This is a genomic window from Vibrio sp. 10N.261.45.E2 (genome assembly GCF_002875705.1).
Taxonomy (GTDB): Bacteria; Pseudomonadota; Gammaproteobacteria; order Enterobacterales; family Vibrionaceae; genus Vibrio.
This window is the reverse complement of record NZ_MCZZ01000133.1, coordinates 1-56,792: the sequence shown is the minus strand read 5'-3', so window position 1 is coordinate 56,792 and position 56,792 is coordinate 1. Positions and strand designations below refer to the sequence as shown.

Sequence of the window (56,792 nt, the reverse complement as noted above, 5' to 3'; positions counted from 1 at the left end):
CGTGGCGCTCTCTCTGCTCTTGAATTTTAGCCTTGTAGAAGGTTTCACTAGGCCAAAATGAATCCGAATGAATCTTCAGCTTCAGTTCTTGAAAGGTGTCTTCACTACCACACAGTAATCGAGACTCTTGCAGGTTGGTCGCAACGGTCAAATCATCAATACCGATCTCAAGACATTCGGCAATGGTACGCACCGCGTGGCCGACTTCTAATCTTAGATCCCAGAGTAGGGTGATGAATTGGCTTACTTTCTCCCCCAAGGCTGGTGGCAATGTTTTTTGCGAGACGATAAGGATATCAATGTCAGACAAAGGATGAAGTTCACCACGGCCATAGCCGCCCACTGCGACAAGGGCAATATGAGGCAGTTTGTTGAATCCGAAATGCTCCCACAAACGATTGAGAAGTAAATCCATATATTCGGAGCGCAGTAAAACCAAATCGGTGACTGGATGGTGATTCAGAAATTCATTTTTTTGATACTGCGTGAAGATCTCGAGTTGATTTTTTAATTCGCAGATTTCAATTTGTTCGTCATTGAACGTAAGAGGGCATTGATAAGGCATATGGTCTGCTATCCGTGCAAGCAAATGAGAATAGTAAACAATTTAACAGAAGCTGATGGAAAATCGAAATTGAGCGGATAAAAAATATCCTCGACAATGCGAGGATACTTTTAAAAGGCTGATGTGTTCAGTTCGGTGAACTAAGCGTTCTTCATGATACGTGGGATCGTATCATCGCTGCGTAGTGTGAGTACTTCACAACCCGTATCTGTTACAACTAGAGTGTGCTCCCACTGAGCTGAGTTCTTACTATCTGCTGTATATACAGTCCAGCTATCTTGGTCATCAAGACGACAGCCAAACTTACCTGCGTTGATCATTGGCTCGATAGTGAAACACATACCCGCTTTAAGCACTGTACGGTCGTTGTTTTTGTAGTGAACCACTTGTGGGTCTTCGTGGAACTCAGAACCAATGCCGTGACCACAGTAATCTTTTACAATAGAGAACTTAGCGCGTGGGTTGTTCTTGTTGTTGGTCTTGATGTACTTCTCGATAGCAGTACCGATTTGACCAAGTTGAACACCTGGCTTAACTTGGCGCATGCCTTCGTAAAGCGCTTCTTGAGCAACCATGCATAGACGCTTGTTTGCTGGTGAAACTTCACCCACAAGGAACATCTTAGATGTGTCACCGTGGTAACCTTGTGGACGAGTGCTTAGATCTGCGTTTTCGTCATCAGGGATGATTACCGTTATATCAACGTTCAGGATGTCGCCATCTTTTAGCACTGCAGGCTTGAATTGACCTGTGCTGCCAGTTTCATCTTGTAATGCTGGAATACCGTGACAAACAATGTGGTTGATAGACGTACAGATTGACTTAGGAAAACCGTGGTAATCAAGTGGTGCTGAGTATGCGCCTCTTTCTAAAGCGTACTCGTGGCAGATTTGGTTTAGCTCTTCTGTCGTTGTACCCACTTGAATATGAGGTTCGATCATCTCTAGAATTTCAGAAGCTAGCTTGCCAGCGACGCGCATTTTCTCGATTTCTTCAGCAGTTTTAATTTTTACAGCCATTGCATATCTCTTAATTTGGTAGCACCTAAGTGTGCATATTGGGGCTATTCTATCAGTACAGCATTTTAGCGCAACATTCCCATGTCCATACAAAGCTGGTGGATACTGATCAACCCGAGTCAATTGTGTCCGATTTATTGACGCAGAAGTGAATGAATAGCGACACTATTTATAGGTAAAATTCGCCGTTAAGGATCAGTATAGCAGTCGCCATGTTTAGAATTTTTTCTAGCCATAGATAGACAAAATATGGTATAAAGCGCGCCGGACATCAGGACTGTTTTCTCCAATAGGCGAAACAAGCTTTGTGTCCACTAACTTATTTCTTTAAATCACACACATTCCGACACATGTTCCGGGGTGCCTCAACAACACAGATAACGGCTGAAAAGTGGTTAGTTGTTAGGGGTCGGATTCATGGGGGATGTGGAGGCCTAACCCCATAGAGGATTTTAAAATGGCAACTGTATCAATGCGCGATATGCTTAAAGCTGGTGTTCACTTCGGTCACCAAACTCGTTACTGGAACCCAAAAATGAAGCCATTCATCTTTGGTGCTCGTAACAAAGTACATATCATCAACCTAGAAAAAACTGTACCAATGTTCAACGAAGCTCTAGCTGAAATCGCTAAAGTTGGCGAGAAGAAAGGTAAAGTTCTTTTTGTTGGTACTAAGCGCGCTGCATCTGAAGCTGTTAAAGAAGCTGCTATCAACAGCAACCAGTTCTACGTTAACAACCGCTGGTTAGGCGGTATGCTAACGAACTACAAAACTGTTCGTCAGTCTATCAAGCGTCTGAAAGAACTTGAAGCGCAAGCTCAAGACGGTACTTTCGACAAGCTTACTAAGAAAGAAGCTCTAATGCGTACTCGTGAAATGGAGAAGCTAGAGAAATCTCTTGGTGGTATCAAGAACATGGGCGGCCTTCCAGACGCTCTATTCGTAATCGATGCTGATCACGAACACATCGCAGTTAAAGAAGCAAACAACCTAGGTATCCCAGTTTACGCTGTAGTTGATACTAACTCTAACCCAGACGGTGTTGACTTCGTTATCCCAGGTAACGACGATGCAATCCGTGCAGTACAGCTTTACCTAAATGCTGCTGCAGACGCGGTTAAAGAAGGTCGCAACAAAGATGTTGCTGCTGTAGCTGCTGAAAAAGACGGTTTTGTAGAAGCTGAATAATAGCGGCTCTGAGCCATATTTAGTTCATATTAAGCGGTCATAATCGGTGGCTTAACGGACTGAATACAGTCAATATCAGGGGCCAATTAATTAGGCCCCTGTTTTTTATCTTTTTTAGAATTTACTGAGGAATAGAGAATGGCAACTGTAACTGCAGCTCTAGTTAAAGAACTTCGCGAGCGCACTGGCGCTGGCATGATGGAATGTAAGAAAGCGCTTGTAGAAGCAAACGCTGACATCGAACTAGCAATTGAAAACATGCGTAAGTCTGGCGCAGCGAAAGCAGCTAAGAAAGCTGGTAACGTTGCTGCTGAAGGCGCAATCATCATCAAAGAAGAGAACGGCGTAGCTGCTCTTCTTGAAGTTAACTGCCAAACTGACTTCGTAGCAAAAGATGCTAACTTCACTGCATTCGCAGAAGAAGTTGCAGCTGCTGCAGTAGCTTCTCAAGCTACTGTTGAAGAGCTACAAGCACAGTTCGAAGAGACTCGTGTTGCTCTAGTTGCAAAAATCGGCGAAAACATCAACATCCGTCGCGTACAATACGTTTCTGGTGTTGCACTAGCTTCTTACCGTCACGGTGAGAAAATCGGTGTTGTTGTTGCTGGTGAAGGCGAAGCTGAAACTCTTAAGCACGTTGCAATGCACGTTGCTGCATCACGTCCTGAGTTCCTAAACCCAGAAGACGTACCTGCAGACGTAGTTGCTAAAGAGAAAGCAGTTCAAGTTGAAATCGCTATGAACGAAGGCAAACCAGCTGAAATCGCAGAGAAAATGGTTGTTGGCCGTATGAAGAAATTCACGGGCGAAATCTCTCTAACTGGTCAAGCTTTCATCATGGAGCCTAAGCAAACTGTTGGTGCTATCCTTAAAGAGAAAGGCGCTTCAGTATCTAACTTCGTACGTCTAGAAGTTGGTGAAGGCATCGAGAAAGCAGCTGAAATGAGCTTTGCTGACGAAGTTGCAGCGGTACAAAAAGGTTAATCCTTAGCGTATTGTTTGAAAAGAGACCGTGGCAAATGCTGCGGTCTTTTTATGAATAGTGAATTATTTTTGCTTGCAACGTTAGCTGTTATGAATGCGAACTGACATGTTCAGTTTTTATCCATGACTGTTAATCATCAACTCTTTGGAAGGTAAACTCCATGACTACGAACCCTAAACCAGCGTATCAACGTATTCTGTTAAAACTTAGCGGTGAAGCACTACAAGGCGAAGAAGGTTTTGGTATTGACCCGACGATCCTTGATCGTATGGCTCAAGAAGTAAAAGAATTGGTTGAACTAGGTGTTCAAGTGGGCGTTGTTATCGGTGGCGGTAACCTGTTCCGTGGTGCAGGCCTTGCAGAAGCAGGTATGAACCGCGTTGTTGGTGACCACATGGGTATGCTTGCAACGGTAATGAACGGCCTTGCAATGCGTGATGCTCTACACCGTGCTTACGTAAACGCACGTGTAATGTCAGCAATCCCTCTTAAAGGTGTGTGTGACGACTACAACTGGGCAGATGCAATCAGCCAACTACGTCAAGGTCGTGTTGTGATCTTCTCTGCTGGTACTGGTAACCCATTCTTCACTACGGATTCTGCTGCATGTCTACGTGGTATCGAAATCGAAGCTGACGTAGTTCTAAAAGCGACAAAAGTAGATGGTGTATTTACTTCTGACCCTGTAGCAAACCCAGACGCAGAGCTGTATGATACGTTGTCTTACAACACAGTTCTTGATAAAGAACTGAAAGTAATGGACTTGGCTGCATTTACGCTAGCACGTGATCACAAAATGCCAATCCGTGTATTTAACATGAATAAACCAGGCGCACTACGTCGCGTGGTTATGGGTGAAACTGAAGGTACATTAATCAGCGACGCTGACTAATTTTTCGGGCTTACTGAGGTGTTATACTTTGGTAAGCTTATCCTTATCACTCCAAATAAAAAGCTTTCTTGAAGAAAGAACATAATCAAGGTGAAATTGTGATTAACGAAATTAAAAAAGACGCTCAAGAGCGCATGGTAAAAAGTGTTGATGCACTAAAAAACAGCCTGCAAAAGATTCGTACAGGTCGTGCGCACCCGAGCCTACTTTCTGGTCTTACTGTTGAGTACTACGGTGCTCCAACACCTTTGACTCAAGTAGCGAACGTTATCGCTGAAGATGCGCGTACACTAGCTATCACAGTGTTTGATAAAACACTGACTCCTCTAGTTGAAAAAGCAATCCTAACATCTGACCTAGGTCTAAACCCTATGTCTGCGGGGACGGTTATCCGTGTTCCACTTCCACCGCTAACGGAAGAGCGTCGTAAAGACCTAGTTAAAATCGTTCGTGGCGAAGCTGAAGGTGGCCGTGTTGCTATCCGTAACATCCGTCGTGACGCGAATGGCGATCTAAAAGCGCTTCTTAAAGATAAAGAAATCTCTGAAGACGAAGATCGTAAAGCACAAGACGAAATTCAAAAGCTAACTGACGCTGCGGTTAAGAACGTAGATGAAGTTCTAGCAACTAAAGAAAAAGAGTTGATGGAAGTTTAATTTTCCATATTCTTTTCTTTCCGGAAAAACGCTGTACTCACGGTGCAGCGTTTTTTTATGCTACTCTGTTCGACTATTAGAATTTGATTCACTCTTTTATGCATAATTCTCAAGCGTTCACAGACTCTCTTCCTAAACACATTGCTATCATTATGGATGGTAATGGTCGCTGGGCAAAAGCTCAGGGCAAACCTCGCGTCTTTGGTCATAAAAACGGTGTTCAAGCCGTTCGAAAAACCATCTCTTCTGCAGCCAGACTTGGCATTAAAGCCGTTACTCTTTTTGCGTTTAGTAGCGAGAACTGGCGTCGTCCTGAAGAAGAAGTCGGTATCTTGATGGAACTGTTTATTTCAGTGCTATCGAGTGAAGTAAAAAAGCTTCATAAAAATAATCTGCAACTTCGTGTTATTGGTGATAAAAGTCGTTTCAATGCTCGACTACAAAAGAAGATAGAAGAAGCGGAAGCTTTGACTAGCACCAATACCGGTATGGTTATTAATATTGCAGCAAATTACGGCGGTAAGTGGGATATCCAGCAAGCAATGACCTCGATTGCTCAACAGGTAAAGTCTGGCGATATTAATGTAGAAGACATTGATGAAGCTATGATTACACAGCACCTGACTATGGCAGATATTCCTGAAGTTGATCTGCTTATCCGCACCAGTGGTGAATGCCGCATTAGTAATTTTATGCTTTGGCAGTTGGCTTACGCCGAAATGTATTTCACTGAACAATTCTGGCCAGACTTTAATGAAGACAGCTTAGTAGAAGCTGTGACTTGGTTTGTTAACCGTGAGCGTCGTTTTGGATGCACCGGTGAACAAATTAAAGCTCTGATGGACAGTTAATAAGGATTTTTTGGTTTGAAACAACGAATTATTACGGCGTTGATTTTGGCTCCCCTAGTTATTCTAGGAATTTTCGAGTTATCACTTCCCACGTTTATTCTTTCATTGGCGGTTATTTCGCTATTGGGGTACTGGGAGTGGACTCAATTTGTTGAAAGCAAATCGCGTTATTTAGCGTTGATTCCTACGGTTGTGGTCAGTGCTGCAAGTTTTGCTTTTATCCCTTTTGATGCATTCAGCCTTAATAACTTGTCTACTGCTCACTATGCCATTCTAACGATTGGCTCTATTTGGTGGGTAATCGCGAGTGGCATGGCCGTGACTTATCCTAAGTCTATGCCTGCATGGAAAGACTCTTCCCTTCTTCGCCACGCCTTCGGTGTGCTGACTCTACTTCCATTCTTCTGGAGTGTGGTTATCCTGCGTGCTAACGGTATTGATATTGATCCTTACCACGGTGCTAAATTGGTGATGTTCGTTTGCTTGCTCGTTTGGGCGGCGGACAGCGGTGCTTATTTTTCAGGAAAGAGTTTTGGTAAGCGTAAAATGGCGCCAGCGGTAAGCCCTAACAAGACGATTGAAGGTCTTATTGGTGGCATCATTACAGCAGTGATCGTGGCTTGGATTTTTGCTGACTTGTTTGATATCCAATTTACAAGTCCTCTTCACATGATTGTTATTACTCTTGTGACCGTCGTTATCTCTGTGCTTGGTGACCTTGTTGAAAGCATGTTTAAACGTGTTTCTGGGGTGAAAGACAGCAGTAATCTGATTCCCGGTCATGGTGGTATACTAGATAGAATAGATAGCTTAACGGCTGCATTCCCTGTCTTTGCTCTGCTTTATTTAGCATTCTAATAAAAGAGGGCAGTGTTTCTGCCCTTTATTACATTTCTACGGTCATATGTGATGCGAAATCTAACTATTCTTGGCGCTACAGGCTCAATTGGTGCAAGTACACTAAAAGTCGTTGAGCAAAACCCAGACCTCTATTCAGTCGTGGCACTGGCTGCCGGCTCGAATGTTGAAAAGATGCTGGCGTTAGTTGAAAAGTGGCAACCTAGCTATGTTGCTATGGCTTGCCCAGATGCTGCGTCTCTGCTGACTGAAGTATTGTCCGCTAATTACCCTAATGTAATAGTACTTTCAGGTACTGAAGGCATGTGTCAGGTCGCTTCTCTAGATGAAGTGGACACAGTAATGGCCGCAATTGTGGGTGCCGCAGGTTTGCTTCCTACGATGTCTGCGGTTAAGGCTGGTAAGCGTATCTTGCTTGCTAACAAAGAAGCTTTGGTAATGTCAGGGCAACTGTTTATCGATGCCGTGGAAAAGTACGGTGCTGAGCTCCTTCCTGTTGATAGTGAGCACAATGCGATCTTTCAGTGCTTGCCTCAAAACGTACAAACCAATTTGGGTCGTTGTGATTTAGAAGCGAACGGTATTAACCATATTCTATTAACAGGTTCTGGTGGTCCTTTCCGCTATACCAATGTAGCTGAACTCGAATCAGTGACCCCTGAACGCGCGATTGCGCACCCTAACTGGTCTATGGGGCCTAAGATCTCGGTCGACTCTGCGACTATGATGAATAAAGGTCTTGAGTACATTGAAGCGAAATGGTTGTTTAATGCTTCTCAAGAGCAGTTGAAAGTGATTATTCATCCTCAGTCTGTGATTCATTCTATGGTCCAATATAAGGATGGATCTGTGCTTGCTCAAATGGGCGAACCTGATATGGCGACGCCCATCGCTTTGACGATGTCTTACCCTGAGCGCACTGAAGCGGGTGTTAAGCCTCTGGATTTCACCAAAGTGGGTGAGCTTACTTTCCTAGAACCAGACTTGAGCCGTTACCCATGTTTAAGGCTGGCGATTGAAGCGTGTTACTTAGGTCAGCACGCTACAACCGCAATTAACGCGGCAAACGAAATTGCAGTCGATGCTTTCTTGAACAATAGAGTGAAGTTTACCGATATTGCTGTTATTAACGAACATGTTATGAGCAAAGTATGTGAACAACATAACTCTGAGGGCTTAGATAGCTTGGAAAGCCTTCTCGAGCTAGATAATATGTCTCGTCAAATAGCCAATCAATTTATTAAAGAGCAGCTAGCATGAGTGGAATTCTGTGGAACTTCGCATCCTTTATTGTAGCGCTTGGCATTCTGGTCGCTGTTCATGAGTTTGGACACTTCTGGGTTGCTCGTCGCTGTGGTGTAAAAGTTGAGAAATTCTCGATTGGTTTTGGTAAATCAATCTGGAGCAAAGTTGGCCGTGATGGTACGGAATACAGCTTGTCAGTCATTCCATTGGGCGGCTACGTTAAGATGCTTGATGGTCGAGTTGATGACCTTTCTGAAGACGAACAACAATACGCTTTTGATAAGAAGCCATTATGGAAAAGAACGGCGATAGTTGGTGCAGGCCCTGCGTTTAACTTTATCTTTGCTGTTTTTGCGTATTGGCTGGTGTTTTTGATTGGTGTGCCAGCGGTTAAGCCTGTCATTGGTGAAGTCACTCCACAATCTATTGCTGCACAAGCCGGAATTGAAACTGGAATGGAACTTAAATCTATTTCAGGAATCAAAACCGCAGATTGGGAATCAGTCAATATGGGTTTGATATCACATATTGGCGACCAATCGATGACTGTGACGGTTGCTTCTCAAGACGATATCGGCTTTGAGCAACAGATGACATTGGATATTTCAGACTGGTCATTCAACCCAGAAACTGAATCTGCAATGACAACGCTGGGCTTTAGACCGTATTCTCCAGAGATATCGACCGTATTGGCTCAAATCATTGATGATGGCGCTGCATATGACGCAGGTCTTGAAGCTGGCGATAAAATTGTTGAGATTAACGGGCAACCTATTGAACAGTGGCAGTCGGTTGTTGATTTAATCCGATCAAATCCGATGACATCCTTGGATCTTGTCGTATTGCGAAATGGTGCTGAACAGTCATTGGTTATGACGCCGAAAAGCCGCGAACTTTCTGATGGTTCAACAATCGGTTATGCGGGTATTGCTCCAGAAGTCGCAGAATGGCCAGAAGATTATCGCTTTGAGTTACAATTTGGTGTAATTGAGTCTGTAGGAAAAGCATTTGATAAAACAGGTCAAATCATTGGTCTGACACTCACTATGCTGAAGAAGCTCATCGTTGGTGATGTAGGCTTAAACAACTTAAGCGGCCCGATTTCAATTGCTAAAGGCGCAGGTACAACCGCCGATTACGGTTTGGTTTACTTCTTAGGCTTTTTAGCTCTGATTAGTGTTAACTTAGGTATTATTAATTTGGTTCCGCTGCCTATGCTTGATGGCGGACATTTGCTCTTTTTCGCTATTGAGGCCGTTACTCGTAAACCAGTCCCTGAGAAAGTTCAGGAGATGGGATACAGGGTGGGAGGTGCAATCCTCTTCTCTTTGATGGCTCTGGCAATATTTAATGATTTTACTCGTCTGTGAATGGTTTCTCACAGGCATTGGTAGTAGCAAGGAATAATTAGAATAAGTATGGCGATTAAGCAAATTCTGTTCGCAAGTCTACTAGCCACTAGTGTGGCAGCGAACGGAGCACAAAACTTTGTAGTTCAAGATATCAAGATTGAAGGTTTACAGCGTGTTGCACTTGGTGCAGCTCTACTGAAAATGCCAGTGCGTATTGGCGATGAAGTGGATGAGAGCGATGTATCTGAGATCATTCGTGCATTGTATGCTTCGGGTAACTTTGAAGACGTAAAAGTCCTTCGCGATGAAGGTGTTTTAGTTGTTCAAGTGAAAGAACGACCGACCATCGCAAGCATCTCATTCTCAGGCAACAAAGCGATCAAAGAAGAGCAGCTTCAGCAGAACCTAGATGCGTCTGGTGTTCGTGAAGGTGAAGCTCTTGACCGTACAACGCTGAGTAACATTGAGAAAGGTCTTGAAGATTTTTATTACAGTGTTGGTAAATACAATGCGACAGTAAAAGCGGTTGTGACGCCTTTGCCACGTAACCGTTCTGACCTTAAGTTTGTCTTTACTGAGGGCGTTTCCGCTAAGATCCAGCAAATTAACTTTATCGGAAACGAAGTCTTCACTGATGCAGAACTGCTTAGCCGTTTCAATCTCAATGTAGATGTTGCTTGGTGGAACTTCCTAGCTGATGAGAAATATCAGAAGCAAGTACTGGCTGGTGATATTGAAGCGCTGAAATCGTACTACCTTGACCGCGGTTACCTAAAATTTAAGGTTGACTCAACACAAGTAGCGATCTCTCCAGATAAGAAAGGCGTTTACATCACGCTTGGTCTTGATGAAGGCGAAGCTTACACAGTTAAAGATGTATCGTTCCGCGGTGAGCTTATTGGCCGCGAGGCTGATTTTGATGCTCTAGTCCCATTTGAAGATGGAGATACGTACAACGGATCTTCTGTGACCTCTCTTGAAGAGGGCGTAAAACGCATCCTTGGTGAGTCAGGCTACGCTTACCCGCAAGTTCGCACGATTCCAGAATTCAATGACGAGACCAAAGAAGTATCACTTGTTATCAATGTAGAAGCGGGTAGCCGTATCTACGTTCGTGACATTCGATTCACGGGTAACAACTCAACGAAAGATGAAGTGTTGCGTCGTGAAATGCGTCAGATGGAAGGTAGCTGGCTTAACTCTAAGTCAATTGATACTGGTAAGAGCCGTCTAAACCGTTTAGGTTTCTTCGAAACAGTTGATGTACAAACAGTTCGAGTTCCAGGCAGCGAAGACCAAGTCGATTTGGTTTACAATGTTAAAGAGGCAAACTCAGGCAGCATCAACTTTGGTGTTGGCTACGGTACTGAGTCTGGTGTCAGCTTCCAAGTTGGTCTTCAACAAGATAACTTTGCGGGCTCTGGTAATCGTGTTGGCGTAAGTGCCATGATGAACGATTACCAAAAGAACGTGAGCTTAGACTACCGTGACCCATACTGGAACCTAGATGGTGTGAGCTTGGGTGGTAAGATATTCTACAACGAGTTTGAAGCATCTGAAGCGGGTATCGTCGACTATACCAACCAAAGTTATGGTACTAGCCTAACATGGGGTTTCCCTATGGATGAGCTCAACCGTATTGAGTTTGGTGTTGGTTATACGCACAACAAGATCGGTAACGTACCGACGTATATCCAAGTTGAACAGTTTGCGAGAAGTATCGACCAATATGGTGACGAGCACATCTTGACCGATGACTTCGATATCAATATTTCTTGGACACGTAACAACCTGAACCGTGGTTTCTTCCCAACCGAGGGTAACCACCAACGTGCTTTCGCTAAAATGACAGTTCCGGGCTCTGATGCTCAGTACTTCAAGATGCAGTACGATGTAAAACATTACATCCCGCTGACCAAAAAGCATGAGTTCACACTATTGATGCGTGGCCGATTAGGCTATGGTAATGGCTATGGTCAAACGGATGGTAACGATAACTTGTTCCCATTCTATGAAAACTACTACGCGGGTGGTTTTACAACCCTACGTGGTTTTGGCTCTAACTCGGCTGGTCCGAAAGCGGTTTACGGAAGCAGCACGGGTAACAACCCAACCTACGATACCGCTACCGATGATTCTGTAGGTGGTAACGCGGTTGCTTTGGCAAGTTTAGAGTTAATCGTACCGACTCCGTTTGCTTCTGATGAAGCGCGTAGTCAGATCCGAACCAGTGTCTTCTTTGACATGGCTAGTGTATGGGATACAGAATTCGTAGACCGTGGCGCACCTAACAGTGGCGGCCAGTACTACTACGATTATTCTGATCCAACAAATTACCGTTCATCTTATGGTGCAGCCCTTCAATGGATGTCACCGATGGGCCCACTGGTTTTCTCTCTAGCGAAACCAATTAAAATTTACGAAGGTGATGATGAGGAATTCTTCACATTCACCATTGGTAGAACTTTCTAATATTTAAAGGACAATATTTTGAAAAATATGATTAAAGCAGCAGGTTTAGGCCTTGTAGTTCTTAGCTCTTCTTTCTTTGCAACAGCTGCAGAAGCTGCGCAAAAAGTGGGTTATGTAAATACTGCACAAGTATTCCAGGCTCTACCTCAGCGTGAAGTTGTTCTTCAAAAAATGCAGGAAGAGTTCAAAGACAAAGCAGCTGAGCTACAAAGCATTCAAGCTGAAGCAAAAACGAAGATTGAAAAGCTTAAGCGTGATGGCGAGCTACTAGGTCCTGACGAAGTTGAGAAGCTACGTATCGAAGTAGGCCAACTAGACAGCAAGTACAAAATCAAAGCTCAAGCACTAGAAAAAGCAAGCCAACGTCGTGAAGCACAAGAGAAGCAGAAGCTATTCAAAGTGATTCAAGATGCTGTAACGAAAGTTGCAGAGAAAGAAGGCTACGACATGATCGTTGATATTCAAGCCCTGCAATACGGCAAGCCAGAATACAACATCTCTGAGAAAGTAATTAAAGCACTGAAATAAGTTTTATGAAGAATCTGACTTTAGCCGAATTGGCAACGATTACCGGGGGAGAGCTACACGGAGATGGTACTATTACCGTTTCAGCAGTCGCTCCTATGGATAAAGCGCAAGAAGGTAACATTACGTTCCTTTCTAACGTGAAGTACAGCAAGCACCTAGGTGACTGTAAAGCATCCGCTATTATGGTTAAAGAGAGTGAGCGTGAACTGTGTAAGACTAACGTTATTGTGGTTAATGACCCTTACGTTGCTTTTGCGAAAGTTGCTCAAGCGCTTGATACTACTCCTGCACCCGCTGCGGCTATTGCTGATTCAGCTTCGATTGCAAGCGATGCGACAATTGGGCAAAACGTGTCTATTGGTGCAAACGCTGTGATTGAGTCTGGTGTTGTTCTTGGTGACGATGTGATCATCGGCGCGGGCTGCTTCATTGGCAAAAATGCAAAAATTGGCACGGGCACTAAGCTTTGGGCTAATGTCAGCATTTACCATGAAGTTGTGATTGGCGAAGCATGTTTGATTCAATCAAGCACGGTTATCGGCTCTGATGGCTTTGGTTATGCGAACGAAAAAGGCGAGTGGGTTAAGATCCCGCAAGTCGGTTCTGTTTGCATTGGTAACCGCGTAGAAATCGGCGCGTGTACTACTATCGACCGCGGTGCATTAGATGACACAATCATTGAAGATAACGTTATCTTAGATAACCAACTTCAAATTGCTCACAATGTTCACATCGGATATGGTTCAGCTCTTGCGGGTGGTACTATCATTGCAGGCAGCACGACGATAGGTAAGTACTGTATTATCGGTGGCGGCAGTGTGATTAATGGTCACATTGAAATCGTTGACGGCGTTACAATCACCGGTATGGGGATGGTAATGCGCAGCATCACTGAGAAAGGCATGTACTCTTCGGGTATTCCTTTACAGCCAAACAAAGAATGGCGTAAAACAGCAACGCGTGTTCATCGTATTGATGAAATGAACAAGCGTTTGAAAACCGTTGAAAAACTTATTGAGAAGAGCGCGGAATCATAATTCCAGCATTTCTAATAAAAGGCTCGCGTACAGCGAGTCTTTTTCGTTTATAATCCTTCTAATTAAATAAAGAATATACATAGGAATACGACTTTGACTACTGAACAGACAACGATGAACATTACTGAAATTCAGGAACTATTACCTCATCGCTACCCATTCTTAATGGTTGATCGTGTGACTAGCTTTGAAAAAGAAAAAACACTGACTGCGATTAAGAATGTCTCTGTTAACGAACCTCAGTTCACAGGCCACTTCCCACAACTTCCTGTATTCCCAGGCGTGTTGATCTTAGAAGCAATGGCACAAGCAACAGGCCTTCTAGCATTTAAATCTTTTGGTGCGCCTTCTGGCAACGAACTGTACTACTTTGCTAGCGTAGATAAAGCTAAATTCCGTAAGCCAGTAGTGCCTGGTGATCAACTGGTTATCGAAGTTGAATTCTTAAAAGAGCGACGTGGTATTGCATCTTTCAACGGTGTAGCGAAAGTTGACGGCGACGTTGTATGTTCAGCTGAACTTAAATGTGCTCGTAGAGAGTTTTAATATGATTCATGAAACAGCGAAAATTCACCCGGCAGCAGTAATCGAAGGTGATGTAACTATCGGTGCTAACGTGACGGTTGGGCCTTTCACTTACATTGCTGGTAACGTGACAATTGGTGACGACACTGAAGTGATGTCGCATGTTGTGATCAAAGGTCACACAACCATTGGCAAAGAAAACCGTATCTTCCCACACGCTGTTATTGGTGAAGAAAACCAAGACAAGAAATACGGTGGCGAAGAGACGACGGTTGTGATCGGTGATCGCAACGTGATTCGTGAAGCGGTTCAAATCCACCGTGGTACGGTTCAAGATAAAGCAACCACTGTAATTGGTGATGACAACCTACTTTGTGTTAATGCTCACGTAGCGCACGATGTTATTGTTGGTAACAACACTCACATTGGCAACAACGCTATTCTTGGCGGACACGTTACGGTTGGCGACTACGCTGGTGTAATGGCACTTTCTGCGATTCACCCATTCTGCTCGATTGGTGCTTACGCTTACATTGGTGGCTGTTCTGCCGTTGTTCAAGATGTTCTACCGTACGTGCTTGCACAGGGTAACCACGCTGCACCATTCGGTCTTAACCTAGTAGGTTTGAAGCGTAACGGATTTGAGAAACCTGAAATTCGTGCACTACAGAAAGCGTACAAAGAGCTTTACCGCTCTGGCAAAACACTCGAAGAAGCGAAAGCGGCTTTAGTTGAAATGGCGAAAGAGTTTGCTTCGGTAGCTCCTATGTTAGAGATGCTAGAGAACTCTGAGCGCGGTATTATTCGTTAATACCAAGTGTGATTGATATAAAAAAGATCGCTACTTTTAAGGCGATCTTTTTTGTTTTAGGCGAGAAGGGAATTGGAAAACTATGGCACAGCAAGAAGCACAAACCAATAACTCGAACTTTGTTTCCAACGAGCCACTGCGTGTAGGCATTGTTGTCGGCGAACTCTCTGGTGACACGCTTGGTGAAGGTTTTATCAAAGCAATCAAATCGCAGTACCCGAATGCTGAGTTCGTGGGTATTGGCGGACCAAAAATGAAAGCGCTTGGTTGTGAGTCTCTTTTCGAGATGGAAGAGCTAGCTGTCATGGGCTTAGTTGAAGTGCTTGGCCGTTTACCTCGCTTATTGAAAGTGAAAGCAGAGCTGGTGAAGTATTTTACTCAAAACCCGCCCGATGTTTTTGTGGGTATTGATGCGCCTGACTTCAACCTAAGACTAGAGTTAGACCTAAAGAACGCCGGTATCAAAACGGTACATTACGTGAGCCCTTCAGTATGGGCTTGGCGTCCTAAGCGTATCTTTAAAATCGACAAAGCAACCGACTTGGTACTGGCATTCTTGCCGTTCGAAAAAGCGTTCTACGATAAATATAACGTTGCCTGTGAGTTTGTTGGCCACACGTTGGCAGATGCCATTCCTTTAGAGCCAAGTAAAAAAGACGCTCGAGAGCTGTTAGGTCTTGATCAAGACAAGCAGTGGTTAGCCGTATTGCCGGGCAGTCGCGGTGGTGAGATGGGCTTGATTGCTCAACCATTTATCGAAACGTGCCAGCGTATAAAGCATAAGTATCCTGATATCAATTTTGTTGTTGCGCTCGTTAATGAGCAGCGCAAAAAGCAGTTTACTGAAATCTGGCAAGTAACAGCGCCTGAGCTTGAATTTACACTCGTTGAAGATACGGCGACAAATGTGATTACCGCGTCTGACTCTGTGCTTTTGGCATCCGGAACAGTGGCTCTTGAATGTATGTTGCTGAAGCGTCCTATGGTCGTTGGCTACAAAGTAAATAAGCTGACGGGTTACATTGTGAAGAAGCTAGCGATCACTGAGTTTGTATCATTGCCAAACATTCTGGCGGGCGAAGAGATAGTGAAAGAGCACATTCTTGAAGAGTGCCATCCAGACTTTTTGTTCCCGTCTGTCGATAAGATGCTATCAGCAGATAACACCGGTTTGATTGAGCGCTTTACCGAGATGCATCACTGGATTCGTAAAGATGCTGATAAGCAAGCTGCCAACGCGGTGCTGAAATTAATCGGTCGAGAGTTTGTTGAATCATAAAGCGCTTATTTAAAAAGCACTTGCTTAAAAGTTACAAAGAGAATTGTCATGGCAGTAAAAGAGAAAAAAGAGCTTCCTCCATTTGAATATCCGCAAGGCTACCAGTTATTTGCTGGTGTGGATGAAGTTGGGCGTGGCCCTTTGGTTGGTGACGTGGTGACCGCTGCGGTTATTCTCGATCCAAATAACCCAATCGAAGGCTTGAACGATTCAAAGAAACTGTCAGAGAAAAAGCGTCTTGCGTTGCTTCCTGAAATCAAAGAGAAAGCGTTGGCGTGGTCTGTCGGCCGTTGTTCCCCACAAGAAATTGATGAGTTGAACATCCTGCAAGCGACGATGGTTGCAATGCAGCGAGCTATCGCGGGGTTGAGCGTTCAACCTGATATGGCGCTAATCGATGGCAACCGCGTCCCACAACTGCCGATGGACGGTCTGGCGGTTGTGAAGGGTGACTTACGAGTAGCTGAAATCAGTGCGGCGTCTATTATCGCTAAAGTGGTTCGTGACCAAGAGATGGAAGAGCTTGATAAACTTCATCCGGAGTTTGGTTTTGCTAAACACAAAGGTTACCCGACGAAGGCGCATTTCGAGGCCATTGAAAAGCATGGTGTTACCGAGCACTATCGTAAGAGCTTTAAGCCAGTAAAGCGTATTCTGGGCATTGATTAAGTTCTACATAGATAAGATCTAAGCTTCGAATAAATTTGCTTACTAGCAGTAGAAAAAAATAGAATACATTCAGTTGTAATCCTAGGCTCCGGTCTAGAACTCAGGAAAAATAATGTCAGATCCAAAATTTGTTCACCTACGCGTACACAGTGACTTTTCGATGGTGGATGGCCTATCTAAGGTGCCACCATTAGTTAAAAAAGTCGCTGAGATGGGTATGCCAGCTCTAGCATTGACCGACTTTACCAACTTGTGTGGTTTGGTGAAGTTTTACGGTACTGCCCATGGGTGTGGGGTTAAACCAATTATTGGTGCTGACTTCTTGATGCAGTCTCCGGAATTCGGTGACGAGTTGACCAAACTCACTGTTATTGCGACGGACAATAAAGGTTATAACAACCTTACCTTGCTTATCTCGAAAGCTTACCTTCGTGGTCATGTTCAGCATCAGCCTGTTATTGATAAAGAGTGGCTAATTGAGAATGCAGAAGGCCTGATCATTCTATCGGGTGCGAAAGAAGGTGAGATTGGTAAGGCGTTACTGAAAGGTAACCGTGAGTTGGTTGCAAGTAGCGTCGAGTTTTACAAAACGTACTTCGCCGATCGTTTTTATTTGGAATTGATTCGTACCGGACGGCCGGACGAAGAGTCATACTTGCACTTTGCGCTAGAGCTTGCTGAGCAAGAAGACCTGCCTGTTGTTGCAACCAACGAAGTGGTTTTCCTAACCGAAGACCTGTTTGATGCTCATGAAATCCGCGTGGCTATCCACGATGGTTTCACTATGGTCGATCCTCGTCGTCCTAAGAACTACAGCGCTCAGCAATATCTACGTAGTGAAGAAGAGATGTGTGAGTTGTTCTCAGACATTCCAGAAGCGCTAGAGAACAGTGTTGAGATTGCCAAGCGTTGTAACGTTACGGTTCGTTTGGGTGAATACTTCCTGCCTAACTTCCCTACGGAAGGTTTGGCGATTGAAGACTTCTTGATCAAGAAATCTGAAGAAGGTCTTGAACGACGTTTAGCATTCCTGTTCCCTGATGAAAAAGTTCGTGCTGAGCGTAGGCCTGAATACGATGAGCGACTCAAGATCGAGCTCGAAGTTGTCAATAACATGGGTTTCCCAGGTTATTTCTTGATCGTAATGGAGTTCATCCAGTGGTCAAAAGACAACGATGTGCCAGTAGGCCCTGGCCGTGGTTCCGGTGCCGGTTCTCTTGTGGCTTACGCCTTAGATATCACCGACCTCGATCCACTTGAATACGATCTACTTTTCGAACGTTTCTTGAACCCAGAACGTGTCTCGATGCCCGATTTCGATATCGACTTCTGTATGGATAAGCGTGACCAAGTTATTGATCACGTTGCTGAAATGTACGGTCGTGATGCGGTATCTCAGATCATCACCTTTGGTACCATGGCAGCGAAAGCGGTAATCCGCGACGTAGGCCGTGTACTGGGTCACCCGTTTGGTTTCGTAGACCGTATTTCTAAGCTTGTACCGCCAGATCCAGGTATGACGCTAGAGAAAGCCTTTCTTGCTGAACCAGCATTGCCAGAGCTTTACGATGGCGATGAAGAAGTTCGTGAACTGATCGATAAGTGTCGCATCCTTGAAGGTTGTACGCGAAACGCAGGTAAACACGCAGGTGGTGTTGTAATCTCACCAACTACGATCACTGACTTTGCGCCCATCTATGCCGATGCTGAAGGTAACTTCCCAGTAACGCAATTCGATAAGAATGACGTTGAAACAGCTGGCTTGGTTAAGTTCGACTTCTTGGGTCTGCGTACCCTGACCATCATCGACTGGGCGTTAGGCCTAGTGAACCCACGCTTGAAGAAAGAGGGTAAAGAACCGGTTCGTATCGAGTCGATTCCTCTTGATGATCAAGCGTCGTTTAACCTATTACAAAATTCTGAAACCACCGCGGTATTCCAGCTGGAATCGCGTGGTATGAAAGACCTGATCAAACGTCTACAGCCCGACTGTTTTGAAGATATCATCGCATTGGTAGCCCTGTTCCGTCCCGGCCCTCTGCAATCAGGCATGGTAGATAACTTTATCGACCGTAAACATGGCCGAGAAGCGGTTTCTTACCCTGATGAAACGTGGCAACACGAATCATTGAAAGAGACACTAGAACCTACCTACGGCATCATCCTGTATCAAGAACAGGTAATGCAGATCGCACAGATTCTGGCGGGCTATACGCTTGGCGGAGCGGATATGTTGCGTCGTGCTATGGGTAAGAAAAAGCCAGAAGAGATGGCGAAACAGCGTGGTACCTTTAAAGAGGGTGCTGAAGCCAACGGTGTTGATGGCGAACTGGCCATGAAGATCTTTGATTTGGTAGAGAAATTTGCGGGCTACGGCTTTAACAAATCTCACTCGGCTGCATACGCACTGGTTTCTTATCAAACGCTATGGTTAAAAACGCACTATCCAGCGGAATTTATGGCTGCGGTAATGACAGCGGATATGGATAACACTGAGAAGGTTATTGGCCTTGTTGATGAGTGTTTCCGTATGAAGCTCAAGCTTTTACCACCAGATATCAACTCGGGTCTATACCGCTTTAATGTGGATGAAGATGGTGCGATTGTTTATGGTATCGGTGCGATCAAAGGGGTAGGTGAAGGCCCTATTGAAGCGATCATTGAAGCGCGAAATAAGGGTGGTTACTTTAAAGATTTATTCGACTTCTGTGCACGCCTTGATCTGAAGAAGGTCAACAAACGTGTTATCGAAAAGTTGATTCTATCTGGAGCCTTAGATAGATTAGGTCCTCACCGAGCGGCAATGATGGCATCATTGCCTGATGCGGTTAAGGCAGCGAGCCAACATCATCATGCTGAGTCTTTCGGTCAATCAGATATGTTTGGTGTGTTGACCGATGCTCCGGAAGAGGTTGAACACAAGTATACTCAAGTGCCTAAATGGCCAGAAAAGGTTTGGCTTGAAGGTGAACGCGAGACGCTTGGTTTGTATTTAACGGGTCACCCGGTGAATGCTTATATCAAAGAGTTAGCGAAATACACCAGCTGTCGTCTGAAAGATGCGACACCAACGCGTCGTGATCAATCATTAACGATTGCAGGTTTGGTGATTGCAGCTCGGGTAATGACCACGAAGCGCGGTACACGAATCGGTTTGATGACTCTTGATGACCGATCGGGTCGAATGGAAGTGATGTTGTTCTCTGATGCGCTCGATCGCTACGCAGAATTGCTCGAAAAAGACAAAATTGTGGTCGTTTCCGGACAGGTCAGCTTTGATGATTTCAATGGCGGGCTTAAAATGTCCGCGCGCGAGGTCATGGACTTAGGAAGCGCCCGTGAGAAATATGCTCGTGGGGTGTCGATATCTATCGACCAATCCCAAATTAACGGTCAATTTTTTGAACGCTTTAGTCAAATCTTAGAACCTTATAGAGCCGGAACGGTCCCAGTCAATGTATACTACCAGCGTGCCGACGCTAGAGCGCGGTTAACATTGGGCACAGAATGGCGTGTGACGCCAAGTGATACATTACTAGACGAATTAAAACAGCTGCTTGGAAATAGCCAAGTAGAACTCGAATTTAACTAAAATTTAGCTTCGCGAATGCGGAGCTGAATCAACAAGGATTCATAGATGAGCCTGAACTTTCTAGAATTTGAAAAGCCTATCGCTGAACTTGAAGCAAAAATCGAAGCGCTACGTGACGTTTCGCGTCACGGTGGTGACACAGCGGTAGATCTAGACAAAGAAATCGAACAACTAGAGAAAAAAAGCTTAGAGCTTAAACAGAAAATCTTTAGTGACTTAGGTGCATGGCAGGTAGCTCAACTTGCTCGTCACCCTCAACGTCCTTACACCAAAGATTACCTGGAGCATGCATTCACAGAGTTTGAAGAGATGGCGGGCGATCGCGCTTACGCTGACGATAAAGCTATTGTGGGTGGTATGGCTCGTCTAAATGGCCGTCCTGTTATGGTTATTGGTCACCAGAAAGGTCGTGAGACTAAAGAGAAAGTGATCCGTAACTTTGGTATGCCAAAGCCAGAAGGTTACCGTAAGGCGCTACGTCTAATGGAAACCGCTGAGCGTTTCAACATGCCAATCATCACTTTCATCGACACAGCGGGCGCATACCCTGGTGTTGGTGCTGAAGAGCGTGGTCAATCTGAAGCTATCGCTAAAAACCTAAAAGTGATGGCTGGTCTTTCAGTTCCTGTTATCTGTAACGTTGTGGGTGAAGGCGGTTCTGGTGGTGCACTAGCTATTGGTGTTGGTGACTACGTGAATATGCTTCAGTACTCTACGTACTCAGTAATCTCTCCAGAAGGTTGCGCTTCAATCTTATGGCGTGATTCAGATAAAGCACCACAAGCAGCTGAAGCGATGGGCCTAATTGCGCCTCGTCTTAAAGAGCTTGAGCTTATCGACGAAATCATTCCTGAGCCTCTAGGTGGCGCGCACCGCGACCCTGCACAAACTGCTCAGAATATGAAAGACATGTTAGTTAAACAGCTAGAAGAGCTAGAGCAGTTTGATAACGAAACGCTTCTTGAACGTCGTTACCAGCGTCTAATGAGCTACGGCTACTGCTGATAAGCTGCCTTAGCGATAAGGCTAGCTATACAAACAAGTTGATGAAAGGGTTGGACTCAGTGCCAACCCTTTTTTATTATTAAAACACTATCCTTTCAAATACGTTCTCTTGGTTTATTCGCCTCATGACACACTTAATTGATACCTTTACATCGGTTCTTGATCAAAGCGCACTTCAGCCTCGTAGGTTGGTCGTCGCTTTCAGTGGTGGTGTTGATTCACGAGTGTTGTTGGAGTTAGCGGCTCAATATGCCCAAGCGTACGACATTGATTGCCATGCGGTTCATGTTCACCATGGCCTAAGCAAGAATGCAGATGATTGGGCAGAGCAGTGCCAAACATGGTGTGATGCTTTGTCGGTTTCGTTAGCTATAGAACGAGTCTCGCTGGATATCGACAGTGGTGATAGCGTAGAAAAGCTGGCTCGAGACGCACGTTATAATGCGCTCCAGAAGCACCTGAATTTTGGTGACGTTCTAGTTACAGGTCAACACATCGATGATCAACTTGAGACTTTCTTGTTAGCGCTGAAGCGTGGAAGTGGTCCGAAAGGGCTCTCTTCAATGGCAAAAGTAATGTCGTTTGGCGAAGCTTTTATTGTTCGCCCTCTGCTGTCTGTGACTAGAACTGATATTGAAGCATCGGCTCACGACATGGGGCTAACTTGGGTTGAAGATGAGAGTAATCAAGATCTGCGTTTTGACCGTAACTTTATTCGCCATCAAGTAACATCAACGCTGACCGAGCGCTGGCCTAGTTTTCGAGAGTCGGTCAGTCGCAGCGCTCAGCTTTGTGCAGAGCAAGAGCTACTGCTCGATGAGTTGCTTGAACCACATTTCCAGAAAGCGCTAAGTAGCAGTCAAAACCAAAGCTTAAGTGTTGAGGCGCTATCTCAGCATTCTGATTTGTTGCGCGCACGTTTGTTAAGAATGTGGCTTAGCCAATGTAAGCAATCAATGCCGAGTCAAAAACAGCTCAAGCTTATTTGGAATGAAGTCGCATGCGCTCAGGCGGACGCCAACCCTAAGCTAGTGTTGAATGATGCCGAAGTTCGACGCTTTAATCATCAGCTCTATTTAGTGAGAGAGACTAAAGACCTATCCGGCTGGCAAAGCCATCTTTCAATGGGAGAGATTTTGACGCTACCCGATGGCTTAGGCGAGCTACGCTTAAATTCAGCACTGAGTGATGGCGAATCGAACAACCGTGATGTGCAAAGCTTTAGTTGGTCGGATACAAGCGGAACACTAAGAGTGGTTTTTAATCCGGAAGGGTTGTCGGCTCACCCTGTTGGGCGCGGGCATAGTAGAAAGCTCAAGAAGCTGTTTCAGGAATACCAAGTACCCAGTTGGTTAAGACGTAGAACACCGATATTAATGGATGGCGATCGAGTGATCGCTGTTTTAGGCTTATTCGTAGATAAAAACTACGAAGGTCAAGATTGTGAAGCGCTTTGGAGCAAGTAGAATAAGTTTGTGTCACAATTTGGACTACTTTAATAAAAATAATCAATGGAATATGCAATGAAGAAAATTACACTAGGATTAGTTCTTGGCTTAGGACTTTTGAGTGGTAACGCTCTGGCGGGTGATGTTGCTGCGGGTCAGGCTAAAGCCGCAATTTGTGCAGCTTGTCATGGCGCCGATGGTATCGCTATGATACCTGGTTACCCAAACCTGAAGGGTCAAAACGAACAGTACATCGTTTCATCAATCAAAGCGTACAAAACAAAGCAACGTAATGGTGGCTTGGCTGCTGTGATGCAGGCTCAAGCTTCTATGCTGAGCGACGAAGACATCGCGAATCTAGCCGCTTACTACGCAAGCCTTAAGTAAAACCTTCTCAAAGCGCTGATTAAACAAGATGATAAATTTCGAGCCAGAGCTTTAAAGCTCTGGCTTTTTTCATTGAATGTTTACTATAGCTAACCGATAATGAGCTATTCGCACAGTTTAAGGGATGAACATGAAAAAGATTGAAGCCATTATCAAGCCATTCAAACTTGATGATGTACGTGAAGCACTTGCAGAAGTGGGCATTACGGGTATGACAGTATCTGAAGTTAAAGGCTTTGGACGCCAGAAAGGTCATACTGAGCTATACCGCGGCGCAGAGTACATGGTCGACTTTTTACCTAAAGTGAAATTGGAAATTGTTGTGACCGACGAAGTAGCTGACCAATGTGTTGATACTATTATCGAAACGGCTCAAACCGGTAAAATTGGTGACGGTAAGATCTTCATTACTGACGTTGAACGTGTGGTACGTATTCGTACTGGTGAAGAAGACGAAGACGCCGTATAAAAAAACTATTACCCTAAAAGGAGCGTTTATCGCTCCTTTTTCATTTCTGGTAGGGTGCTATATGTTAAAGAAAACCATCATTGTTATCACGCTACTGATAACGCTTGCTGTCGTTAGTTTTCATCTGATCTTCGTGATCCCGAACAAACCCAACCTGATCACATCTTCTCAAGGTACCAGCAACGATATCTACAGCTGCTATCAAAACTCTGCACCGAAAGCGATTGATGTGTCTGATGGCTTAGATATTACGGTGTGGAATATCTATAAGCAAAATCGAAGTAATTGGCAAAGTGAGTTAAATAAGCTGTCAGCCGGCAGTGACCTCGTCTTGCTACAAGAAGCGAGCATGACAGAAGAACTTCGCCAATGGGTAACGAGTGGCCAGTGGGGAAGCACTCGTGTTAATGCGTTTGAAGCCTTTGAGCAAAGTGCTGGTGTACTTAACCTAGCGACGCATTTGCCTATCGAAGCTTGTGCTTATACTCATGAAGAACCTTGGCTTCAATTACCAAAATCCGCGCTTTGGTCGCGTTACCAACTTAGTAACGGCGAACAACTGGCCGTGATTAACATCCATGCTGTGAACTTTACCTTTGGTACGGAAGATTACAAAGCTCAGCTCAAGAGCTTAACTGACAATCTGCAAAAGTATCGTGGGCCTGTTATTTTTGCTGGGGACTTTAATAGCTGGAGTGAAGCTCGTTTTACTGTATTGAAAGAAGCGTTGGAGAAAGTTGGTTTGACGGAAGTTGCCTTTGACCCAGACAACAGAACTCAGTTCATTACAGGACTGGTGCTCGATCATGTGTTCTATCGAGGGCTAGAGGTAGAAAAAGCAAAAGCGCCCATTACGGACGCTTCTGATCATAACCCTATGCGAGTGACTTTTAAGGCTAAATAGGCTAGAGAGTTTTCGCTAGCCTTATATCTTTAACTTAAAAGATTAAAATGTAGAGCGCCCAGATTAGGTAGTAGCCGACCCATGGTAAGCCAGAGATGACCAGTGCCTGACCACGCTCAAACTCAGTCCACGTCAATACAGCGGCATAACCCAACACAATGTACCAAGGCAACAACAGTGGTAATGAGCTAGCAAACTGCGACCAATCATTGGTTAGCGGTAACTTGATTAAGCCGTTTAAGCTATTCAAATCAGCGGCGTAGTTCATCACATGCCCATGCTTGAGTATCAGGCTTGCGTAGCTCGCAATGTCGCCTAAAACTGCAGGGAAGATGATAACGGATGCCGCTGCAAACCATCGCCAAAAGCTATGTTGATGTTGGCTTGGCTTTGTTGCTAGGTTAAACCAGAATGCCAACAAAACGATGGTTAGCGTTCGGCTAAATACGTCGTTGATGATTTCACTTGCGAGTAGGGTGTTGCTGTCAAGTAACGCCAATTGGTCAGGGTTAGTTTGAGCCAATTGCTGTGATAGCTCTGCACTTAACCATGCAAAATCGACATTCGAAAAATAAGCACCCCAAAACAAAAATGGGCTGAGCATTAATACGACGTAGGGTTGCCATCCCCAAGCACTTCGCTGATAAAGCGCTAAGAAACACGCTGTTGGTGAACGGAATATATCCAACAGCATGACGAGTGGGTTACTTGACGGGTTCATACACTTACCTTAGTTACATCAACATACAGCTTGAGTTTTTGTCCTGGCTGTAGGTATTTCTTGTTCTGCAAAGCGTTCCATTTTACAACATCTGTACTTTTTACTTTGAACTTTGATGCAATACCGCTGACTGTGTCACCAGATCTTACGTTATAGAAGATCGTGCGGATGATGGCGCCGTCTGAACCATTCTTCCAAATGACCAGTTCTTGACCAACTCTCAGCGTGTCGCGTGGTCCCATACCGTTCCACTTAGCCAGTGATTGGTGAGATACCTTATTTGCGCGTGCAATCGTCCATAGGCTGTCACCACTTTTTACTGTATGGCTGAGCTTATATTGACCACGACTCTTCGACTGTGTGCTTGCTAGGCGGTTTGAAGCGCTTAGTGCGTATGTCTTGTCATCTTTAGTTGATGTTGGGATTAGCAGGTGCTGTCCAATACGAATATTGTTGTTGCTCAAACCGTTTGCAGAGCGAATCACTTTACTGGTGGTGTTGTATTTGCTTGCTAGCACGCTAATGCTGTCACCAGATTGAACTTTGTAACGCACCAACTTCATGCCTTTGCCTTTATTGGCAGCGACTTCTTTGTTGAATTTTTCAACTGAGTCTAGAGGAAGTAATAGCTGTTGGTGTTTCTCTGGTGCCGTTGCCCACTGGTTGTAAGCCGGGTTGTAGCCTTGCAGCTCTTTAACCGGAATACCTGCGTAGCTTGCAGCAATCGCTAGATCAAGCTGTTCTTCAGGGTTAACCAGAGTCAGTACAGGCTTGTTTGGAATCGCAGGGATATCGATGCCATACTTTTCTTGGTTGGCAATCACGTCAGCCAGTGCAAGTAGCTTAGGCACGTAGCTGCTGGTCTCTTTTGGTAAATCCAAAGAGAAGAAGTCGATTGGCTTACCTAGTTTTTTGTTTTTGCGGATAGCGCTGTTTACTCGACCGCCACCACTGTTGTAGGCAGCAATCGCATGGTTCCAATCGCCATCGAAACGTCGGTTAAGGTCTGAGAGGAAGTCCAATGCCGCGTCGGTAGAAGCGGCAACATCGCGGCGGCCGTCATACCAAAAGTTTTGTTCAAGCCCATAGTCTTTGCCTGTGCCTGAAATGAATTGCCATAGACCAGCTGCACTGCCATGTGAGTAGGCAAACGCATCGAAAGAGCTTTCTACAACGGGTAATAGGGCCAGTTCTAGTGGTAAGCCTTTCTCTTCAATCTTAGTCGTGATCAGATAAAGGAAAGGTTCAGCTCGCTTTGATACGGTTTTTAGATGACTCGGGTGCTTGAGGTACCAAGTTCGGTAGTAGTCGACTTTCTTATGGTCTGGTACTTCCATTTCAAGTTGCATCGCAATACGTTTCCAAACATCTTCTTGTGTTTGTGGAGTAACGGCAGGTGCTTCAACTTTTTGGTCTTCTTTGGCTGTTGCTTCTGATGAAACGTTCGCTTGAGAAACTTCTGTAGGAGGTGTGTTGGTTTGCTCGGAAGCTTGGTCTGGATTCTCTGACTGAGTTAATTGGCAACCAGAAAGTAGTAATACCAAAGCCCAGCTGTACTTAACTCGCATGTTACAGCCTTTTTAATTAACGGCCGATGATAATACTTGCCACCCCCTATGAGTGACAAGTCTGTATTTGTTAAAATTCGTTCTTCCACGCACGTAAAGCGGTGAATACTGATAAAGGATCGGTCTGCTCGGTGCGATTAGATACTGATTTCACTACACTTGGCTCGGTATAGCGCAGGAATGGGTTCACAAACTTCTCTTGTCTCAAATTTGTGGGGATGGTCGACTTATTCTGAGCGCGAAGTCGGTTCACTTGGTCGCGATATTGCTGCAAATGTTGGTTATCAGGCTCAACTGCTAATGCGAACGCGATATTGGCTGCAGTGTACTCATGTGCACAATACACTTCAGTTTCTTGAGGTAGCGCCGTGATCTTATTCAGTGCATCGAACATCTGTTGTGGTGTACCTTCCATGATGCGCCCGCAACCTGCAGAGAACAGCACATCACCACAAAACAGTTTGGCATCACCCACATAACCAACATGACCCGCGGTGTGGCCACTGAGCCCTAAGACGAGGAATACTTCGCTAAACAGTTCTAATTGGTCACCATCATCAACGGGATGAGTTAAGGTCGGGATAGGTTCATTTCGAGGGCCAACAACATCCACACCAGGAAATTGTCTAACGAGTTCTGGAACGCCACCAATGTGATCGTGGTGGTGGTGCGTAATCAAGATTGCATCTAAAGTTAGCTCATGGTGTGCTAAGTATTCTAATACTGGAGCCGCATCACCAGGGTCGACGACAGCACAACGGCGATCGCTATTTTGGATCAGCCAGATGTAATTGTCGTTAAATGCAGGTATGCTTTTGATATGTAACATTATTGGTTCTCCAGTCACTTTCAGTGCGACAGAATAAGTGAGACAGATTATTGATGAAGCCAGCACGTAGCAGGAAGAAGTTTGAACGTCCTTACACTTGGGCGCAATTGCACAATGGGGACTGGTTGAGAGAATCAATTCAAACTCGACTCGATGAGTGGTGCCCAAAGCTATTTGGTTACCATATGCTCAAGCTCGGCGGCCTCAGTAGTGAGATTTCTAGCTGCACATGCAACATTCAACATCAAGTAAACCTAGATATCCAGAACCCATTACATAATGTGATAGCGGATGGCTATAATTTGCCCTTTTTGGAGAAAAGTTTTGATGTTGTGGTGCTTAGTCATCAATTAGATTATAGCAATGACCCACACCGATTATTGAGAGAAGTTGACCGAGTGATGATGGATGATGGCTATATCATTATCACCGGCTTTAATCCTTTCAGTGTCACTGGGCTTGCCAGTTTGATGCCTTGGAGAAAGAATAGTTTGCCTTGGAGCGGGCGTATGTACACGCCAAATCGAATTAAAGATTGGCTTGGGGTACTTAACTATGAAGTGATTCATTGTGATACCTACGCGCTGTTTCCGATGAGTAAGTATCAAGCGGTGTGGACGTGGTTAGAGAATGCCTTAGGTGGTTGTGCATCCTTCGCAGGAAGCCAATACTTCATTGTTGCTCGAAAACGTACTTACCCACTCAAACCTATCAAACCACATTGGCATCTTAAGCGACGTTTCTCACCGGTTGGAGCAAGTTTTAGAACCAACTCGCGTCGTACAATGGATACAGCTAAAGCTTCATACCCTTTAAAAACAGAAAAAGCCGATTCGTAGTCGGTTTTTCGTTTTTTATCGTATTTTAGGATGAGACACGGCTTAAGCTATTCACATATTATTCAGTAAAGATGACTAACTCGGTTGATAACCCGTGTCTTCTTGAGTTGGGTTTTCAGCTGCGGTTCTTGCTAAATCATCACACATTTCGTTTTCTCTGTGTCCAGCGTGTCCTTTTACCCAACGCCAATCAACGTTGTGACGCGCCGTTTCTTTATCAAGCCTTTGCCATAAATCGGCATTTTTAACCGGTTTCTTGTCGGCTGTTTTCCAGTCACGCTTTTTCCAGTTGTGAATCCACTGTGTGATACCTTGACGCACGTATTGGCTATCTGTGGTCAGAATCACAGAGCAAGGCTCTTTGAGGGCTTGGAGAGCAACGACAGCAGCGAGCATTTCCATGCGGTTATTGGTTGTTAGCGTGAAGCCTTCTGCTAGCGTCTTCTCGACTTTTTTGTAGCGAAGTACGATGCCATAGCCTCCAGGGCCAGGGTTGCCTAAACAAGAACCATCAGTGAAAATTTCAACTTGTTTCGTCATGATTTGATACTATTACCTCAAGCACATTATCGGCATAGTCTGACACAGTTATCCTTATGAATACCAGTAGCACTCCAGAACAAAGCACGAGCGAAAAAAACAGTTCGAACGAAAACAAGCGCATTGTTGTACTCGATACCGAAACCACCGGTATGAATACCGAAGGTGGCCCTCACTATATGGGGCACCGCATCGTTGAAATTGGTGCAGTAGAGATCATCAACCGTAGGCTGACAGGACGTCACTTTCACGTCTATATCAAGCCCGATCGTGCGATTCAAGAAGAGGCGATTGGCGTTCACGGTATTACTGATGAATTCTTGATTGATAAGCCTGAATACCAAGACATACATAAAGAGTTTCTCGACTTTATCAAAGGTGCTGAGCTGGTGGCTCATAACGCGCCCTTCGATACGGGCTTTATGGACTATGAATTTGAGAAGCTTAACCCTGCGATAGGTAAAACGGATGACTACTGTAAAGTTACCGATACCTTGGCAATGGCGAAGAAGATATTCCCAGGTAAAAGAAACAACCTAGATATCTTATGTGACCGTTACGGTATTGATAACTCGCACCGTACTCTCCACGGCGCATTGCTCGATGCGGAAATCCTAGCCGACGTCTACCTATTGATGACGGGTGGGCAAACTTCGCTGCAATTTAACGCTGGCCAACAAGAAGGCGAAGCGGAAAGCATACGAAGAGTAGAAAGTGGTCGAAAATCCCTAAAGGTTTTACGAGCTACGGCCGATGAAGTAGAAGCGCATCAAAGTCGTTTAGATCTCGTCGAGAAAAGCGGAAGCTGCCTCTGGCGTCAGTAGGGAGAAAGTATGTTAAGGGTATTGGCTACCAGTTGCTTATTGCTGTTAAGCTTTGGCTTACATGCGGCAACGGAATCCGTAATGAGTTTATTGGACAACCGTTTTCGCGTTGACCCCAGTATTGAACAAGTCACCTTTGTGATTTATCGAGCCGATAACTCTAAGCCTGTCGTTTTGGTTCGCCCTGACGGCAAGAAATACTACTCTTGGCGTAATGCTGATAATGTCCGTTGGTACGAAGAGTCGTCCATGGACATTATCTCTATCGACAAGCCAATGCCTGGCCCATGGCAAGCAGTCGGTAAAGTTTCCCCTAAGAACAACATCAAGCTCCTATCTCATCTTGTTTTGGATGCTAATGAATTTCCCGATAAGTTGTATCAAACCGAACGTATCAAATTTACTGCTCAACTGACTTCTGATGGTAAGCCTTTGGTGCTGCGTGATTTTCTCGACCGCGTGAAGCTTAAGGTCACCTTTACCAAGTTTGTTGAAAATGAAGAATCTTTGGTGAGAGAAGCACGCCCGGTGCCTGTTGTGATGGGAGAGTTTGCCGATGACGGTGTGGATCTCGATGAAAAAGCCGGGGATGGTGTGTTCACCGTCTCTTTGCCAATAGATATCGAACCAGGTAAATATCGAGCACGTATTACTTCTGGGAATGGCGTGTTCCTGCGAGCGCAAGAACAAGAAGTCTTGGTTTACCCAACACCGCTCACTACCACCTTCATTCAGTCTCGAAAAGAGGGCTTACCTCATACTATTGTGGTGTCTGGTGAACAGGGCATGATCGCACCGAGTTCTTTGGCGGTTCATGTTGAGCACAAGGCGCCTGATGAATATGTTATGTACAAGCAGGGGCAAGCTGAAGTCGACACAATGAAAGTCGCTTTAGAGGTGCCTTATAATGGCGATTTAGGGATTTATAACTGGTCTGGGATGGTTTATGCCACTGATGCTTCAAGTCAGCGCCCACTGATCTTTCCAATTACCGAGCAGTCGTACAGCGTTGTTGAGGATATCGACTTAGCAGAGTCACGACGCCTTCAAGAAGAAGCGCTTGCTGAACAGAAGCGTATCGCAACAGAGTTGATGATTCTTCAAAAACGTGAAGACGATAGACAGCGCAGTATGATCATTATTGCGGTGGGTAATGTGGTCGCTATTCTATTGGGCTTATTGATTTGGTTTGTGGTTCGTAAAGTGACAGCTAAGAAAAAAGCACTCCCTGAGATGCAGCTCAAGGCACCAAAGTAATTCGTTCGTATCACTGAGCTACTCGGAGATTAAAAACATTCTTGCTCATAATAACTGTGCTGAGAATAAAAAAACGGGACTCATAGGAGTCCCGTTTTTGTTCTAATCCTGAGCCTAGGCGACGTTATCAATCGATTGGTCTGGATACTGCGACTTTGCCGCAAGCTCCTCTGGTGAGAAGTCATCCACATTAATCGTGTACAGTCTATGTTCCTCAGCGCTAATCAGAAGGTTTGCTTCTTCTTGCGTTAAGATGCCTTTTTCAAGTCCCAACTGAGCAACAAGATCAAGTCGTAAGAAGGCACGTTTTTGATGTGTCTCTTTGCAGACTTTGTCGAACAGAGGTTCAGCTTGAAGAATCACTTCTAGCGCTTTTTCAATCTTACCTACTGGGTTGTATTCCGTTGCTTCCAGGTATTGGCCACGACCGATACGAGAGCGTGTTTCACTTGGTGTTTGTAGAATGTGCGCGACTTTGCTATCCAGCTTGTCGTTTGGTGCACGGCGGATACGGCCAAATGGCATTAGCACAACACGAAGCAGACGACCAATTACAGGGTTAGGGAAGTTCGCCAAGAACTCATCAATTGCCACTTCAGTCTGACGTAAGCTATCTTGCATCCCCCAATGTACTAGCGGTAGGTCTTCGGCGTGGCTGCCTTCACTTTCAAAGCGTTTCAGCGTTGCTGAGCCAAGGTAAAGTTGACTCAGGATGTCACCCAGTCGCGCTGATAAACGTTCTCTACGCTTCAGTGAGCCACCTAGAACTGCCATTGAGATATCAGACAGTAGCGCTAGGTTTGCACTGTAGCGGTTTAGCTGTTGGTAGTAACGTTGTGTCTGTTTATCTGTTTTATTTGAAGGTGTTGGCGCATCTGAACCACGACCATCGGTTAAACCAAACCATAAGCTTCGTACTAGATTACTCATAGTGAAGCTAACGTGTCCTGCTAACGCTGAATCAAACTTATCCAGAGCATCACTGCTTTCAGAGTAAGCCGCTTCCATTTCGTTAAGAACGTAAGGGTGACAACGAATCGCACCTTGACCATAGATGATCATCGAGCGAGTCAGGATGTTTGCACCTTCAACCGTAATCGCAATTGGAGAGCCTTGGTAACCACGCGCTAAGAAGTTCGATGGGCCCAAGCAAATACCTTTACCGCCTACGATATCCATCGCATCGATGATGCTGCGTTGTCCACGGTGAGTACAGTGGTACTTAACGATGGCAGAGATAACTGAAGGTTTTTCACCAAGGTCGATACCTGCAACGGTGAGGTTACTTGCTGCATCCATTACATAGGCATTACCAGCTAGGCGTGCAAGTGGCTCTTCAACCCCTTCCATGCGACCAATAGGTTGTTTGAATTGACGACGGATACGAGCGTAAGCGCCAGTAGCAAGTGCGGCTGTTTTGATACCACCCGTTGAGTTTGAAGGCAGTGTGATACCACGACCCACCGACAGACATTCAACCAGCATACGCCAGCCTTGACCTGCCATTTTCTGGCCACCAATGATGAAATCGATAGGCACGAAGATATCATCACCTTGAGTCGGACCGTTCTGGAACGGAACATTCAGCGGGAAGTGGCGGTTGCCAATCTGTACGCCTTTTAAATCTGTTGGGATTAACGCACATGTGATGCCAAGATCTTGTTGGTCACCAAGTAGGCCGTCCGGGTCGCGTAGCTTAAAAGCCAAGCCCAAAACAGTCGCGACAGGCGCAAGAGTGATGTAACGCTTGTTCCAAGTTAGGCGCATGCCCAGTACTTCTTCACCTTGCCATTCCCCTTTACATACCACGCCGTAATCTGGGATAGATCCCGCATCAGAGCCTGCTTCTGGGCTGGTCAGTGCGAAACAAGGGATCTCTTTACCTTCCGCTAAACGAGGAAGGTAATGGTTTCTTTGTTCTTCTGTTCCGTAGTGTTGTAACAGTTCACCTGGGCCTAACGAGTTAGGAACACCAACCGTTGATGATAATACGCTTGAAACACCTGTTAGCTTCTGTAGAACCAAAGACTGAGCATAAGCTGAGAATTCTAAACCGCCGTATTTTTTCTTGATGATCATGGCGAAGAATTTGTGGTCTTTCAGGTATTGCCACACTTCTGGTGGCAAATCAGCAAGTTCATGTGTTACTTGATAATCATTGACCATTTCACACACGGTATTTACTGGACCATCTAAAAACGCTTGCTCCGCTTCAGAGAGCTTCGGGTCAGCAATGTTCTGAAGCTTTTTCCATTCAGGTTTACCTTTGAACAGCTCTGCTTCCCACCATACGGTTCCGGCTTCCAATGCTTCTTTTTCTGTTTGAGACATCGCCGGTAGAACTTTCTTAAATAAAGAGAGTGCTTTTTGACTGATTAGCGTCTGACGAATTGTCGGCACAGCAAAGATAGCAACAGCTAATAGGTAACAAAGCCAGCCAGTGACAGCCACGTTGCCAAACAGTGTTAATGCTACCATTGCGCCGGTTAATACAACTAACGCACGTACCAGACTAACTCTATGGTAAAGACAGACGCCTAAAATGGCTGTCATGCCGAGTAGGGAGAGCAATATGTTCATGATCGATTTCCTTTTCAGAGATCACTTATTGTTATTAAGCTTTAGGTAAGAGGTCTAACCAGTCAAGTGTAAACAAAATATTAAATATTTGTAAAACTAAAAGTTGGGTAAAAAGTGATCTGAGTAGAGCTAAAGTTCTAATTGTGAGAGGTTGGTGGTGATTATTTGGACGGATCGGCAGTGAGAGGTTAGGGTCTGTTGATCTTGCGTGGTTCAATTTTGTTCGGATGGGGACGCCTAGTCAGAATCGTTTTAGGCGCGGCGAAGAGTATGTAGCCTAGTCATTCTAAGCAAATATTCTTCAACAAAGTATAAAACGATTTTAGCCGAACCCTTCGGGCAGCCTTTGTGGTTCATTTCTACTACGTTATTGGCTTTTCATGTAGGCTAACTACATGTCAAAGCCTCTGCCTTGTATAAATTTCCCACAAAGTGCTGCAAAAATCAGCTCGAAAGGCCAACAGACTCTAATTAAGGTGGCAATCTTTGGGCTTAAGTGTCGACACTATTTCATGTTTGTGGGTAAACTCAGCTATAAAGAGGGGAAAACCCTTCATTCTCATTTCGCGCACGTTAAGCTGCGTCATAAAAATAAGAGATAAGCCTTATGTACCATGACCTAATCAAAAGTGAATTGAACGAAGCTGCTGACGTTCTGAATAAGTTCTTGAGTGATGACCATAACATCGCTCAAATCGAAGCGGCGGCAAAACTGATTGCTGACTCATTCAAGCAAGAAGGTAAAGTGCTTTCTTGTGGTAACGGTGGCTCACACTGTGATGCGATGCACTTTGCGGAAGAGCTAACTGGCCGATACCGCGAAAATCGCCCAGGCTACGCTGGCATTGCGATTTCAGACCCTAGCCACTTATCTTGTGTAAGTAATGATTTTGGTTACGACCACGTGTTTTCTCGTTACGTAGAAGCGGTAGGTCGTAAAGGCGACGTGTTATTTGGTTTATCGACTTCTGGTAACTCAGGCAACATTCTAAAAGCGATTGAAGCGGCTCAAGCTAAAGGCATGAAAACCATCGCGTTAACCGGTAAAGACGGCGGTAAAATGGCAGGCTGTGCCGATATTGAAATCCGAGTTCCACACTTTGGTTACGCAGACCGCATCCAAGAGATTCACATTAAGATCATTCACATTGTGATTCAGCTTGTTGAAAAAGAGATGGAATAATAGTTTTACAGACATTTGGAGCCCAGCTTTGTGGCTCCATTGGTTTTAATAGGGAGTAGATTAAACCATGTGTGAATTGCTCGGTATGAGCGCGAATGTGCCAACTGATATTTGTTTTAGCTTTACTGGCCTTATGCAGCGTGGAGGTAATACTGGCCCGCACCGCGATGGCTGGGGTATCACCTTCTATGAAGGAAAGGGTTTTCGTACATTTAAAGATCCTAACCCTAGCTGTGAATCTAAGATCGCTGAGTTGGTTCAAAACTACCCAATTAAAAGCCAAGCTGTTGTCAGTCATATCCGTCAAGCCAACCGTGGTGGCGTTAATCTAGAAAATACACACCCTTTTACCCGTGAGCTTTGGGGGCGATACTGGACCTTTGCTCACAATGGTCAATTATCCGATTATGATGATCTGGTGAGTGGGCGTTTTAGACCTGTCGGTGAAACGGACAGTGAACTCTCTTTTTGTTGGCTACTGAAACAACTTGAAGAGCGTTTTCCTGAGCCACCTCAAGACATGGAAGGTATGTTTCGTTTCGTGGCTGAGTGTTGCGACAAGCTACGCGAGAAAGGCGTGTTTAATATGTTGTTGAGTGATGGAGAGTACGTGATGACTTACTGTACTAACCATTTGTACTGGATAACCAGACGTGCACCTTTTGGTAAAGCGAGCTTAATTGATGAAGATGTTGAGATTAACTTCCAAGAAGAGACCACGCCGAATGATGTGGTGACGGTCGTCGCAACTCAACCTCTTACCGACAATGAAAAGTGGTTCAGAATGAAGCCGGGCGAATACGCACTGTTTCATTTTGGTGAACTGATTGGCAACAACCATCAGGCGTTGGAAGATGTTGCTTACGCACCTAAAAAGGTCGCGAGCCAAGCTCCTACTGAACCATTAAGCTAAACATCTGTTTACTGATAAAAGAAAGGCCGTTCACTGTACTCAACCAGTTAACGGCCTTTTTTGTTCTATATTCTTGGCACTACTCTTCTGCGTAACCGTGCTTACCTAATACCTTACCGTCTAAGACAGCCTGCCCGTTTAGCATTGACAAACGTTCTTCCGCGAACCATTTGCAGACCATCGGGTAAATGCAGTGTTCTTGAGTAAGCACGCGGCTTGCTAGAATATCAGCATCATCATCTTCAAATACCGGAACCTTAGCCTGTAAGATAACAGGACCACCATCGAGCTCTTCGGTAACAAAGTGAACGCTAGTTCCGTGCTCTTTATCTTGTGCATCAATGGCACGCTGGTGGGTGTGTAGGCCAGGGTACTTAGGTAACAGTGAAGGGTGGATGTTGACCATTTTACCGGCATAATGACGAACAAACTCAGAACTCAGGATTCGCATGTAACCAGCGAGTACGATTAAATCAGGCTGGTAAGCATCGATCTGAACCATCAATTCGTGGTCAAATTCTTCACGTGAGCCAAAGTCTTTTGGATTCACTGAGTGAGCGTCAACACCTGCCGTTTTCGCTCGCTCTAATCCAAAAGCTTCTGCTTTGTTTGAGAAGACAGCTTTAACTGACGCATCAATCATATCGTTATCGCAGGCATCCAAAATCGCCTGTAAGTTGCTTCCGCTTCCTGAAATTAACACAACGATGTTTTTCGTAGAGTGGTTGGTTTTACTTGAGTGATTGTTTTTCATAGAGTGGGTCATACGATTGATTAACTGAACTGTTTACAATGTACCTACATAAATTAAGGTTTTCTGCGGGCTAAATAGCAAAATGAGGACCATTCGGTCCTCATTGATTAACTAAGTAAGTGAACGTATCACTTATTTGATTTCAACTTGCTCTTCGCCAGCTTCAGCATTTGCGATCTCACCGATAACCCAAGCGTTTTCGCCTTCAGCTTTCAGTAGTTCAACAGCAGCGTCTGCTTGATCTTTAGGTAGAGCAACAACTAGGCCTACACCACAGTTGAAAGTGCGGTACATTTCAAATGTTTCCACGTTACCTTTCTCTTGTAGCCAGTTGAAGATAGCAGGCCATTCCCAGCTGTTGCCATCAATGACTGCTTTAGTCCCTTCAGGAAGTACGCGAGGGATGTTTTCCCAGAAACCACCACCTGTGATGTGCGAGATAGCATGGATGTCATGCTCAGCAATCATCTTAAGCGCTGATTTGATGTAAATCTTAGTTGGTTCTAGTAGGTGTTCACCGATAGTGCGACCTTCTAGTTCTTCACTCTTATCAGCACCAGAAACTTCTAGAACTTTACGAATTAAAGAGTAACCGTTTGAGTGTGGACCACTTGAGCCAACAGCAATAAGTGCGTCGCCTGCTGCTACTTTAGTACCGTCGATGATGTCAGCTTTTTCTACAACACCAACACAGAAGCCAGCTACGTCGTAGTCGTCGCCTTCGTACATGCCCGGCATTTCAGCCGTTTCACCACCGATTAGTGCACAGCCAGCTTGAACACAGCCTTCGGCAATACCAGAAACAACGTCTGCTGCTGTATCTACGTCTAGCTTACCTGTTGCGTAGTAGTCTAGGAAGAATAGCGGCTCACCACCTTGAACGATTAAGTCGTTCACACACATTGCCACTAGGTCGATACCAATGGTGTCGTGTTTTTTCAGATCCAAAGCAAGGCGAAGTTTAGTACCAACACCATCAGTACCTGAAACAAGTACCGGCTCTTTGTATTTCGTTGGAAGTTCACATAGGGCGCCAAAGCCACCAATACCGCCCATTACTTCAGGGCGACGAGTGCGTTTAACAGCACCTTTAATACGGTCTACTAGTGCATTACCTGCGTCGATATCAACACCAGCGTCTTTGTAGCTTAGAGAAGAAGTATTACCACTCACGGGATAGTCCTCGAACTTAAGTTGGATGTGAAAACGGCGCTATTCTAACAGGGCTTGATTACCAAGAGCAAACGTTTGCGCGGTTTTTTTTATTAGAATAAAGATTCTGAAATAACCTTAGAGTTCGTGTATAATCTACAGGTTTGTTTAAATATTGCCGGAGTTGGAAATGAAAGTTGTTGAAGTGAAACACCCGCTAGTAAAACATAAAATTGGCCTGATGCGTGAAGGTGAGATTAGCACTAAGCGTTTTCGTGAGCTAGCGACAGAAGTGGGTAGCCTTCTAACATACGAAGCGACATCAGACTTTGAAACTGAGCGTGTGACGATTAACGGTTGGAACGGTCCAGTAGAAGTTGACCAAATTAAAGGTAAAAAAGTAACTGTAGTGCCAATCCTACGTGCTGGTCTAGGCATGATGGACGGCGTTCTTGAGCACATCCCAAGTGCACGTATCAGCGTTGTTGGTATCTACCGCGACGAAGAAACACTTGAGCCAGTACCATACTTCAACAAGCTTGCATCTAACATCGATGAGCGTATTGCTCTAGTGGTAGACCCAATGCTTGCGACTGGTGGTTCTATGATCGCAACTATCGACCTGATGAAAGAGAAAGGTTGTAAGCACTTTAAGATTCTTGTGCTTGTAGCTGCTCCTGAAGGTATCGCTGCTCTAGAAAAAGCGCACCCAGATGTTGAGCTATACACGGCTGCAATCGATGAGAAGCTAAACGACAAGGGCTACATTGTTCCTGGTCTTGGCGATGCTGGTGATAAGATCTTCGGTACTAAGTAATTCGGCTCCAGCTTAAGAGACTGTGAACAGTTTCTTAACTCGCTGAATTAGTTGTACTAATAAAAAGGGAGAGCATTTGATGCTCTCCCTTTTTTGATCTTGCGAATTGTGATTTTTTAAATCTAATCTGATTAACTCATCAGTCGATTTGAGCTTTGTCTACCACAGTGTTGTCACCTAGCTCATCTGGAAGTACTAGGTTAAGTAGGATCGCCACGATGCCGCATAAGCTTACGCCTTGTAGGCTAAAGTCGCCGATGCCAAATGCCATGCCGCCAATACCAAAGACTAAAGTAATGCCCACAATCACAAGGTTACGTGACTTGTGTAGATCAACATTGTTCTTGATTAGCGTGTTAAGGCCAACGGTTGCGATAGAGCCAAACAATAGAATCATGATGCCGCCCATTACAGGAACTGGAATCGTTTGAAGCAGCGCGCCTAGCTTGCCAACCAATGCAAGAACGATGGCAGTGACAGCAGCCCAAGTCATGATCACAGGGTTGAATGCTTTGGTCAGCATTACTGCGCCTGTTACTTCACTGTAAGTCGTGTTTGGTGGCGCGCCCAGCATAGAAGCTGCAATTGTTGCTACACCGTCGCCAGTGATAGTGCGATGTAAGCCTGGCTTCTTAAGATAGTCTTTGCCGGTCACGTTAGAAATCGCAAGCATGTCACCAACGTGCTCAACGGCTGGTGCAATCGCAACAAATACCATGAAGAAGATAGCGTTGATGTTGAACTCAGGTGCTGTGAAGTTTGGCAGTGCTAGCCAAGATGCTTGAGCTACAGGGGTAAAATCAACGACACCGTAAACCAAGCTTGTGATGTAACCTGCGACAATGCCACCGAAGATAGGCAGCAGTTTAAGGAAGCCTTTTGAGAACACACTGATGACAATTGTTACTAGCAGTGAAATCGAAGAGATCCACAATGCTGCGTCTGCATCAACAAGCTGAACCGCACCATCACCAGTCTTACCTAGTGCCATGTTAACCGCAACAGGCGCAAGCCCTAAACCGATAACCATGATCACTGGGCCAACCACGACAGGTGGAAGCAGTTTATGGATGAAGCCAACACCACGAACTTTTATTAATGCGCCCATTAGTACATACACAACACCTGCCGCCATAAGGCCGCCCATGGTTGCACCTACACCCCAAGTTTGAATACCAAACATGATAGGCGCGATGAATGCGAAAGAAGACGCTAAGAAGATTGGCACTGAACGGCGTGTAATAAGTTGGAATAAAAGGGTACCGATACCCGCGCCAAAGAGTGCAACGTTAGGATCAAGTCCTGTTAGTAGCGGCACAAGTACAAGTGCACCAAAAGCTACGAACAGCATTTGCGCACCTTGCAAAGCATTTTTCATGATATGTCCTTAAAAATGGTCGTTATATGAAAAGTGAAAAATAAAATTCGCGGGATTCTATCACTTAGCAATCGATTGCTACACCAGATAGATCAAATTTATTTATCTTAGTGATGTTTTATAGCTATCTAAGCTCGAAAAATTCCATCTAGTAAGTGAGCGATTTATCATGGCCAGGTGATATTTTGTGGTTATTAAACACAGTGGGCGCTATCGACCTTGCCCCTCAATCCATAGTTGCTTATCATCTAGGCACAAGATTTGAATATTAGGATCAGTATGCGCTACATAGCATTGTTGTTGATGGGACTATTAGCCTCTCCGAGTTATGCCTTAACTCAAGTAGATATTTTTAGTGCTGAAGTTGCGATTAACGCTGAAGACAAACAGCCAGAACAAGTGGCAAGAAATACAGGTATGGAGCAGGTATTGATACGTGCGACAGGCCAAACTGATGTCGCTTCGAATGAGACGATTCAAAAGGCGATGCGTAAGAGTTCGCAATACATGTCTCAAATGAGTTTTGGCGAAAGCAATGACCAATCAACATTGCGTATGCGCTTTAACGGTGCACAAATCCGTTCTCTACTGACTCAAGCACAGTTACCGTACTGGCCTGACACGCGTTCAAACATCCTTGTTTGGCTGGTGGAAGAAGACAACTACGACAAGAATATCGTGTGGGAACACTCTAACTCAGAGTTGGCTGCTGGCTTACAAGCAAACGCAAAAGAGCGTGGCTTGCCTTTGACTCTGCCTGTGGGTGACTTTGACGATATTACGGGCATTGCGACTTCTGATTTGTGGGGCAGCTTTGTTACGCCAATCAGTCAAGCAAGTCAGCGTTACCCTGTTGATGCTGTGTTGGTGATAAAGGCTCAATCTTCAGGTTTACGTTGGACTCTATACGATCAAAAGCCAAGTCAATTGACGAGCGCACCAACATCGCCTGTAAGTGGTTCTTTATCAGGTAATAGCGCAACGACTTCTAAGAAGTTAGTCGACCAAATCAGTAATTACTACGCAGGTAAAAGTGCTGTGACGGTAGCGAGTGAGTCATCAGAATCGATTTTAACGCAGTTTATTAGCCTGAATAATGCTCAAGACTTCTTCCAGTTGGAGAACGCACTTAAGCGTCTAAACTCGGTGGCAAGCCTAGATATTCTGAAGATTCAGAACAACGAAGTAACTTTCCGAATTCACTTACTGTCGACTCAACAAGAGTTTGAGCAAGAAGTAGCAAGTATTCGCCAAGTCGCGAAGGTTGAAGAATCTTACATTGAACCCGAAGTGAGCCCTGAATTTGAAACTCAAGACAACACCATGTCTGTAGGTGATGATTCAACAGACGCTGCTGAAGTCGTTGGTAATGAAACTGAATCAGGTGTAGAAGTGATTAAGGGCAACGAGGTATCAATAGATACCGAGCTAACAAACACGCCTGACGCAACGTTAGAGGAATCTAGCACAGAAGATCTAACCATAACTGCGCCAGTACATGCTAAGCCAAGCTTGGTCTACGAGTGGGTTCGTTCATAATTGTCAGCAGACATGATTGATTGAAATTAAAACATGAAAAAAGCCCTGCAAGAGCAATCTCGCAGGGCTTTTTGTTTATCTAACGTCAGTTCAAGAGTAACGAATCAATACTACTGTTCGAATTTCGCTTTCTCTTTCTTCTCTACTTCAGAAAGACGCTTCAACTTGATGCCTAACTCTTTGGCTCTAAAGCGAGTAAATAATATATTGCCCGCGAAACCTAGAGTCGTCAGAAGCAGTTCTACAGCCGCTAATAAACGTTCACCATCGTCTACATACAAGATAGTGAGTGCGTGTAGGAAATAGAGCATTAAGACGAAATTCGCCCAAGCGTGCGTATAAGGCTTACCTGCTAAAATGCCCGGTAATGGAAGTAACAGCGGTATAGCCCAAGCAATCGCTAGCGTGACATTACTGAGATGTGGGTGCGGTGAAAGTGTCATCTGCCAAGCCACTACCCAGAACAAAAGCGACAAGTTGCCCGCTAAAGCAAGGTAGCGAAATAGCTTGGTTTTGGGAGACATAGCCTTCTCTGGCATGTACATCATTGAGATATTCCCTTCTGATTTATTGCGATGCGCGCTAGGCGTTTGCCTAGGCTCTGAGCCAACTCAATCTCTTCTTTGCTAAGTGAAGCACTCTCTCCAGTACTGCTTGCACCATAAGGCGTGCCACCTGTTTGAGTGGTATGCAGTGCAGGTTCTGAGTAAGGGATGCCCACTACTAACATACCGTGATGAAGTAGGGGCAGCATCATGCTTTGTTGTGTCGTCTCTTGACCACCATGCAGTGAAGAAGAAGAGGTAAATACACAAGCTGGCTTATCAATGAGATCGCCATTGATCCACAGTGATGTTGTGCTATCCCAAAAGTGCTTCATCGGTCCGGCCATGTTACCAAACCAAACCGGACTGCCTAGCGCCAAACCATCACAAGATCGAAGCTCTTGTAATGACGCAATAGGATCCGTTGGTTGATGACGTGAATCAGGCTGTTCTTTTACCGTGTACACGTCGTTCACCGTTCTTAGCATGGCTTCACAGTCAGGGATGGACTCCACCCCTCGTGCAATCTGCCTTGCTAGAGCTTGTGTGTTGCCGTGACGACTGTAGTAAAGAACAAGGATGTTAATGCTCATATTGGATTATAGAATCTCTAGCACTTGCTCTGGTGGACGACCAATCTTTGCTTTGTTGTTCGCGACAACGACTGGGCGCTCAAACAGTTTTGGATTGGTTGCCATCGCGGCGAAAAGATCTTCATCAGTTACCGAAGCATCACTAAGGTTTGCTTCTTTATAATCCGCTTCTTTGGTACGCATCATGTCACGAACACTGTCAAAACCCAGTTGAGTGAAAAGCACTTTCAGCTGTTCAACAGTCAAAGGGGTGTCTAAGTATTTGATTACCTCTGGTTGTACGCCGTTTTCTTGAAGTAGCTCTAAAGTTTGACGGCTCTTTGAGCAGCGTGGGTTATGGTAAATCACGACAGACATGGTTCTTCCTCATTATTATTTTTGATTTAGTTGTTTAGCTGAAGCCACAAGAGGTGACTTCTTTTTTGTAACGTTGAGCTTTCTTACTACTTTGGTAACGAGCGGCCACCAATAATCATATTATTGTAGCGACAAGAAGCGTTCTCTCTGAATCATTAGCTGATCAATTCGAGCGTCGTAGCGTGCTTGTTTTAGGCTTCCTAATTCTGCGATTTGGCTCGCCTGCGTATAGTACTGAATCGCTTTGTTCCAGTTGGCTTGGAGAGCCAAAATTTCGGCGCGAGCGGCAAGATCTTCGTCGCTGTTTCCAAGGCTAGTGTTCGCTTTTGAAAGCAAGTGCCAGCCGTTGGTGTCGTTTGGGTTATCGTGCGTATAGCGCTGTAATACGCGAACGGCTTCTTGCAGTTCTTCATTTTCAATCAGTGCATTGGCATAGTTGATTGTCAGAACCGGGTTGTTTGGTTGACGAACCAGTGCAGACTTGAGTTCTTTAATCGCAGTCTCAGGCTGCTTTTTCTCAATGTGTAGATCCGAAATCGCATCTAGATAAAACAGGTTGGTCGGGTCGCTGTTAATCAACTTGTTCAGAATTGGCTCTGCTTTGTCTAGTTTTTTAGAATCTAGGTAAACGAGTGCTTGACCATATTCTAATGACGGAACCAAGGCTTTCGGGGCTTTCTTCAGTTGACGCGCAAACCAATCAAGAGCTGCATCGTTATTAATGCCGGCATAGCGCGCAACAATACGGGCTCTTGCTAGGTGGTAATCCAGTGATGGAGCCAATTTCAGTGGTGGATAGCTACGAGCACGAGCACGCGAATCGGTAATTCGGTCTTCTGGCAATGGGTGAGTCAGCAGCATTGGCGGTGGTGTGCTTGCGTAGCGGTATTCATCAGCCAAACGGCCGAAGAAACGCGGCATTGCATTTACATCAAAACCAGCTTTTGCCAGCGTGTTGATACCAAAGCGGTCAGCTTCTTTTTCATTACTACGTGTGTAGTTGATTTGGCTTTGCATATTACCCGCAGTGGTTGCTGTTAGGGCTGCAATGCCAGCTTCAGGAGCTGCAATCGCCAGTAATACAGAGGCCGCTAGTGCCGCAATGGTTGCAGGAGAACGGCGAGCTTGATCTTCCATACTACGCGCTAAGTGACGTTGAGTTACGTGCGCGATTTCGTGCGCTAATACTGAAGCCAATTCACTTTCAGATTGTGCATGCAGGAACAGACCTGAGTGCAGAGCAACATAACCACCAAAGAAAGCAAAGGCGTTGATGTTGCGGTCACGGATCATAAAGAACTGGAAAGGTGTCTTTACATCATTTGCGTTCGCGACCAGACGGTGGCCAAGCGTATCAATATACAGGTTTAGAACTGGGTCGTTTACGATAGGCTGGCTGCTTCTGATGATGCGCATGTAGGCATCACCATAGATAAGTTCTTGGTCGATAGTAAGTGTGCCGCCAGCAGCGGTACCTATATCTGGTAGCTCCAAACTATTGGTATTCGCCAATGTTGGGGTGCTTAATGTAGCTGCGATGCATAAGCAAGCAATTGAGCGAGCGCGTTTAAACATATTAGTCAGTAATACTCCGTTTCTTCTGACAGTAAGACAAGTGCAATGCAAATTGGTTCTTTATCTGGTTTAACCTTTGCCAAGAGCGTGCGCTATCATGAAGGAAGATGAATGAATGATGGCGCGTTTTCAAAAACAGATTACAATACGACCCTTATAATAAGCATCGAGCTCAAGAATGACACCTAATATTCTAGATTTACGCCAAGAGCGCTGTCCAATGGCGCTATTATTAGCCAAGCGTCACAGTGTAAAGTTAGAAGTAGGGCAATCATTGTCAATTTATGTCTCTGATAACAGCTCGATGAAAGATATTGTTACTTTTTTGTCTAAGCAAGCCTATGACGTCATCACTGAGGTTTGCTCTAATTACCATCATCTCCTCGTCACTAAAAAGGAATTGCAGTCAGATGCTTGAAATGGTCAATCGTTGGTATAAACGACGTTTCTCTGATCCACATGCTGTCAGTTTGGTTGCCATCATTCTCTTCGGCTTTATTACGATCTACTTCTTTGGTCACCTCATTGCGCCACTCTTGGTTGCCATTGTGTTGGCTTACTTGCTTGAGTGGCCTGTTACACAACTTCAACGATTCGGTGTTCCAAGAACGCCCGCGGTGATGTTGGTTATCATGATGTTCTTTAGCGTGATGCTACTTGCGATCTTTGGTTTAGTACCAACTATTTGGGAACAAGTGGGTAACCTAATCAATGATATTCCAAGCATGTATGGCAGCTTACAAAATTTCATTGCGACGATTCCTGAACGCTACCCAGAATTAGCAAACCTACAGATCGTTGAGTCGATTATGTCTAACGCGAAGAACAAAGCGTTAGGTTTTGGTGAAAGTGTTGTCAAAGGCTCTCTTGCTTCTCTTGTGAGCTTAGCGACCTTAGCGGTTTACTTGATTCTCGTACCACTGCTGATCTTCTTTTTGTTAAAAGATAAAGAAGAGATGATCAGAATGGCGAGCGGTGTACTTCCTCGAAATCGTCGTTTGGCGACCAAAGTATGGGAAGAGATGAACCAGCAAATTTCGAACTACATTCGCGGTAAAGTCTTAGAGATTTTAATCGTTGGTGGTGTGAGCTACGTAACCTTCGCAATTCTGGATCTGCGCTATTCAGTTTTGTTGGCCGTCGCCGTTGGTTTTTCGGTACTGATTCCTTATATCGGTGCCGCAGCTGTGACTGTTCCTGTGGCGATTGTTGGCTTATTCCAATGGGGATTAGAGCCTCAGTTTTATTGGCTGCTTCTCTCTTACGGTATAATCCAAGCACTCGATGGCAACGTGCTTGTTCCGGTTCTTTTCTCTGAAGCGGTGAACCTACACCCAGTGGCAATTATTGTTGCCGTGTTAGTGTTTGGTGGCTTGTGGGGATTCTGGGGGGTGTTCTTTGCTATCCCGTTGGCAACGTTAGTTAAAGCAGTTTGGAATGCCTTACCGAGTCATGCATTAGACGATGATCCTGAACATCAAAAGTAATTGATCTTATTATAGAAAAGGGCCGAACATCCATGATGTTCGGCCCTTTTTACTCTTGGCTAAATCATTAGCTTAATGAGTGTTGGTCTTGTCTTAGAAGAGTGGTGAATCAAAGTCATTAACTTACTCAAATCGCCTTAAGCTTCTTGATTAAAGTAATCTAGAACCACTTCGTGGTGAGTCTTTGTTTTGAACTTGTTGAAGACGTGTTCAATCTGACCTTCTTCATCAATTAGGAAGCTAATACGGTGTAGACCATCATATATCTTACCCATAAATTTCTTTTCGCCCCAAACGCCAAACTGTTCAGCAACGCTGTGGTCTTCATCTGATAGTAGTGTGAAGTTTAGAGATTTCTTCGTAACGAAGTTTGGTAGGCGTTTTACTGGGTCAACACTCACACCTAAAACAACCACATTTAGGTCATCAAGCTGTGTTTTGATATCACGCAGGCCTTCAGCTTGCACAATACAACCTGGAGTCATTGCTTTTGGGTAAAAGTAGAAAAGTACTTTTTTACCTTTGAAGTCACCAAGAGATACGATATTGCCATCTTGATCTGGAAGAGAAAAAGCAGGAGCTGGAACACCAGCCGTTAGCGTATTCATGACATTTCCTTTTTAAAGACTGTTTTTGATAAAGTTGAGCGAGCCTTGGACTGATAGGCTCTGACACAGCGAATTGAATTCTTCTTGTAGCTGCATCAAATTACATTCTGATTGCACAGAAGCGGTAATAGAGATATGGAATTGGTCGTTATCGAGCTGAACTTTGGACTTATTGATGGTCTGCGCGCTAAGCGAATCGAGGCCGATGTTTCGGTCTGCAAAGAACTGAGTGAATTGCTCGGTTAGACCGAGTTTGTCGTCTGACTCAACGAAAACTTCTAGCGTGTAGGAGTTCTCAATAACATCATGAGGCGAGGTTCGCTTCATAATCGTAATCAAGTCGTGCTCTTGGCCAAGCAAGGGCAGGGTGGTTTCAACACGGGTTATGTTGTTTGCCTTTCCAGACAGTAGCATGATTAGCGTAAACTCTTCGCCAAACAGAGCGATACGGCTATCAATAATGTTACAGCCAGATTGGGTGACTAAATGAACCACTTGGTTGCATACACCTGGGCGGTCAGTGCCCACAGCTGTGATTACTAGATGTTGAGTCATAAAATCACGTCTCTTTATATTCCATTGATTCATGCATGTTAGCACAGTTAGCTCGTGGAATAAGCGTGCGTACGGGGCTTTTTATGAGGCATCTTGCTTCTCATACGTAACTAATGATAAGAATATCTAGAGTATTAAAAAGTGAGATAGAGTGATGAGAGCACAGCTTACTTGTTACTGACATCCAGTTAGGTGCTATCCGCTAGATTGAGCGCAGGTTACCTAAATTACAGGTATAACGCCGTTAGAAGTCGTTTTACCTCAAACATACGACAATATTTACTGCAGATGTTGCCGGTAAGCCACTTTAATGTCTTGTGTTTATTGATTGGCTTACAGTAACATGCAAAAAGAATAAATTAAGGGAGATAGACATGTTTTCAGGAAGTATCGTTGCGCTAGTTACGCCATTTAACGCAGATGGCGAAGTGGATTTCGACAGCCTTAAAAAGTTGGTTGATCACCATGTTGCTGCAGGTAGTGATGGTCTGGTTGCGGTTGGCACAACAGGTGAGTCTTCAACACTCACAATTGAAGAGCATGTCAAAGTCGTCAATAAGATCGTTGAATTTGCTGATGGTCGTATCCCGGTTATCGCTGGTACGGGTGCAAATGCAACTCACGAATCTGTTCTATTCAGCCGCTTGTTGAATGGTTCTGGTATTGCGGGCTGCCTGAGCGTAACGCCTTACTACAACAAACCGACTCAAGAAGGTTTGTACCAACACTACAAAGCAATTGCTGAAGTGAGTGACGTTCCACAAATCCTATACAACGTACCGGGTCGTACTGCGGTAGACTTGTTACCAGAAACGGTTGCTCGCCTTGCTGAGATCGAAAACATCGTTGCACTTAAAGATGCGACGGGTGATCTCGACAGAATTGCAATTCACCGTGAACTTTGTGGCGAAGACTTTATCTTACTAAGTGGTGATGACTTAACAGGTCTAGAATTTGTTAAGCGTGGTGGCGATGGCGTAATCTCTGTAACGAACAATGTTGCAGCCGCTGATATGGCAACCATGTTCAAGCTAGCGAAAGAAGGTAAGTTTGAAGAAGCAGAAGCGATCAATGAGCGTTTGATGCCTCTACATAAGAATTTGTTCGTTGAGTCTAACCCTATTCCCGTAAAATGGGCGGTTCATAAAATGGGTCTGATTGCTGAAGGTGGCTTACGTCTACCGTTGACTGAACTGTCAGAGCCAGCTCAACCTGTCGTTGCTCAAGCAATGTCTGAAGCGTGCATTTACTAAAAACGTATGAAGTGATGCCAAAGCGAACCTTTGGCATTTAGGAGTATAAATGAAGTATTCTCACCAGCTAGTGATTGGGTCACTGGCTGTTTTCGTTCTTACAGCATGTTCTGGCAGCCCGACTCAACGTCGCCAAGCCAAAGATGATTTCGAATACTTAGAAACACCTGAGTTTTCACAATGGCAATTGCCTGAAGATGCTCAACCTCAGTTCTACCCAAACTTTGACATTCCAAGCGGTGAGTTCGCTGGTGGTGTAGGTCCTGCCGTTGATATTCGTCCACCACAACAGGTTCTTGAACTGATCCCAGGTGCTCGTGCTGAGCGTCAAAACGGTGAAGTGACACTATGGCTTCTTCGTGCTGAAGAGGCAGACCGCGTGTGGCAAACGGCTGTAGATATGCTGGCTCAGCGTGGTATCGGTATTCGTGAGCAATCAGAGAATGATATTGAGACCGATTGGGTAACTTGGGTTTCTGAAGATGAAGACGTAGAGATTGGCAGTCGCTACTCTATTTCTCGTTTCCAAGCGAACAACCGTCATGGCTTCAAGATTAATCTGATTGATTGGCGCGAAGGCAATGAAGAGAAACCGATAACGGCAACCAATAAAGAGCGTTACAACGCGTTCTTGACGAACCTTGTAATGGCTAAGTACGATGAAAACCTTCGTGCTGAAGCAGCGTTGAAAGCGCAAGAGCTGGTGAAGCGTATTCCAATCTCTATGGGTGCTGACCGCAGTGGTTTCCCTGTAATTATTGCTCGTACACCATACAATGTATTCTGGCAGCGTCTGCCTAACTTGTTGCCTGAAATGGGCTTTGAGCTTGAAGAACGCAATCAATCTCAGGGTACGGTGAAGGCGAAGTACGCAGCACCAGATGATGAGTTCTGGGAAGAAATTGGCCTACAGCCTATCGACTTAGCGCCAGGCACTTATAACTTCCTATTTGGTGACCTTGGCAACCGCACGTCAATCAACGTAACGGATGCATCAGGCAAGCCAGTAGAAGAAGAGCTGCTTAAGTCAATGGTTCCGGTATTAGCGCATATTGCTGACCAGACCAAAGATGACAAAGAAGCGAAAGCTGAGTAGTAGCACTTAAGCAGTCACAGAGCTGATTTAAATTAGCCCTGTGATTAGCTAGAGCCAATAAAAAAGAGGACACAATGTGTCCTCTTTTTTTGTATTCGTTTTCAGCTGTTTATTGGTCAATCAGACTGGCTCACCAAAGCAAAAAGCTATGCGTCTTTACTGTCTTTGGACCCTTCTTTTTCAGCTTTCTCTTGGTTAAGTTTATCCAAGCGATTGAGCTTATCTAAGTCTCGCTCTGTTTTACCTCGACCAGTCAGATCCATATTCGCGGTCTGTTTGAGCGCGGCGATGTTACCCACCACAACGCTAACTACGATGATGATGATAACCCAAGGGTTTGTAAGCCACTCCAACATAAGCGCTCCTAATGGCTGATGTTCGCTACGAAGCGTGCGTAGATCTCATCTAGCTGCTCCATAATAATCTCATACCCTAATATTGGCTTAGATTGGAGTTGCTTGCCAAGTAAAGTGGGAGATAACTGTGATAAACATGACTCCGATACTTTGCGGTGGCTGATATGCCATGGTTCAATCGCCACGCCACCAAGGTCTTGGCTGTACGGAAAGAAGAACCCAAACTGCGCAGCATGAGCCGATAGCCATTGGTAAAACGCTTGCTGGTGGCCAGAAAGGTATTCCCATGGTTCTAATTGCAACTGTGTGCCTTCAGGTAAGTCGTTTCGAGCAAATACATCAAAGTCACAACCCCAATGGTGACGGCTCGCTCCAGGAAGAGCAGACCATCTCAAGATCGCCGATAACTTTTGATGCTCAGTCAGTGTGGAAGCATCAAGTGGTTGGCTCTCAGAATCTAATATTGGAGCTTCACCAGAAAACTTACGGTTCCAAATTAGAGATTGCCTTTCGTAGTCTCGAAAGCCACTGGCAATCTCCATTTTGAACCCCGCGAGTTGAGCAGCTTCAATCAAATGGTTTAGATCATCTTTGACCTCGCTGTGAACCAAGAAGGTCTTGGTGCCAATGAGGCTAGATTCCAAGTGAGAATCTGATTGTCCGGTAAGCTGCTCTGGTGTCATAACGTGTCTCTCAAGAATTAGATGCTATGAATCGCTGGTTGAAGAACTATTTGGCAAACAGGTTCACTAATGTTTTTTCGTACATGTCAGTTAGCTTCTCTAAATCCGCTACTTTCACGCACTCGTTAACTTTGTGAATCGTCGCGTTTACGGGGCCTAGCTCTACCACTTGTCCTTTCATACGTGCAATAAAGCGACCATCAGACGTACCACCAGTCGTGAGAAGTGCTGGTTTCACATTATTCACGTCACCTACTGCATCAACAATAGCATCAAGCAATGAACCAGCGTCTGTTAAGAACGGGTCGCCATTGAATGTCCATTTTAGGTCGTACTCGAAATCGTATTTGTCGAGTATTGTTGTGATACGTTCAACGATGATGTCATTGCTCAACTCTGTGCTAAAACGCAGGTTAAATTGAACGTTAAACTCACCGGGAATGACGTTTGATGCGCCAGTGCCCGCGCTTACATTTGGAATTTGGAAACTCGTAGGTGGGAAGTAATCATTACCTTTGTCCCATTCAGTTGTTGCCAACTCGTTGATTGCTAGCAGAGAGCTGTGTACTGGGTTATTTGCTAGGTGAGGGTAGGCAACATGACCTTGTGTGCCTTTAATCGTTAGATCGCCAGTGATAGAGCCACGACGGCCGTTCTTCACGACATCACCCACGAATTCCGTGCTTGAAGGTTCACCAACAATACACATGTCGATGTTCTCACCACGAGCCATCAGTGTCTCAACAACACGTACGGTACCATTGATGAACGGACCTTCTTCATCTGATGTGATAAGGAAACCGATTGAACCTGAGTGGTCAGGGTGCTTGGCAATGAACTGCTCTACTGCAACAATCATTGAAGCTAGAGAACCTTTCATATCTGCAGCGCCACGGCCATGTAGGAAACCATCTACGATAGTCGGTTCGAATGGCTTGGTGTTCCACTGCTCAATTGGACCAGCCGGAACTACATCAGTGTGACCAGCAAAAGCAAACAGAGGTGCTTCTGTGCCACGGCGAGCCCAGAAGTTCGTCGTATCCTCAAATACCATCACTTCGATTTCAAAACCAAGTGCTTTTAAGCGTTCAATCATCAGGTCTTGGCAGCCTGCATCTTCTGGTGTTACCGATTGACGGCTGATTAGGTCTTTTGCCAGAGCCAAAGTTGGGCTATCTGTCATCCTTGAATTCCTTGTTTAAATAAAACGTCTAGTCGTGAATTTTTAGGGCGCTGATTCAATGATCAACGTCCAGTTGTCTGTCTATAAAAATACGACGATCTAAGAAAAAATAGCGGCGTATTGGTCGGCTTTAAATCCGATGTGAAGCTTACCCTCGACTTTTAAGATAGGGCGCTTGATCATCGCAGGCTGTTCAACAAGTAAAGCCACCGCTTTTTCTTCCGTTAAGGTGTCTTTCTGCTCTTGAGAAAGTTGGCGATAAGTCGTACCACGTTTGTTTAGCACAAGCTCCCAACCTAGCTCAGAGCAGAAGTTTGTCACTAGATCTTCTGTGATGCCTTGTTTGCGATAATCGTGAAATTCGAACTCGATACCTTCAGCTTCGAGCCATTTCTTTGCTTTTTTAATGGTGTCGCAATTTGGGATACCAAACATAGTGATAGTCATTATTCTTCCTTTGAGTGATTTTATTTCATTGTTATGAGTTGAATCCTATCAGGAAGCGGCAACTCAGACAAAATAGAGTGATGAATATTTCATAGAGTGAAAAAAAAGCGTAAGAAAATGTCACTATTGGAGACTTATTGATCAGCCTCAACATGTTGTCAGCGAAAAAAGAAATAATTGAGTTGCACATATATAGGAGGTGTCAATGGAGTTGAGTCCTGTTTTTGCAAGGCGGCTATATTTAGCATTGTTAGTGGAAAGCCTTGATAGGCCAAATGTGCCTAAACTCATCGAAAAAACGGGGTGGCCTCGTCGTACTATTCAAGATGTACTCAAGGCGTTACCGGGGATCGGTATCGAACTTATGTTTGTTCAAGATGGGCGACGTCATAATGATGGTTATTACCAGTTATCCGACTGGGGGCCATTTGACAGTCAATGGGTTATCCAGCGTAAAGGCGATATAGCAACAAGCCTTGGATTTAGTGCATAAGCCAGCGAAAGCTGGCTTTCTTTTGGGCGTAATAAAATCGAAGCATACCAATATGTCGATTTATTTGCTTACTCGCACAAGTAAGCCGTTCCCAACATGGTTACGGAAGTGGAAAAATCTTGAGGAAGTGTGAAGATCACAGTATCTGCACCTAGCTCAATCGTATTCGATTTGAGTTCATTCATAGCGCCTTGAATTAAGGTGTCATTCGGGAAAAACAGGTAACTGTACCAGTGGCCTTCGCTTCCAGTGACCTCCCCTTTATACTCGCACTGTTCGATATCAATGAGACCGTGATAATCCATTTTCACACTATCAGCTTCCTTGTGAGGCAGTGATGTTGGTGTTGTACAACCCAACAACATTCCACTTACCGCTAACGCTACCCATTCCTTTTTCATACGTTTGTCCTGTTATTTCATCAAATAAATCGCGAAGCCTATCCAGCTAGCGATTAATAGTAACCACGGTAATTTGCTGGCGTGATTTGATGTTGTTTCAACAATCGTGTCGACATTCTGTTCTTTGTTTTGATTAACTTGCTGAGTTTGCTTCTCTTTCTGCACTCGCTTTTTTGCTTTGTCGGCTTGGCGACTGCGTTCTTTTTGCTGTTTTTTATAGAGTGCGATGCCTTTCTCGATACCTTGAGCAATTAACTTAGTTTGTTCTTTGGTTTGAGCTGGCTTTTGTGTCGCTTTGGCTATCTTCAGTGCTTCTTGTTGAGATTCAACAGACGGTGTATTAGTTTTCTTTTTCATACTGAGTTCGATAATTAAAACGGATTAACTAATAAGATAACGCAAACCTAGTTAAGTATGAATGATTTGCGTTAAAGTGTTGGTTTGAAAACAAGTGAAAGTGAGATTTGTGCGGTACTCCATAGAACAATACGACAAGCACGGCTTTTTAAAAGCCCCAATCTTATTATGGTTAGGTTGGCTGTTTCTGGCGAAAGCTCTGGTTGTTTTCATTGTCGCAGGTGCAAGCCGAGAGTCGGGCACTGACATACTCGAAATTATCTATCCTGATCATCAGATGTTTTATGTCGGGATCGCGTTGAGTGTGCCCAGTTTGCTACTGATGTGGCTGTTTGGACTAAGATCTCCAGATAGAAAACGCCTCAATAAAGTTGTGTCTTGGGGGCGTTGGGTCACCATGACGGCTATTTTGGCGCAAGGTTCCCATACGATTTATTTAATCTATTTGGATAATGGATGGTTTCGTTGGTCCAATGGCATCACTTTACTGCTGCTATTATGGTTGTCGCTTTACCTTACTAATAGCCATGCTGCCAAGGATTGCTTTAAAATGGTTGAACACGAAGACTGATTCTCATCAAAACATTTGTCCCATTCCCAATTATACTTAGAAGCTAAAAAATGAAAGGATTAATCTATGCTTAACATCTCAAATGAGCAGCCTAAAATTCAAAGCGCTATCTTGCCAGAAGCTGGGCCTTTCGCTCTTTATGTTCAACTGAAAGTGAATGCTAACGCTGCTAATGTTTTAGCGGAACTTCAAAAGCTTCCGAGTTTAATCGACGAACTAAACCAAACTCAACCTGATGCGAACTTAACGGCATCAGTTGCTTTCTCAAAAGTTTTTTGGGATAAGTTTGAGCAAGCAGCCCCTGCTGATCTGATTGATTTTCCTGAGCTTGGTGAGGGTGATGTCACTGCGCCGAGCACTCTGTCTGATGTTCTGATTCACTGTCATTCAAACCGACATGACCTGCACTTCTTTATCTTGCGTAAATTGCTATCTGAAGTAGCGGCTGATGTTGAAGTGGTTGATGAAACGTATGGTTACCGCTTCCTAGACTCTCGTGACATGACAGACTTTGTTGATGGCACTGAAAACCCGAAAGACGTACAACGCGCTGAAGTAGCGATTGTTCCTGAAGGTGAATTCGCTGGTGGTAGTTATGTGATGGTGCAGCGTTTTGTGCACAACCTGCCAGCTTGGAATCGACTGAATGTGTCAGCACAAGAGAAAGTGATTGGCCGAACTAAACCTGACTCAATTGAGTTAGATGATGTTCCTGCAGCGTCTCACGTTGGCCGTGTAGATATCAAAGAAGAAGGCAAAGGTCTTAAGATTGTTCGCCACAGCCTACCTTACGGTACTGCTACTGGTGATCACGGCTTGCTATTCATTGCTTACTGTAATGTTCGTCATAACTTTGATGCGATGCTAGAGAGCATGTACGGCGCAACAGATGGCAAAACAGACCAACTGCTTCGCTTTACGAAAGCAGTGACGGGTGCTTACTACTTCGCACCTTCAATTGACATGTTGAGCGCATTAACGATTAAGTAAATCGTCTCATCTGCAATAGATAAAGGGAGCCTCAGGGCTCCTTTTTTATTAAAGCTTTATGTGAACTGGTCGATATAAGAGCAATCATGAGTTTTATTCCTCTTTTTGTAAGCGAAGGTCTATGGCTATAACTGTTAATACGAATGTCTCGGCGCTGGTGGCCCAGAGAAACCTCTCTAATGCCAACAACATGCTGAACCAATCTTTGGAGCGCTTAGCTTCAGGGAGCCGTATTAATAGCGCAAAAGACGACGCTGCTGGCCTGCAAATCTCGAATCGACTCGAAGCGCAGATGAGCGGTATTGATGTTGCTGTTCGAAATGCGAATGACGGTATCTCTATCATGCAGACCGCAGAAGGGGCGATGAATGAAACCACCAATATCATGCAGCGCATGCGAGACTTGTCACTGCAAGCGAGCAATGGTTCAAATAGCCAGTCAGAACGAACGGCTATTCAAGAGGAAATTACTGCCTTAAACGACGAGCTGAATCGTATTGCAGAGACCACGTCATTCGGTGGAAAAAAACTTCTCAATGGCAACTTTGGTAGTACGTCATTTCAAATTGGTGGCAGTTCTGGTGAAGCGGTTCAGATAGGCTTGAAAAGCATGCGTACCGATGACATCAAAATGGGTGGTTTCAGTTACGTTGCTAATGGCATGGCCAGTGATTCGTGGCAAGTTAAATCCAACCAGAATGATATGACTATGTCGTTTACGGATCGTTTTGGTCAGCCTCAAGAGATCACCATTAACGCTAAAGCGGGTGACGACATTGAAGAGTTAGCGACTTACATTAATGGTCAAACGGATCTCGTGTCGGCTTCTGTGAATGATGACGGACAGCTTCAGATTTATATGTCTGGTGAAGATACTGCGGGCACCATATCTTTCTCAGGTTCTTTAGCCAGTGAGCTTTCGATGTCGGCGGGTTATTACGAATCAGTCGATGACATCAACGTGACCGATGTCGGTGGTGCGCAGCGCGCAGTCTCTATTTTGGATACAGCGATGAAGTACGTGGATAGTCATCGTTCAGAGTTAGGGGCAATGCAAAACCGCTTTGATCATGCGATTAATAATCTTGAAAATGTTCATGAGAACTTGGCGACATCCAACAGCAGAATCAAAGATACCGATTACGCCAAAGAAACCACTCAAATGCTTAAGCAACAAATACTGCAGCAAGTGAGTACCACAATACTGGCTCAAGCAAAGCAGGCGCCGAACCTTGCCTTAACTTTATTAGGCTAATAAATTACCTCTAATCTTATAAAGACATTTTAGCTTAATCAGTCCATTTGGTTAATTAAAATACAAGTTTTCACTCGACTGACTTCTCGACAACTTTAGCGTTTTTCTAATCTTTTTTTGATAATTTTACTGCCAGTCACGCTTTCTTCTCCTTTATCGCTATTTCTTTAATTTTGTTGTTTTTTTCCTAAAGGTTTCGCCAATCACGCCGTTATTAAAAGTAACTTTGAGAGAACTACTTGGTTTTCCGAGACGTCGGAAACCGCTATACCGGAAAATCAATTGGAGAAATCACCATGGCAGTGAATGTAAATACAAACGTTTCAGCGATGACAGCGCAACGTTACCTAAACAA

The 56,792-nt window shown here is 44.7% G+C and carries 58 protein-coding genes (1 of these 58 running past the window's edge); 36 read left to right on the top strand and 22 right to left on the bottom strand.

What is annotated here, in order from left to right; genetic code table 11:
- Both glnD and map read right to left on the bottom strand, forming a co-directional pair.
- Positions 1-565, bottom strand: the beginning of a protein-coding gene (gene glnD, locus BCT34_RS15855) for a bifunctional uridylyltransferase/uridylyl-removing protein GlnD (protein ID WP_076656871.1). It extends 2,057 nt beyond the left edge of the window; 565 of the gene's 2,622 nt are visible here — the first part of the coding sequence; it begins with the start codon at positions 563-565; its stop codon lies beyond the left edge, outside the window.
- A 140-nt stretch (positions 566-705) separates the two neighbouring features.
- Positions 706-1,584, bottom strand: a complete 879-nt coding sequence (map, locus tag BCT34_RS15850; protein ID WP_076656872.1) for a type I methionyl aminopeptidase — start codon at positions 1,582-1,584, stop codon at positions 706-708.
- A gap of 457 nt (positions 1,585-2,041) precedes the next feature.
- On the opposite strand from map, the gene rpsB reads away from it, so the two are divergent.
- The 21 genes from rpsB to BCT34_RS15740 all read left to right on the top strand — a co-directional run bounded on the left by rpsB (position 2,042) and on the right by BCT34_RS15740 (position 24,738).
- A complete protein-coding gene (gene rpsB, locus BCT34_RS15845) occupies positions 2,042-2,773 on the top strand; it encodes a 30S ribosomal protein S2 (RefSeq protein WP_032547152.1) in 732 nt (243 codons plus the stop codon).
- 138 nt (positions 2,774-2,911) lie between these two features.
- Positions 2,912-3,757 (top strand): translation elongation factor Ts, encoded by an 846-nt coding sequence (tsf, locus tag BCT34_RS15840; RefSeq protein ID WP_017630772.1) that lies wholly within the window; start codon positions 2,912-2,914, stop codon positions 3,755-3,757.
- A 161-nt stretch (positions 3,758-3,918) separates the two neighbouring features.
- The gene (gene pyrH / locus BCT34_RS15835; protein WP_017630771.1) at positions 3,919-4,650 is read left to right on the top strand and encodes a UMP kinase; all 732 of its coding nucleotides are present in this window, start codon (positions 3,919-3,921) and stop codon (positions 4,648-4,650) included.
- Positions 4,651-4,748: 98 nt separating this feature from the next.
- Positions 4,749-5,306: a ribosome recycling factor gene (gene frr, locus BCT34_RS15830; RefSeq protein ID WP_026084234.1), complete on the top strand. Its 558-nt coding sequence runs from the start codon at positions 4,749-4,751 to the stop codon at positions 5,304-5,306.
- A 98-nt stretch (positions 5,307-5,404) separates the two neighbouring features.
- Entirely contained in the window at positions 5,405-6,157 is a 753-nt protein-coding gene (locus BCT34_RS15820; protein ID WP_076656873.1) for an isoprenyl transferase, read from the top strand.
- Positions 6,158-6,172: 15 nt separating this feature from the next.
- A complete protein-coding gene (locus BCT34_RS15815) occupies positions 6,173-7,015 on the top strand; it encodes a phosphatidate cytidylyltransferase (protein ID WP_076656874.1) in 843 nt (280 codons plus the stop codon).
- Positions 7,016-7,066: 51 nt separating this feature from the next.
- Positions 7,067-8,275 carry a 1-deoxy-D-xylulose-5-phosphate reductoisomerase gene (gene ispC, locus BCT34_RS15810; protein WP_076656875.1) on the top strand — a complete coding sequence of 403 codons (1,209 nt, stop codon included), beginning with the start codon at positions 7,067-7,069 and terminating at the stop codon, positions 8,273-8,275.
- Positions 8,272-9,630: a sigma E protease regulator RseP gene (rseP, locus tag BCT34_RS15805; protein ID WP_076656876.1), complete on the top strand. Its 1,359-nt coding sequence runs from the start codon at positions 8,272-8,274 to the stop codon at positions 9,628-9,630. The genes ispC and rseP overlap by 4 nt, the downstream gene beginning before the upstream one ends.
- A gap of 48 nt (positions 9,631-9,678) precedes the next feature.
- A complete protein-coding gene (bamA, locus tag BCT34_RS15800) occupies positions 9,679-12,084 on the top strand; it encodes an outer membrane protein assembly factor BamA (protein WP_076656877.1) in 2,406 nt (801 codons plus the stop codon).
- Positions 12,085-12,111: 27 nt separating this feature from the next.
- Positions 12,112-12,612: an OmpH family outer membrane protein gene (locus BCT34_RS15795; protein ID WP_017056311.1), complete on the top strand. Its 501-nt coding sequence runs from the start codon at positions 12,112-12,114 to the stop codon at positions 12,610-12,612.
- Between the two features lie 5 nt (positions 12,613-12,617).
- Positions 12,618-13,649, top strand: a complete 1,032-nt coding sequence (gene lpxD / locus BCT34_RS15790; RefSeq protein ID WP_076656878.1) for a UDP-3-O-(3-hydroxymyristoyl)glucosamine N-acyltransferase — start codon at positions 12,618-12,620, stop codon at positions 13,647-13,649.
- 93 nt (positions 13,650-13,742) lie between these two features.
- Complete coding sequence (fabZ, locus tag BCT34_RS15785) at positions 13,743-14,195, top strand: 3-hydroxyacyl-ACP dehydratase FabZ (protein ID WP_048661224.1); 453 nt, start codon at positions 13,743-13,745, stop codon at positions 14,193-14,195.
- A 1-nt stretch (position 14,196) separates the two neighbouring features.
- The gene (lpxA, locus tag BCT34_RS15780; RefSeq protein ID WP_076656879.1) at positions 14,197-14,985 is read left to right on the top strand and encodes an acyl-ACP--UDP-N-acetylglucosamine O-acyltransferase; all 789 of its coding nucleotides are present in this window, start codon (positions 14,197-14,199) and stop codon (positions 14,983-14,985) included.
- An 82-nt stretch (positions 14,986-15,067) separates the two neighbouring features.
- On the top strand, positions 15,068-16,264 hold the full coding sequence (lpxB, locus tag BCT34_RS15775; RefSeq protein WP_076656880.1) for a lipid-A-disaccharide synthase: 1,197 nt from the start codon (positions 15,068-15,070) through the stop codon (positions 16,262-16,264).
- A gap of 48 nt (positions 16,265-16,312) precedes the next feature.
- On the top strand, positions 16,313-16,933 hold the full coding sequence (rnhB, locus tag BCT34_RS15770) for a ribonuclease HII (RefSeq protein ID WP_076656881.1): 621 nt from the start codon (positions 16,313-16,315) through the stop codon (positions 16,931-16,933).
- A gap of 112 nt (positions 16,934-17,045) precedes the next feature.
- Positions 17,046-20,525 (top strand): DNA polymerase III subunit alpha, encoded by a 3,480-nt coding sequence (gene dnaE, locus BCT34_RS15765; RefSeq protein WP_076656882.1) that lies wholly within the window; start codon positions 17,046-17,048, stop codon positions 20,523-20,525.
- A gap of 45 nt (positions 20,526-20,570) precedes the next feature.
- Positions 20,571-21,530: an acetyl-CoA carboxylase carboxyl transferase subunit alpha gene (gene accA / locus BCT34_RS15760; protein WP_017060731.1), complete on the top strand. Its 960-nt coding sequence runs from the start codon at positions 20,571-20,573 to the stop codon at positions 21,528-21,530.
- Positions 21,531-21,655: 125 nt separating this feature from the next.
- Positions 21,656-22,996, top strand: coding sequence for a tRNA lysidine(34) synthetase TilS (gene tilS, locus BCT34_RS15755; protein WP_076656883.1), 1,341 nt, complete (start codon positions 21,656-21,658; stop codon positions 22,994-22,996).
- Between the two features lie 57 nt (positions 22,997-23,053).
- Complete coding sequence (locus BCT34_RS15750; protein ID WP_076656884.1) at positions 23,054-23,365, top strand: cytochrome c; 312 nt, start codon at positions 23,054-23,056, stop codon at positions 23,363-23,365.
- A gap of 130 nt (positions 23,366-23,495) precedes the next feature.
- A complete protein-coding gene (gene glnB / locus BCT34_RS15745) occupies positions 23,496-23,834 on the top strand; it encodes a nitrogen regulatory protein P-II (RefSeq protein WP_004738609.1) in 339 nt (112 codons plus the stop codon).
- 61 nt (positions 23,835-23,895) lie between these two features.
- On the top strand, positions 23,896-24,738 hold the full coding sequence (locus tag BCT34_RS15740; RefSeq protein ID WP_076656885.1) for an endonuclease/exonuclease/phosphatase family protein: 843 nt from the start codon (positions 23,896-23,898) through the stop codon (positions 24,736-24,738).
- A 34-nt stretch (positions 24,739-24,772) separates the two neighbouring features.
- Here BCT34_RS15740 and BCT34_RS15735 read toward each other — a convergent pair whose 3' ends face one another.
- From BCT34_RS15735 to gloB, 3 genes are all read right to left on the bottom strand, one after another.
- Positions 24,773-25,459 carry a YIP1 family protein gene (locus tag BCT34_RS15735; RefSeq protein ID WP_048661230.1) on the bottom strand — a complete coding sequence of 229 codons (687 nt, stop codon included), beginning with the start codon at positions 25,457-25,459 and terminating at the stop codon, positions 24,773-24,775.
- Complete coding sequence (locus BCT34_RS15730) at positions 25,456-27,027, bottom strand: LysM peptidoglycan-binding domain-containing protein (RefSeq protein WP_076656886.1); 1,572 nt, start codon at positions 27,025-27,027, stop codon at positions 25,456-25,458. The genes BCT34_RS15735 and BCT34_RS15730 overlap by 4 nt, the downstream gene beginning before the upstream one ends.
- A 70-nt stretch (positions 27,028-27,097) precedes the next feature.
- Positions 27,098-27,856 (bottom strand): hydroxyacylglutathione hydrolase, encoded by a 759-nt coding sequence (gloB, locus tag BCT34_RS15725; protein WP_076656887.1) that lies wholly within the window; start codon positions 27,854-27,856, stop codon positions 27,098-27,100.
- Between the two features lie 53 nt (positions 27,857-27,909).
- Between gloB and BCT34_RS15720 the strand changes: the two genes are divergently transcribed.
- Complete coding sequence (locus tag BCT34_RS15720) at positions 27,910-28,695, top strand: class I SAM-dependent methyltransferase (RefSeq protein WP_076656888.1); 786 nt, start codon at positions 27,910-27,912, stop codon at positions 28,693-28,695.
- Positions 28,696-28,770: 75 nt separating this feature from the next.
- Here the strand turns inward: BCT34_RS15720 and rnhA are convergent, their stop codons facing one another.
- On the bottom strand, positions 28,771-29,235 hold the full coding sequence (gene rnhA, locus BCT34_RS15715; protein ID WP_017630598.1) for a ribonuclease HI: 465 nt from the start codon (positions 29,233-29,235) through the stop codon (positions 28,771-28,773).
- A gap of 56 nt (positions 29,236-29,291) precedes the next feature.
- On the opposite strand from rnhA, the gene dnaQ reads away from it, so the two are divergent.
- Together dnaQ and BCT34_RS15705 are read left to right on the top strand one after the other, a co-directional pair.
- Positions 29,292-30,059: a DNA polymerase III subunit epsilon gene (gene dnaQ, locus BCT34_RS15710; RefSeq protein WP_076656889.1), complete on the top strand. Its 768-nt coding sequence runs from the start codon at positions 29,292-29,294 to the stop codon at positions 30,057-30,059.
- A gap of 9 nt (positions 30,060-30,068) precedes the next feature.
- Complete coding sequence (locus tag BCT34_RS15705) at positions 30,069-31,316, top strand: TIGR03503 family protein (RefSeq protein WP_076656890.1); 1,248 nt, start codon at positions 30,069-30,071, stop codon at positions 31,314-31,316.
- Between the two features lie 114 nt (positions 31,317-31,430).
- On the opposite strand, the gene fadE is transcribed toward BCT34_RS15705, so the two are convergent.
- On the bottom strand, positions 31,431-33,896 hold the full coding sequence (gene fadE, locus BCT34_RS15700) for an acyl-CoA dehydrogenase FadE (protein WP_076656891.1): 2,466 nt from the start codon (positions 33,894-33,896) through the stop codon (positions 31,431-31,433).
- A 607-nt stretch (positions 33,897-34,503) separates the two neighbouring features.
- Between fadE and lpcA the strand changes: the two genes are divergently transcribed.
- Both lpcA and BCT34_RS15680 read left to right on the top strand, forming a co-directional pair.
- Complete coding sequence (lpcA, locus tag BCT34_RS15685; RefSeq protein WP_076656893.1) at positions 34,504-35,079, top strand: D-sedoheptulose 7-phosphate isomerase; 576 nt, start codon at positions 34,504-34,506, stop codon at positions 35,077-35,079.
- A gap of 67 nt (positions 35,080-35,146) precedes the next feature.
- A complete protein-coding gene (locus BCT34_RS15680) occupies positions 35,147-35,992 on the top strand; it encodes a class II glutamine amidotransferase (protein WP_076656894.1) in 846 nt (281 codons plus the stop codon).
- Positions 35,993-36,071: 79 nt separating this feature from the next.
- Here BCT34_RS15680 and purN read toward each other — a convergent pair whose 3' ends face one another.
- Both purN and purM read right to left on the bottom strand, forming a co-directional pair.
- Positions 36,072-36,746 carry a phosphoribosylglycinamide formyltransferase gene (gene purN, locus BCT34_RS15675; protein ID WP_076656895.1) on the bottom strand — a complete coding sequence of 225 codons (675 nt, stop codon included), beginning with the start codon at positions 36,744-36,746 and terminating at the stop codon, positions 36,072-36,074.
- Positions 36,747-36,878: 132 nt separating this feature from the next.
- Positions 36,879-37,919 (bottom strand): phosphoribosylformylglycinamidine cyclo-ligase, encoded by a 1,041-nt coding sequence (gene purM / locus BCT34_RS15670; protein ID WP_076656896.1) that lies wholly within the window; start codon positions 37,917-37,919, stop codon positions 36,879-36,881.
- 169 nt (positions 37,920-38,088) lie between these two features.
- Here purM and upp point away from each other — a divergent pair, with 169 nt between their 5' ends.
- A complete protein-coding gene (gene upp / locus BCT34_RS15665; protein ID WP_017060716.1) occupies positions 38,089-38,715 on the top strand; it encodes a uracil phosphoribosyltransferase in 627 nt (208 codons plus the stop codon).
- A 139-nt stretch (positions 38,716-38,854) separates the two neighbouring features.
- Here the strand turns inward: upp and BCT34_RS15660 are convergent, their stop codons facing one another.
- Complete coding sequence (locus BCT34_RS15660) at positions 38,855-40,093, bottom strand: uracil-xanthine permease family protein (RefSeq protein WP_076656897.1); 1,239 nt, start codon at positions 40,091-40,093, stop codon at positions 38,855-38,857.
- A 279-nt stretch (positions 40,094-40,372) separates the two neighbouring features.
- Here BCT34_RS15660 and BCT34_RS15655 point away from each other — a divergent pair, with 279 nt between their 5' ends.
- A complete protein-coding gene (locus BCT34_RS15655; RefSeq protein ID WP_076656898.1) occupies positions 40,373-41,632 on the top strand; it encodes a DUF2066 domain-containing protein in 1,260 nt (419 codons plus the stop codon).
- Positions 41,633-41,742: 110 nt separating this feature from the next.
- On the opposite strand, the gene BCT34_RS15650 is transcribed toward BCT34_RS15655, so the two are convergent.
- From BCT34_RS15650 to BCT34_RS15635, 4 genes are all read right to left on the bottom strand, one after another.
- Entirely contained in the window at positions 41,743-42,180 is a 438-nt protein-coding gene (locus BCT34_RS15650) for a DUF2069 domain-containing protein (RefSeq protein ID WP_061018583.1), read from the bottom strand.
- Positions 42,177-42,770, bottom strand: a complete 594-nt coding sequence (gene wrbA / locus BCT34_RS15645; protein WP_076656899.1) for an NAD(P)H:quinone oxidoreductase — start codon at positions 42,768-42,770, stop codon at positions 42,177-42,179. Before wrbA ends, BCT34_RS15650 begins: the two co-directional genes overlap by 4 nt.
- 6 nt (positions 42,771-42,776) lie before the next feature.
- Entirely contained in the window at positions 42,777-43,127 is a 351-nt protein-coding gene (gene arsC, locus BCT34_RS15640; RefSeq protein WP_076656900.1) for an arsenate reductase (glutaredoxin), read from the bottom strand.
- A gap of 120 nt (positions 43,128-43,247) precedes the next feature.
- Positions 43,248-44,702, bottom strand: a complete 1,455-nt coding sequence (locus BCT34_RS15635; protein WP_076656901.1) for a M48 family metallopeptidase — start codon at positions 44,700-44,702, stop codon at positions 43,248-43,250.
- Between the two features lie 178 nt (positions 44,703-44,880).
- On the opposite strand from BCT34_RS15635, the gene BCT34_RS15630 reads away from it, so the two are divergent.
- Together BCT34_RS15630 and BCT34_RS15625 are read left to right on the top strand one after the other, a co-directional pair.
- Positions 44,881-45,120: a sulfurtransferase TusA family protein gene (locus tag BCT34_RS15630; RefSeq protein WP_076656902.1), complete on the top strand. Its 240-nt coding sequence runs from the start codon at positions 44,881-44,883 to the stop codon at positions 45,118-45,120.
- The gene (locus BCT34_RS15625; RefSeq protein WP_076656903.1) at positions 45,113-46,189 is read left to right on the top strand and encodes an AI-2E family transporter; all 1,077 of its coding nucleotides are present in this window, start codon (positions 45,113-45,115) and stop codon (positions 46,187-46,189) included. Before BCT34_RS15630 ends, BCT34_RS15625 begins: the two co-directional genes overlap by 8 nt.
- Before the next feature lie 137 nt (positions 46,190-46,326).
- Here BCT34_RS15625 and bcp read toward each other — a convergent pair whose 3' ends face one another.
- On the bottom strand, positions 46,327-46,797 hold the full coding sequence (bcp, locus tag BCT34_RS15620; protein WP_076656904.1) for a thioredoxin-dependent thiol peroxidase: 471 nt from the start codon (positions 46,795-46,797) through the stop codon (positions 46,327-46,329).
- A gap of 12 nt (positions 46,798-46,809) precedes the next feature.
- A complete protein-coding gene (locus BCT34_RS15615; RefSeq protein ID WP_017632494.1) occupies positions 46,810-47,352 on the bottom strand; it encodes a glycine cleavage system protein R in 543 nt (180 codons plus the stop codon).
- 374 nt (positions 47,353-47,726) lie between these two features.
- Here BCT34_RS15615 and dapA point away from each other — a divergent pair, with 374 nt between their 5' ends.
- Together dapA and bamC are read left to right on the top strand one after the other, a co-directional pair.
- Positions 47,727-48,605, top strand: coding sequence for a 4-hydroxy-tetrahydrodipicolinate synthase (gene dapA / locus BCT34_RS15610; RefSeq protein WP_076656905.1), 879 nt, complete (start codon positions 47,727-47,729; stop codon positions 48,603-48,605).
- Between the two features lie 49 nt (positions 48,606-48,654).
- Positions 48,655-49,701 carry an outer membrane protein assembly factor BamC gene (bamC, locus tag BCT34_RS15605; RefSeq protein ID WP_076656906.1) on the top strand — a complete coding sequence of 349 codons (1,047 nt, stop codon included), beginning with the start codon at positions 48,655-48,657 and terminating at the stop codon, positions 49,699-49,701.
- Positions 49,702-49,847: 146 nt separating this feature from the next.
- Here bamC and BCT34_RS15600 read toward each other — a convergent pair whose 3' ends face one another.
- The 4 genes from BCT34_RS15600 to BCT34_RS15585 all read right to left on the bottom strand — a co-directional run bounded on the left by BCT34_RS15600 (position 49,848) and on the right by BCT34_RS15585 (position 52,370).
- Positions 49,848-50,057 (bottom strand): DUF2897 family protein, encoded by a 210-nt coding sequence (locus BCT34_RS15600; protein ID WP_076656907.1) that lies wholly within the window; start codon positions 50,055-50,057, stop codon positions 49,848-49,850.
- 8 nt (positions 50,058-50,065) lie between these two features.
- On the bottom strand, positions 50,066-50,740 hold the full coding sequence (locus tag BCT34_RS15595; RefSeq protein WP_076656908.1) for a M15 family metallopeptidase: 675 nt from the start codon (positions 50,738-50,740) through the stop codon (positions 50,066-50,068).
- Between the two features lie 46 nt (positions 50,741-50,786).
- Entirely contained in the window at positions 50,787-51,923 is a 1,137-nt protein-coding gene (gene dapE, locus BCT34_RS15590; protein WP_076656909.1) for a succinyl-diaminopimelate desuccinylase, read from the bottom strand.
- 99 nt (positions 51,924-52,022) lie between these two features.
- Positions 52,023-52,370: an ArsC family reductase gene (locus BCT34_RS15585; protein WP_076656910.1), complete on the bottom strand. Its 348-nt coding sequence runs from the start codon at positions 52,368-52,370 to the stop codon at positions 52,023-52,025.
- A gap of 205 nt (positions 52,371-52,575) precedes the next feature.
- Between BCT34_RS15585 and BCT34_RS15580 the strand changes: the two genes are divergently transcribed.
- Positions 52,576-52,863 (top strand): helix-turn-helix domain-containing protein, encoded by a 288-nt coding sequence (locus tag BCT34_RS15580; protein ID WP_004734273.1) that lies wholly within the window; start codon positions 52,576-52,578, stop codon positions 52,861-52,863.
- 68 nt (positions 52,864-52,931) lie between these two features.
- On the opposite strand, the gene BCT34_RS15575 is transcribed toward BCT34_RS15580, so the two are convergent.
- The gene (locus BCT34_RS15575) at positions 52,932-53,264 is read right to left on the bottom strand and encodes a DUF4156 domain-containing protein (protein WP_076656911.1); all 333 of its coding nucleotides are present in this window, start codon (positions 53,262-53,264) and stop codon (positions 52,932-52,934) included.
- Between the two features lie 12 nt (positions 53,265-53,276).
- A complete protein-coding gene (locus BCT34_RS15570) occupies positions 53,277-53,621 on the bottom strand; it encodes a DUF2956 domain-containing protein (RefSeq protein ID WP_076656912.1) in 345 nt (114 codons plus the stop codon).
- A gap of 109 nt (positions 53,622-53,730) precedes the next feature.
- Here BCT34_RS15570 and BCT34_RS15565 point away from each other — a divergent pair, with 109 nt between their 5' ends.
- The 3 genes from BCT34_RS15565 to BCT34_RS15555 all read left to right on the top strand — a co-directional run bounded on the left by BCT34_RS15565 (position 53,731) and on the right by BCT34_RS15555 (position 56,437).
- A complete protein-coding gene (locus tag BCT34_RS15565; RefSeq protein ID WP_076656913.1) occupies positions 53,731-54,192 on the top strand; it encodes a DUF2919 domain-containing protein in 462 nt (153 codons plus the stop codon).
- 66 nt (positions 54,193-54,258) lie between these two features.
- Positions 54,259-55,182 carry a Dyp-type peroxidase gene (locus tag BCT34_RS15560; protein ID WP_076656914.1) on the top strand — a complete coding sequence of 308 codons (924 nt, stop codon included), beginning with the start codon at positions 54,259-54,261 and terminating at the stop codon, positions 55,180-55,182.
- A gap of 121 nt (positions 55,183-55,303) precedes the next feature.
- On the top strand, positions 55,304-56,437 hold the full coding sequence (locus BCT34_RS15555; protein WP_076656915.1) for a flagellin: 1,134 nt from the start codon (positions 55,304-55,306) through the stop codon (positions 56,435-56,437).
- The last annotated feature ends 355 nt before the right edge of the window (positions 56,438-56,792 follow it).

What these genes read in the sequence shown, in the direction of transcription:
- BCT34_RS15705 (WP_076656890.1), top strand. Translation starts at nt 30,069, where the DNA reads ATGTTAAGGGTATTGGCTACCAGTTGCTTATTGCTGTTAAGCTTTGGC.
- dapE (WP_076656909.1), bottom strand. Translation starts at nt 51,923, where the DNA reads ATGACAGATAGCCCAACTTTGGCTCTGGCAAAAGACCTAATCAGCCGT.
- tsf (WP_017630772.1), top strand. Translation starts at nt 2,912, where the DNA reads ATGGCAACTGTAACTGCAGCTCTAGTTAAAGAACTTCGCGAGCGCACT.
- fadE (WP_076656891.1), bottom strand. Translation starts at nt 33,896, where the DNA reads ATGAACATATTGCTCTCCCTACTCGGCATGACAGCCATTTTAGGCGTC.
- BCT34_RS15625 (WP_076656903.1), top strand. Translation starts at nt 45,113, where the DNA reads ATGCTTGAAATGGTCAATCGTTGGTATAAACGACGTTTCTCTGATCCA.
- BCT34_RS15655 (WP_076656898.1), top strand. Translation starts at nt 40,373, where the DNA reads ATGCGCTACATAGCATTGTTGTTGATGGGACTATTAGCCTCTCCGAGT.
- lpcA (WP_076656893.1), top strand. Translation starts at nt 34,504, where the DNA reads ATGTACCATGACCTAATCAAAAGTGAATTGAACGAAGCTGCTGACGTT.
- BCT34_RS15555 (WP_076656915.1), top strand. Translation starts at nt 55,304, where the DNA reads ATGGCTATAACTGTTAATACGAATGTCTCGGCGCTGGTGGCCCAGAGA.
- BCT34_RS15680 (WP_076656894.1), top strand. Translation starts at nt 35,147, where the DNA reads ATGTGTGAATTGCTCGGTATGAGCGCGAATGTGCCAACTGATATTTGT.
- ispC (WP_076656875.1), top strand. Translation starts at nt 7,067, where the DNA reads ATGCGAAATCTAACTATTCTTGGCGCTACAGGCTCAATTGGTGCAAGT.
- rseP (WP_076656876.1), top strand. Translation starts at nt 8,272, where the DNA reads ATGAGTGGAATTCTGTGGAACTTCGCATCCTTTATTGTAGCGCTTGGC.
- lpxD (WP_076656878.1), top strand. Translation starts at nt 12,618, where the DNA reads ATGAAGAATCTGACTTTAGCCGAATTGGCAACGATTACCGGGGGAGAG.
- bcp (WP_076656904.1), bottom strand. Translation starts at nt 46,797, where the DNA reads ATGAATACGCTAACGGCTGGTGTTCCAGCTCCTGCTTTTTCTCTTCCA.
- pyrH (WP_017630771.1), top strand. Translation starts at nt 3,919, where the DNA reads ATGACTACGAACCCTAAACCAGCGTATCAACGTATTCTGTTAAAACTT.
- BCT34_RS15600 (WP_076656907.1), bottom strand. Translation starts at nt 50,057, where the DNA reads ATGTTGGAGTGGCTTACAAACCCTTGGGTTATCATCATCATCGTAGTT.
- BCT34_RS15650 (WP_061018583.1), bottom strand. Translation starts at nt 42,180, where the DNA reads ATGATGTACATGCCAGAGAAGGCTATGTCTCCCAAAACCAAGCTATTT.
- BCT34_RS15750 (WP_076656884.1), top strand. Translation starts at nt 23,054, where the DNA reads ATGAAGAAAATTACACTAGGATTAGTTCTTGGCTTAGGACTTTTGAGT.
- BCT34_RS15575 (WP_076656911.1), bottom strand. Translation starts at nt 53,264, where the DNA reads ATGAAAAAGGAATGGGTAGCGTTAGCGGTAAGTGGAATGTTGTTGGGT.
- lpxA (WP_076656879.1), top strand. Translation starts at nt 14,197, where the DNA reads ATGATTCATGAAACAGCGAAAATTCACCCGGCAGCAGTAATCGAAGGT.
- BCT34_RS15595 (WP_076656908.1), bottom strand. Translation starts at nt 50,740, where the DNA reads ATGACACCAGAGCAGCTTACCGGACAATCAGATTCTCACTTGGAATCT.
- bamA (WP_076656877.1), top strand. Translation starts at nt 9,679, where the DNA reads ATGGCGATTAAGCAAATTCTGTTCGCAAGTCTACTAGCCACTAGTGTG.
- BCT34_RS15740 (WP_076656885.1), top strand. Translation starts at nt 23,896, where the DNA reads ATGTTAAAGAAAACCATCATTGTTATCACGCTACTGATAACGCTTGCT.
- BCT34_RS15820 (WP_076656873.1), top strand. Translation starts at nt 5,405, where the DNA reads ATGCATAATTCTCAAGCGTTCACAGACTCTCTTCCTAAACACATTGCT.
- BCT34_RS15735 (WP_048661230.1), bottom strand. Translation starts at nt 25,459, where the DNA reads ATGAACCCGTCAAGTAACCCACTCGTCATGCTGTTGGATATATTCCGT.
- bamC (WP_076656906.1), top strand. Translation starts at nt 48,655, where the DNA reads ATGAAGTATTCTCACCAGCTAGTGATTGGGTCACTGGCTGTTTTCGTT.
- BCT34_RS15580 (WP_004734273.1), top strand. Translation starts at nt 52,576, where the DNA reads ATGGAGTTGAGTCCTGTTTTTGCAAGGCGGCTATATTTAGCATTGTTA.
- wrbA (WP_076656899.1), bottom strand. Translation starts at nt 42,770, where the DNA reads ATGAGCATTAACATCCTTGTTCTTTACTACAGTCGTCACGGCAACACA.
- dnaQ (WP_076656889.1), top strand. Translation starts at nt 29,292, where the DNA reads ATGAATACCAGTAGCACTCCAGAACAAAGCACGAGCGAAAAAAACAGT.
- upp (WP_017060716.1), top strand. Translation starts at nt 38,089, where the DNA reads ATGAAAGTTGTTGAAGTGAAACACCCGCTAGTAAAACATAAAATTGGC.
- BCT34_RS15730 (WP_076656886.1), bottom strand. Translation starts at nt 27,027, where the DNA reads ATGCGAGTTAAGTACAGCTGGGCTTTGGTATTACTACTTTCTGGTTGC.
- gloB (WP_076656887.1), bottom strand. Translation starts at nt 27,856, where the DNA reads ATGTTACATATCAAAAGCATACCTGCATTTAACGACAATTACATCTGG.
- BCT34_RS15560 (WP_076656914.1), top strand. Translation starts at nt 54,259, where the DNA reads ATGCTTAACATCTCAAATGAGCAGCCTAAAATTCAAAGCGCTATCTTG.
- rnhB (WP_076656881.1), top strand. Translation starts at nt 16,313, where the DNA reads ATGGCAGTAAAAGAGAAAAAAGAGCTTCCTCCATTTGAATATCCGCAA.
- BCT34_RS15570 (WP_076656912.1), bottom strand. Translation starts at nt 53,621, where the DNA reads ATGAAAAAGAAAACTAATACACCGTCTGTTGAATCTCAACAAGAAGCA.
- BCT34_RS15795 (WP_017056311.1), top strand. Translation starts at nt 12,112, where the DNA reads ATGATTAAAGCAGCAGGTTTAGGCCTTGTAGTTCTTAGCTCTTCTTTC.
- BCT34_RS15585 (WP_076656910.1), bottom strand. Translation starts at nt 52,370, where the DNA reads ATGACTATCACTATGTTTGGTATCCCAAATTGCGACACCATTAAAAAA.
- lpxB (WP_076656880.1), top strand. Translation starts at nt 15,068, where the DNA reads ATGGCACAGCAAGAAGCACAAACCAATAACTCGAACTTTGTTTCCAAC.
- accA (WP_017060731.1), top strand. Translation starts at nt 20,571, where the DNA reads ATGAGCCTGAACTTTCTAGAATTTGAAAAGCCTATCGCTGAACTTGAA.
- purN (WP_076656895.1), bottom strand. Translation starts at nt 36,746, where the DNA reads ATGAAAAACAATCACTCAAGTAAAACCAACCACTCTACGAAAAACATC.
- arsC (WP_076656900.1), bottom strand. Translation starts at nt 43,127, where the DNA reads ATGTCTGTCGTGATTTACCATAACCCACGCTGCTCAAAGAGCCGTCAA.
- BCT34_RS15635 (WP_076656901.1), bottom strand. Translation starts at nt 44,702, where the DNA reads ATGTTTAAACGCGCTCGCTCAATTGCTTGCTTATGCATCGCAGCTACA.
- BCT34_RS15615 (WP_017632494.1), bottom strand. Translation starts at nt 47,352, where the DNA reads ATGACTCAACATCTAGTAATCACAGCTGTGGGCACTGACCGCCCAGGT.
- map (WP_076656872.1), bottom strand. Translation starts at nt 1,584, where the DNA reads ATGGCTGTAAAAATTAAAACTGCTGAAGAAATCGAGAAAATGCGCGTC.
- BCT34_RS15630 (WP_076656902.1), top strand. Translation starts at nt 44,881, where the DNA reads ATGACACCTAATATTCTAGATTTACGCCAAGAGCGCTGTCCAATGGCG.
- BCT34_RS15720 (WP_076656888.1), top strand. Translation starts at nt 27,910, where the DNA reads ATGAAGCCAGCACGTAGCAGGAAGAAGTTTGAACGTCCTTACACTTGG.
- rpsB (WP_032547152.1), top strand. Translation starts at nt 2,042, where the DNA reads ATGGCAACTGTATCAATGCGCGATATGCTTAAAGCTGGTGTTCACTTC.
- rnhA (WP_017630598.1), bottom strand. Translation starts at nt 29,235, where the DNA reads ATGACGAAACAAGTTGAAATTTTCACTGATGGTTCTTGTTTAGGCAAC.
- glnB (WP_004738609.1), top strand. Translation starts at nt 23,496, where the DNA reads ATGAAAAAGATTGAAGCCATTATCAAGCCATTCAAACTTGATGATGTA.
- tilS (WP_076656883.1), top strand. Translation starts at nt 21,656, where the DNA reads ATGACACACTTAATTGATACCTTTACATCGGTTCTTGATCAAAGCGCA.
- dnaE (WP_076656882.1), top strand. Translation starts at nt 17,046, where the DNA reads ATGTCAGATCCAAAATTTGTTCACCTACGCGTACACAGTGACTTTTCG.
- dapA (WP_076656905.1), top strand. Translation starts at nt 47,727, where the DNA reads ATGTTTTCAGGAAGTATCGTTGCGCTAGTTACGCCATTTAACGCAGAT.
- BCT34_RS15660 (WP_076656897.1), bottom strand. Translation starts at nt 40,093, where the DNA reads ATGAAAAATGCTTTGCAAGGTGCGCAAATGCTGTTCGTAGCTTTTGGT.